This is a genomic window from Thiocystis violacea, from assembly GCF_016583575.1.
Lineage (GTDB): Bacteria > Pseudomonadota > Gammaproteobacteria > Chromatiales > Chromatiaceae > Thiocystis > Thiocystis violacea.
Genome location: NZ_NRRG01000008.1, coordinates 1 through 57,671 on the forward strand (window position 1 = coordinate 1; position 57,671 = coordinate 57,671).

General features: G+C 67.2%; 44 protein-coding genes and 1 pseudogene (1 of these 45 running past the window's edge). 41 read left to right on the forward strand and 4 right to left on the reverse strand.

Features of this window, described 5'->3' with window-relative positions; all coding sequences use genetic code 11:
- Window positions 1-366: 366 nt before the first annotated feature.
- The 4 genes from CKO27_RS05875 (at window position 367) to CKO27_RS05890 (ending at window position 6,001) form a co-directional block, all read left to right on the forward strand.
- Window positions 367-720 carry a DNA-binding protein gene (locus CKO27_RS05875; RefSeq protein ID WP_242470759.1) on the forward strand — a complete coding sequence of 118 codons (354 nt, stop codon included), beginning with the start codon at window positions 367-369 and terminating at the stop codon, window positions 718-720.
- 694 nt (window positions 721-1,414) lie between these two features.
- Complete coding sequence (gene mobH, locus CKO27_RS05880) at window positions 1,415-3,520, forward strand: MobH family relaxase (RefSeq protein ID WP_200373950.1); 2,106 nt, start codon at window positions 1,415-1,417, stop codon at window positions 3,518-3,520.
- Window positions 3,510-5,375: a conjugative transfer system coupling protein TraD gene (gene traD / locus CKO27_RS05885; RefSeq protein ID WP_242470760.1), complete on the forward strand. Its 1,866-nt coding sequence runs from the start codon at window positions 3,510-3,512 to the stop codon at window positions 5,373-5,375. The genes mobH and traD overlap by 11 nt, the downstream gene beginning before the upstream one ends.
- A gap of 2 nt (window positions 5,376-5,377) precedes the next feature.
- Window positions 5,378-6,001 carry an IncC plasmid conjugative DNA transfer DtrJ family protein gene (locus CKO27_RS05890; protein ID WP_200373951.1) on the forward strand — a complete coding sequence of 208 codons (624 nt, stop codon included), beginning with the start codon at window positions 5,378-5,380 and terminating at the stop codon, window positions 5,999-6,001.
- A gap of 16 nt (window positions 6,002-6,017) precedes the next feature.
- Here the strand turns inward: CKO27_RS05890 and CKO27_RS05895 are convergent, their stop codons facing one another.
- On the reverse strand, window positions 6,018-6,509 hold the full coding sequence (locus CKO27_RS05895) for a hypothetical protein (protein ID WP_200373952.1): 492 nt from the start codon (window positions 6,507-6,509) through the stop codon (window positions 6,018-6,020).
- A gap of 231 nt (window positions 6,510-6,740) precedes the next feature.
- On the opposite strand from CKO27_RS05895, the gene traL reads away from it, so the two are divergent.
- From traL to CKO27_RS05960, 13 genes are all read left to right on the forward strand, one after another.
- The gene (gene traL, locus CKO27_RS05900; RefSeq protein ID WP_200373953.1) at window positions 6,741-7,022 is read left to right on the forward strand and encodes a type IV conjugative transfer system protein TraL; all 282 of its coding nucleotides are present in this window, start codon (window positions 6,741-6,743) and stop codon (window positions 7,020-7,022) included.
- A complete protein-coding gene (locus CKO27_RS05905; protein ID WP_200373954.1) occupies window positions 7,019-7,636 on the forward strand; it encodes a TraE/TraK family type IV conjugative transfer system protein in 618 nt (205 codons plus the stop codon). Before traL ends, CKO27_RS05905 begins: the two co-directional genes overlap by 4 nt.
- 47 nt (window positions 7,637-7,683) lie before the next feature.
- Window positions 7,684-8,649 carry a TraK domain-containing protein gene (locus tag CKO27_RS05910; RefSeq protein ID WP_200374042.1) on the forward strand — a complete coding sequence of 322 codons (966 nt, stop codon included), beginning with the start codon at window positions 7,684-7,686 and terminating at the stop codon, window positions 8,647-8,649.
- On the forward strand, window positions 8,650-9,987 hold the full coding sequence (locus CKO27_RS05915; protein WP_200373955.1) for a TrbI/VirB10 family protein: 1,338 nt from the start codon (window positions 8,650-8,652) through the stop codon (window positions 9,985-9,987).
- Window positions 9,988-9,997: 10 nt separating this feature from the next.
- The gene (locus tag CKO27_RS05920; RefSeq protein WP_200373956.1) at window positions 9,998-11,476 is read left to right on the forward strand and encodes a TraV family lipoprotein; all 1,479 of its coding nucleotides are present in this window, start codon (window positions 9,998-10,000) and stop codon (window positions 11,474-11,476) included.
- A 23-nt stretch (window positions 11,477-11,499) separates the two neighbouring features.
- Window positions 11,500-11,826, forward strand: coding sequence for a TraA family conjugative transfer protein (traA, locus tag CKO27_RS05925; protein WP_200373957.1), 327 nt, complete (start codon window positions 11,500-11,502; stop codon window positions 11,824-11,826).
- A 104-nt stretch (window positions 11,827-11,930) separates the two neighbouring features.
- Window positions 11,931-12,248 carry an RRXRR domain-containing protein gene (locus CKO27_RS05930; RefSeq protein ID WP_200373958.1) on the forward strand — a complete coding sequence of 106 codons (318 nt, stop codon included), beginning with the start codon at window positions 11,931-11,933 and terminating at the stop codon, window positions 12,246-12,248.
- Window positions 12,245-14,641 carry a type IV secretion system protein TraC gene (traC, locus tag CKO27_RS05935; RefSeq protein ID WP_200373959.1) on the forward strand — a complete coding sequence of 799 codons (2,397 nt, stop codon included), beginning with the start codon at window positions 12,245-12,247 and terminating at the stop codon, window positions 14,639-14,641. The genes CKO27_RS05930 and traC overlap by 4 nt, the downstream gene beginning before the upstream one ends.
- Before the next feature lie 104 nt (window positions 14,642-14,745).
- Window positions 14,746-15,309, forward strand: coding sequence for a signal peptidase I (lepB, locus tag CKO27_RS05940; protein ID WP_200373960.1), 564 nt, complete (start codon window positions 14,746-14,748; stop codon window positions 15,307-15,309).
- 19 nt (window positions 15,310-15,328) lie between these two features.
- Window positions 15,329-16,504, forward strand: coding sequence for a TrbC family F-type conjugative pilus assembly protein (locus CKO27_RS05945; protein ID WP_338115908.1), 1,176 nt, complete (start codon window positions 15,329-15,331; stop codon window positions 16,502-16,504).
- Between the two features lie 2 nt (window positions 16,505-16,506).
- On the forward strand, window positions 16,507-17,565 hold the full coding sequence (locus tag CKO27_RS05950) for a TraU family protein (RefSeq protein ID WP_200373962.1): 1,059 nt from the start codon (window positions 16,507-16,509) through the stop codon (window positions 17,563-17,565).
- A gap of 31 nt (window positions 17,566-17,596) precedes the next feature.
- Complete coding sequence (gene traN / locus CKO27_RS05955; protein ID WP_242470761.1) at window positions 17,597-19,957, forward strand: conjugal transfer protein TraN; 2,361 nt, start codon at window positions 17,597-17,599, stop codon at window positions 19,955-19,957.
- Between the two features lie 83 nt (window positions 19,958-20,040).
- Window positions 20,041-20,688, forward strand: coding sequence for a hypothetical protein (locus CKO27_RS05960; protein WP_200373964.1), 648 nt, complete (start codon window positions 20,041-20,043; stop codon window positions 20,686-20,688).
- A gap of 233 nt (window positions 20,689-20,921) precedes the next feature.
- On the opposite strand, the gene CKO27_RS05965 is transcribed toward CKO27_RS05960, so the two are convergent.
- Window positions 20,922-22,064: a hypothetical protein gene (locus CKO27_RS05965; protein ID WP_200373965.1), complete on the reverse strand. Its 1,143-nt coding sequence runs from the start codon at window positions 22,062-22,064 to the stop codon at window positions 20,922-20,924.
- A 782-nt stretch (window positions 22,065-22,846) separates the two neighbouring features.
- Between CKO27_RS05965 and ltrA the strand changes: the two genes are divergently transcribed.
- Window positions 22,847-24,181 (forward strand): group II intron reverse transcriptase/maturase, encoded by a 1,335-nt coding sequence (ltrA, locus tag CKO27_RS05970; RefSeq protein ID WP_200373966.1) that lies wholly within the window; start codon window positions 22,847-22,849, stop codon window positions 24,179-24,181.
- 593 nt (window positions 24,182-24,774) lie between these two features.
- Here the strand turns inward: ltrA and CKO27_RS05975 are convergent.
- Window positions 24,775-25,581 (reverse strand): annotated as a pseudogene (locus CKO27_RS05975) (NAD(P)-dependent oxidoreductase).
- A gap of 55 nt (window positions 25,582-25,636) precedes the next feature.
- Window positions 25,637-26,212, reverse strand: coding sequence for a CIA30 family protein (locus CKO27_RS05980; protein WP_200373967.1), 576 nt, complete (start codon window positions 26,210-26,212; stop codon window positions 25,637-25,639).
- A gap of 562 nt (window positions 26,213-26,774) precedes the next feature.
- Between CKO27_RS05980 and CKO27_RS05985 the strand changes: the two genes are divergently transcribed.
- From CKO27_RS05985 to CKO27_RS06095, 23 genes are all read left to right on the forward strand, one after another.
- Window positions 26,775-26,978, forward strand: coding sequence for a hypothetical protein (locus CKO27_RS05985; RefSeq protein WP_200373968.1), 204 nt, complete (start codon window positions 26,775-26,777; stop codon window positions 26,976-26,978).
- Between the two features lie 28 nt (window positions 26,979-27,006).
- Entirely contained in the window at window positions 27,007-27,516 is a 510-nt protein-coding gene (ssb, locus tag CKO27_RS05990; RefSeq protein WP_200373969.1) for a single-stranded DNA-binding protein, read from the forward strand.
- 95 nt (window positions 27,517-27,611) lie between these two features.
- On the forward strand, window positions 27,612-28,535 hold the full coding sequence (bet, locus tag CKO27_RS05995; RefSeq protein ID WP_200373970.1) for a phage recombination protein Bet: 924 nt from the start codon (window positions 27,612-27,614) through the stop codon (window positions 28,533-28,535).
- Between the two features lie 91 nt (window positions 28,536-28,626).
- The gene (locus CKO27_RS06000; RefSeq protein ID WP_200373971.1) at window positions 28,627-29,718 is read left to right on the forward strand and encodes a YqaJ viral recombinase family nuclease; all 1,092 of its coding nucleotides are present in this window, start codon (window positions 28,627-28,629) and stop codon (window positions 29,716-29,718) included.
- Window positions 29,719-30,047: 329 nt separating this feature from the next.
- The gene (locus tag CKO27_RS06005; protein ID WP_200373972.1) at window positions 30,048-31,004 is read left to right on the forward strand and encodes an AAA family ATPase; all 957 of its coding nucleotides are present in this window, start codon (window positions 30,048-30,050) and stop codon (window positions 31,002-31,004) included.
- Complete coding sequence (locus tag CKO27_RS06010) at window positions 31,001-31,345, forward strand: hypothetical protein (RefSeq protein WP_200373973.1); 345 nt, start codon at window positions 31,001-31,003, stop codon at window positions 31,343-31,345. Before CKO27_RS06005 ends, CKO27_RS06010 begins: the two co-directional genes overlap by 4 nt.
- Window positions 31,346-31,422: 77 nt before the next feature.
- Window positions 31,423-32,448 carry a DUF3150 domain-containing protein gene (locus CKO27_RS06015; RefSeq protein ID WP_242470762.1) on the forward strand — a complete coding sequence of 342 codons (1,026 nt, stop codon included), beginning with the start codon at window positions 31,423-31,425 and terminating at the stop codon, window positions 32,446-32,448.
- Window positions 32,449-32,565: 117 nt separating this feature from the next.
- Window positions 32,566-34,371 carry a VWA domain-containing protein gene (locus tag CKO27_RS06020; RefSeq protein ID WP_200373974.1) on the forward strand — a complete coding sequence of 602 codons (1,806 nt, stop codon included), beginning with the start codon at window positions 32,566-32,568 and terminating at the stop codon, window positions 34,369-34,371.
- A 59-nt stretch (window positions 34,372-34,430) separates the two neighbouring features.
- Window positions 34,431-34,673, forward strand: a complete 243-nt coding sequence (locus tag CKO27_RS06025) for a hypothetical protein (RefSeq protein ID WP_200373975.1) — start codon at window positions 34,431-34,433, stop codon at window positions 34,671-34,673.
- 9 nt (window positions 34,674-34,682) lie between these two features.
- Window positions 34,683-35,240, forward strand: a complete 558-nt coding sequence (locus CKO27_RS06030; protein WP_200373976.1) for an SAM-dependent DNA methyltransferase — start codon at window positions 34,683-34,685, stop codon at window positions 35,238-35,240.
- A gap of 251 nt (window positions 35,241-35,491) precedes the next feature.
- Window positions 35,492-36,004: a JAB domain-containing protein gene (locus tag CKO27_RS06035; protein ID WP_200373977.1), complete on the forward strand. Its 513-nt coding sequence runs from the start codon at window positions 35,492-35,494 to the stop codon at window positions 36,002-36,004.
- Between the two features lie 151 nt (window positions 36,005-36,155).
- A complete protein-coding gene (locus CKO27_RS06040) occupies window positions 36,156-36,512 on the forward strand; it encodes a hypothetical protein (RefSeq protein WP_200373978.1) in 357 nt (118 codons plus the stop codon).
- A gap of 1,009 nt (window positions 36,513-37,521) precedes the next feature.
- Window positions 37,522-38,106, forward strand: coding sequence for a BREX-6 system BrxE protein (gene brxE / locus CKO27_RS06045; RefSeq protein ID WP_200373979.1), 585 nt, complete (start codon window positions 37,522-37,524; stop codon window positions 38,104-38,106).
- A complete protein-coding gene (locus CKO27_RS06050; protein ID WP_207280627.1) occupies window positions 38,103-38,891 on the forward strand; it encodes a DUF1819 domain-containing protein in 789 nt (262 codons plus the stop codon). The genes brxE and CKO27_RS06050 overlap by 4 nt, the downstream gene beginning before the upstream one ends.
- On the forward strand, window positions 38,888-39,526 hold the full coding sequence (locus CKO27_RS06055; protein WP_200373980.1) for a BREX protein BrxB domain-containing protein: 639 nt from the start codon (window positions 38,888-38,890) through the stop codon (window positions 39,524-39,526). Before CKO27_RS06050 ends, CKO27_RS06055 begins: the two co-directional genes overlap by 4 nt.
- Before the next feature lie 29 nt (window positions 39,527-39,555).
- Window positions 39,556-43,176 carry a BREX system P-loop protein BrxC gene (brxC, locus tag CKO27_RS06060; protein WP_200373981.1) on the forward strand — a complete coding sequence of 1,207 codons (3,621 nt, stop codon included), beginning with the start codon at window positions 39,556-39,558 and terminating at the stop codon, window positions 43,174-43,176.
- Between the two features lie 132 nt (window positions 43,177-43,308).
- Window positions 43,309-44,769 (forward strand): ATP-binding protein, encoded by a 1,461-nt coding sequence (locus CKO27_RS06065; RefSeq protein ID WP_242470763.1) that lies wholly within the window; start codon window positions 43,309-43,311, stop codon window positions 44,767-44,769.
- A 10-nt stretch (window positions 44,770-44,779) separates the two neighbouring features.
- Window positions 44,780-49,303, forward strand: a complete 4,524-nt coding sequence (gene pglX / locus CKO27_RS06070; RefSeq protein ID WP_200373982.1) for a BREX-6 system adenine-specific DNA-methyltransferase PglX — start codon at window positions 44,780-44,782, stop codon at window positions 49,301-49,303.
- A complete protein-coding gene (locus tag CKO27_RS06075; protein WP_242470764.1) occupies window positions 49,300-51,936 on the forward strand; it encodes a TrlF family AAA-like ATPase in 2,637 nt (878 codons plus the stop codon). Before pglX ends, CKO27_RS06075 begins: the two co-directional genes overlap by 4 nt.
- Before the next feature lie 6 nt (window positions 51,937-51,942).
- Complete coding sequence (locus tag CKO27_RS06080; protein ID WP_200373983.1) at window positions 51,943-53,217, forward strand: RNA-binding domain-containing protein; 1,275 nt, start codon at window positions 51,943-51,945, stop codon at window positions 53,215-53,217.
- A complete protein-coding gene (gene pglZ / locus CKO27_RS06085; protein ID WP_200373984.1) occupies window positions 53,214-56,093 on the forward strand; it encodes a BREX-6 system phosphatase PglZ in 2,880 nt (959 codons plus the stop codon). Before CKO27_RS06080 ends, pglZ begins: the two co-directional genes overlap by 4 nt.
- A 3-nt stretch (window positions 56,094-56,096) precedes the next feature.
- Window positions 56,097-57,422, forward strand: coding sequence for a BREX system ATP-binding protein BrxD (gene brxD, locus CKO27_RS06090; RefSeq protein WP_200373985.1), 1,326 nt, complete (start codon window positions 56,097-56,099; stop codon window positions 57,420-57,422).
- Window positions 57,419-57,671 carry the beginning of a DEAD/DEAH box helicase gene (locus CKO27_RS06095; protein ID WP_200373986.1) on the forward strand. The gene runs 1,970 nt beyond the window's last position, so 253 of the gene's 2,223 nt are visible here — the first part of the coding sequence; the start codon lies at window positions 57,419-57,421; its stop codon lies beyond the right edge, outside the window. Before brxD ends, CKO27_RS06095 begins: the two co-directional genes overlap by 4 nt.

Here is a 57,671-nt window from a genome sequence, read left to right on the forward strand (position 1 = left end):
GTGCGGGTGGGGATGTTCCACGCCGGCGCACCGGGATGCTCCGCCAAGCGCTTGTTTATCCTAGTGCGTATCGGTCTGAATCGGGCCAAATCACGGTGAAACCAGGGCGCTGAGCGCGATGTTCCACGCCCGGGCACGGCCAAGGCGACCGTCGGGTGGGTGCATCGATCCCGGGCGATCAGCTGTGATAGTTGTTGTTATCGTGCCTGATAGTAAGGGGCAAAAGCGTCACGAAATATTTTTAAAACGTTTTACGGTTTTCGATAATCAGAGGATGGGTCGCCGGTCGGGGGGCGCCGGCGACGGGGGGCTGGACGGTGCCGGGCCGTGGCGCGAACCGAGGAGGTGAGGGTGGGATGAGTGCATATGGGCAGACGCGGCAGGCGGCCTGTCAGTTGGCGGCCGACGGTGGCGGCGGTGCGTGCAGCCCTCGGTGGGCACGGGGGGCTGCAGGAGATCTCGGCCGGGGTCAACGACTGGATCGGCGAGGCGGCGTGCCGCTTTCAATTACCGGTGCTGCCCGAGGCGCTGCAAAGCGGGGTGGTGACGCTCTGGGAGAGCGCTTGCGTGGAGGCGGCGCGCCGGGGGCGACGGAGTGAGGGAAGGGAACTCCACCACCGCCGCGAACGTCTCGGCACCGCTCAGGACGCCGACCGGGCCGGGCCGGGCGGGGTGGTCGCCAGCCCCGTCGGGTCACCGGCTAGACGGCGCCAACCGTAGAGGGTGTCACGGGGAATCCCGTACTCGCGCGCCAACACGGGTACGCTGACGGGATTGGGGGGAGCCTTTTGGCCAGGAGGCTGGCTTTCAGTTCGTCCGAGTCGGTCTTCAAAATCCGTCGCCTCTTGGTGCGTCCCGGTGCCGGCGCGTTTGCGCCGCGCCCCTTGGGCGTCGCTGTCCAGTCGCCCTACGGGCTCCTTCCCAGCGACGCCCAAGGGGCGCTAGGCCCCAGGACTATAATGTCCTCATCCTCACACACATCCTCCCAAAGGGAGGCGACTTCTATCCTGACACCGGGGGAAGGAATCAACGCCAAAGCCAGCCGTCAAAGCAGTCTATCTATAGGTACGCCGAAGACCACGAGAATCAACTAAAGCGCGAGTTCCAGGAACGACGAAGGTCGCTGTACGCTGATGATCGACATCCAGGACTGTCCGACTCGATATCCCCTCATACCACCATCCGCACCAGACCGGTGATCACGCCGAAAATTCGTCAGTTGATCCGGAGACCTGGGGGCCGCGCCTCGTGGCGTTGGCCAGGCCCTTGGACCCCGGCGCGCCGGAGGATGAGCCACCCCGCCGAGGAGCTGTGACCACAACGGTAAAGTTCCGCATCACCGTTCTTCCTCGCCCCTCGGGCGCCAACATGCTGGCATAGGCCGATCTGTCGCCCATCCGTTGCCCGCGCGCCCATGTCTAGCCTGATGACCCGTTGCCGAGCCGCCTGGTCCGTCTTTCGCGCCGATGACCTCGAAGGCTCCTCCAGCGGTCCTGACGCCTCGGGAGCGTCCAGCGAGCTTGACCCGGCGCCGGAGATCCCCCGCTATCCGCCCTTCCTCAAGGGTTTGCCGATTGCCTCCACGGCCCAGATCCTCGCCACCCAGCGTCCCCTCGTTGCCAGTCTTCAGGACGCCCTGGCCTTTGGCGACGCGGATTTTCAAACGCTCGTCCTCCCCCTGGTCGAGCGCTACGCCGCCTTCGTTCATCTGCTGCCCGCCTCCGAAACCCATCACCATCGCGGCGCCGGCGGACTCTTCCGACATGGACTCGAGGTCGCCTTCCAGGCCGCCCGTGCCAGTCGCGGACGCCTCTTCGCCCTCGACCGTCTACCCGAGGAGCGGCGGATCCTCGAGCCCCGCTGGCATCTGGCGGCCGGCATCGCCGGGCTGCTGCACGATGTCGGCAAGCCGGTGGCGGATCTTTCGGTCGTGGATCGGACCGGAACCCACCGCTGGCAACCGCTCGACGAGCCGCTGGCCGAGTGGGCCGGTGCGCACGGTGTCGACCGCTACTTCCTGCGCTGGCACAGCCAACGCGTCCATCACGGCCATGAGCTCTTCACCGCCGCCGTGCTGCCGCAGCTCATGACCCGGCCGGTGCGCCACTGGCTGATGGACCCCGATCCCCTGGTCTGGCTCACCCTGGGCCGGGTGCTGGCCGGGATGGACGACCAGGCGCTGCTCGGTGAGCTGATGCGCGAGGCCGATCGGGTCAGCGTCGCCCAGGATCTGCGCGAGAACCGCCTCGACCCGGACGCCCTCTCGCTTGGGGTACCGATCGAACGCTATCTGATCGATACCATGCGCTCGCTGCTGCGCGACGGGACCTGGACGGTCAACACGCCCGGGGCGCGGGTGTGGATCTTTCCGCCCAACCAGGTGCATCTGGTCTGGCCCGCGTGCGCCGAGGCGCTCGTTCAGCGGCTCGCCAGCGAACGCATTCCGGGCATCCCGCGCGATCCGGACACCCTGGCGGACATCCTGATCGAGCGTCATCTGGCGCGGGTACGACCGCTGGGGGAGGGCGTGCCGGCGGCGCGCTACTGGCGTCTGGCTCCGGCCCTCCTGGCTCGAGAGCAGACGGTTGAGCTGAGCTTCCTGCGTTTGGCGAGCCCGGAGCTGCTGTTCTCGGGCGTGGTGCCGCCGGCTACGCCCTTGGTCACGACGGTTCCTGAGTCTGGCTTGGCGTCCGTCGTCGTGGCGGAAGCGGCGGATGTCGCACCAACCGTCACCTTGGTCTCCGCGACGGTCCCGGCGCTCGACTCCGGACAAGAAGCGGAAGGAGGGGCTCCAAAGGCCGGCGTGCCACGCCTCGCCGAGCTGGGTGGAAGCGCCACACTGGCCGAGCCCTCCGAGCGGGATCAGGCCCGCGATTGGCTAAGTCAACAGGGGCCGGCCGGAGACGTTCTGATCGCCCTGGCCGAGGCCTGTTCAAAGGATCGACTGACAACCGACGCCCGCCCAAGCCTGATTCAGGGCCAGCTCTTTCTGCCCTATCCGCAGGGGCTTGCCGGCTGGGACGTAGCCCCCGGAGAGATCCTTGAGACCTTCGTCGTCCGCGACTGGATCGAGCGTGATCCACTGCGGCCCATGCTCAAGGTCCGCGAGCATGACGGAGTCTCCGGCGTATGGCTGAGGCGGTCGGTCTCGCGCCGGTTGGTCGCTCTGGGACTGGGAGCCGACTCGGTCCCATCGCGTCCGCCGGAGACGATCCAGCCCCAATTGGTGGCCAACGAGGCCACCGACGGTGACGACCCGTCGAACCGGACCCGTGCGAAAGGCGTCCCCGCGACCCCCGCGACCGCGTACGCGCGGACCATCCGCCAACGTCTCCTCGCGCGCGATCCGACCCTGGGTCCAATCACCGAGCGCCCCGGCGCCCTCTCGATTCCCCTGCGTGGCCCCATCCTCGACGGCGCCCGTCGCGCCGGCGTCTCCGAGACCGCCCTGCGCCGTGCCCTTGAGCGCTTGCCGAACGCCCGTCCGGTTGAAAAAGGTATTCTGACCCTTGGCCTATAATCCCCCCTGGCGGCCCAACTTCGAGCGCGCGGCGCTCCTGACCTGGCTCGCGGTCGCGGCGCTGGCCGCCGCGCTACATCCGCTCTGGCCGTTGTCTCGGCGGCCCTTGCAACTGCTCGCGGTGCTGGCGATCCTGATGGGACTGCGCTGGTGGCCGGCCGCGCGACGTCACCGCCAGCGCCGGGCGCGTCTCGGCGGCCAGCCGCTGGCCTTTCTGGATCCCGAGCGGCTTCGCGCGCACGGCCAACGCCGCCCGGAGGATCTCTGGCTCGGCTGGGGCTTCGACTGGAACGCCGAGCACGCGCAACTCGCCCTGGAATTGATCCGCGTCGGTCCCGAGCGGATCGTGCCGCCCCATCCGGACCTCGGCGCGCACTGGCTGCACGGACTCAGCCCCCACGAGACCCCGGTGTGGCTGCCGGTCAGCCACAGCGCCGGCCATCTGCTGATCGTCGGCACCACCGGGTCCGGTAAGACCCGGCTGCTCGAACTGCTGGTCGCCCAGGCGGTGGAGCGCGGCGAGGCGGTGGTGATCCTCGATCCCAAGGGCGACCGGGATCTGCGGGCCTCGGCCCAGCGCGCCTGCGCACGCCGCGGCGAGTCCCAACGCTTCGTCAGCTTCCATCCCGCCTTTCCGGACCGCAGTCACCGCATCGATCCGCTCTACAGCTTCCATCGCGCCACCGAACTCGCCAGCCGCATCGCCGCCATCATGCCGAGCGTGAGCGGCAACGATCCCTTCAAGAGCTTCTCGCAGATGGCGCTCTCGCACGTCATCGGCGGCCTGCTGGCCGCTGGGGAACGGCCCAATCTGGTCAATCTGCGCCGTTATCTCGAAGGCGGGGTCGAGACCTTGGTGGTGCGGGTCCTCACGCGCTGGTTCGACGAGCGGATCCCCGGCTGGGAGGGCCGGGCGGCGCGCTACCTCGGCAAGGCCCACGACCCCACGGCCAAGGCGCGCGGCCTGGTGCGCTTCTATCAAGAGATCCGCACCCAGCACCCCTCCACCGTGATCGACGGGCTGGTCTCGCTGTTCGAGCACGACAAAGTACACTTCTCCAAGATGGTCGCGAGCCTCTTCCCCATCCTCAACATGCTCACCGCCGGGTCGCTCGGGCCGCTGCTGTCGCCCGACAGCGACGATCCGGAGGATCCGCGTCCGATCACCGCCATGGCGCGCATCATCGAGCGCGCCCAGGTCGCCTACATCGGGCTGGATTCGCTCTCCGACGGCCTGGTCGGGGCGGCCATCGGTTCCATCCTCATCGCCGACCTGGCGGCCGTCGCCGGCGATCGCTACAACTACAGTGTCCAGCACCGTCCGGTGAACGTCTTCGTCGACGAGGCCGCCGAGTTGGTCAACGATCCCCTGATCCAGCTGCTCAACAAGGGGCGGGGGGCGGGACTGCGCCTGACCATCGCCACCCAAACCTTCGCCGACTTCGCCGCCCGCACCGGCAGTGCCGCCAAGGCGCGCCAGGTGCTCGGCAACCTCAATACGCTGATCGCCCTGCGGGTGCTCGACAGCGAGACCCAGGAGTACGTCACCGCCAGCCTGCCCAAGGTCCGTCTCAAGACCCTCACCCGCACCCAGGCAACCTCCACCCAGCGCAACCCCCTGCAACACTCGGGCAATGTCGGCGAGCAGCTCAAGGAGGAGGCGAGCGAGCTGTTCCAGCCGGCGCTTTTAGGGATGCTGCCTAACCTGCACTACATCGCCCGACTGGCGGGCGGGCGGATCGTCAAGGGGCGCCTGCCGATTCTGCGCGAGCGCCCGAGCGGTGCCGCGGCGCGGGTCGCGGGGCGTCAGGGGAGGGCGCTCGCGGACCTCCAACCGATGGCACCGGTCGACTGACCATGCCGGCTCCGGAGTCTGGTCCGGCGCGCGGCCCGGTCGGTGCGGGTGGCTTGGCGGTGCTGCTCCTGCTTCTGGTGAGCGTGCTCGTCGTCGCACTCTGGGTGCCGACCGTCTGGCTTGAGCAGGTCCAGGCTCTGGAGCCGAACTGGTACCGGCAGGGACTCGGCGACCGGAGCGCCGAGGCCGTGCTCGCATGGGCGCAACGCCCGTGCTCCGGGCACCTGGGCGCGCCGGACCCCTGGTTCGACCGCGCCGGGGCGGTCCGACTCGAGGGGATCGATCCGGCCTGGCTCGCCGAGCGCTCGCGGGCGATCCGTCTACTGGCCGAGCTGGCCTGTCGGCGCGCCGCGCTGCTGGCGGCCTGGGCACCGGCGCTCGTACTGCTGCTCGTCGCCGGTGTGCTCGAAGGACACTGGCGCTGGCGGATCCGTCAATTGGGCTTCGACTACCCGAGCCCGGTCGCCCGCCAGGCCAGTCGCACCGGTCTGGCCCTGGTGGTCGGACTCCTGCTGTTGGCCCTATGGCTGCCGCTGCCCCTACACCCCTTCGTGATTCCCCTTCTGACCCTGATCGCCGTGCGCCTGATCGGCACCGGCATCGCCCATCTGCCCAAACAGCTGTGAGATCAACGCCACCGGATCAATCCGACGACGATCGACTTGGCTCGGCTTCGATCCATTCGATCCAGGTCGCCGAAGGCGGTCCTTGCGGGATGTCCTCGAAGCCAGCGCCATCGGCGACGGCGAAGCGCGCCTGGCCGGCGGGATCGTTCGGCGGCGAGTCGGGGTTGAGATAAGCGACCCCGATCCAGCCCGGAACCAGACGGTGAGGGATCCGCGACACCTCCAGGCCCCCGGGCCGAGCCTCCTTGGGCGCGGCCTCGGCGCGCACCAGGATGATGTCTCCCGGCTTTGCGCGAACGCTGGAGCGCAGCACCGAGATGACCTCCATGCGGTAGATCGCCTCCTCGCGCGCTCCAGCTCCCGGTCGAATCCGGGCCTCCAGCACACGCACCTCGAGCGCGGCGGCGGCCGCCGTCTTGGAGGCCGGTTGCGCCCAGGCGTGCGCGCACAGGAGCAGGAGGGCGGCGAAGACGGCGGGCGCGATTCGCCACGCATGAACGCTAGACATGACAGGATCCTCCACGAGTGGACGCGGTGTCCTTTAAGTCTAGCTCGGCGGCGGTGCGCCGGGAGGCGTCGGGAGCGATGCGAACCGCTATCGGTCGGAGTCCGCGCGGTCGCGCCTCCCTGTCCGGAAACGGTTCTTGGGCGAATAACCGTTGTTGGCTGACGCGAGGCGGGAAAGTCGGCATCGTGTCGCGCACCGAGCCCACTGTCCCGACCGAAGCGAGCGACCCCGATGGCGACCCTGGAACTGCCCCGTCACATCGACGATCCGCCGAACCTGCTGTTCTGGCGCATCGACGATGTCGCGCCCTTCTTCCTGGTATTGGCGATCGGCATCCTGGTCAATCGCCCGCTGCTGTTCATCCTGCTCGGGCTGGTGATCGTGCGCCTCTACGGCCGCTTCCGCGAAAGCCGCGCCGACGGCTATGCGCTGCACGCGCTCTACTGGATCGGGCTGATACCGATGGGGCATCGCACCACGCCCAACCCCTTCGTGCGGCGCTATCTCCCATGACCCTGACCGGCTTTCGCCACACCTGGTCGCGCCTGGTGGCGGAAAACCGCTTTCACCGCGGGATCCTGATCGCGCTGCTGGCCACCAACCTGCTCACCCTCGGCGCGCTGCTGCAGGCCGAGCGCACCGTGGTGCTGGTGCCGCCGATCCTGGAGAGCCAGGTCAACGTGGCGCGCGCCGCCGCCAGCCAGGAGGTCAAGGAGGCCTGGGCGCTGTTCGTCACCGAACTGCTGGGCAATGTCACCCCGACCAATGCGCCCTTCCTGCGTCAGACCCTGGAGCCGCTGCTGAGTCCGGGTCTGCGCCGCGCCGTCGCCGGGATCCTCGACGAGCAGGTCGAAGCCCTCAAGCGCGACCGGGTGAGCGTGCGCTTCGCCCCCGAACTCGTCCAGTACGAGGCCGCCACCGACCGGGTGCGGGTGAGCGGGCAGCAGGTCATCACCGGCCCCGGTGCCGACCCGGTGACCCGACCCCGGACCTACGAGGTGCAGGTCACCTTTCGCCACTACCGCCCACTGATCACGCACCTGGATGCCTATCCGAATGCGCGCGAGCGCCAGGGGCGCGGGGCGGATCCCACCGACGACGGCGCCTCGACGGCGTCCGCTCAATGACCACGCTCGGGCCGTCCATCCGCCCGCGGCGAAGGAGGATGGCCGATATGCCGCTCGCCCGCTTGACCGCCCCCCGCGCTCGATCGCCACGGCTCGCCTGGACCCTTGGGCTGCTCATCGCGGGCCTCGGCTCGGCCTTGGCCCAGCCCGAGGACATCGGCATCGAGCTGCCGCCGATCCCGGATGCGGTGCTCGCCGGCCAGCGGACGCTGGAGCCCGACGACTGGGGCGGGCGTTTCCGGCCCGTGAAGGCGGAGTCGCCGGCTCCGAGCCCGACCCACCTGGAGGTCGGCCCGGTGACGGTGGAGGCCACCATCGGCGTCAACCTCATCCTCGAGATCGCCATCGACCATTTGAACCGCATTCTCACCCCCTTCCCGAATCCACAGGTGCGCACCGTCTCGGAGGCCAGCACCCATGTCGACGGCTCGGCCCTCTATGTCGCCACCGCGAGCGAGACGCCGGTGACCCTCTTCGTCAGCGAGGCGTCCGATCCCAATCAGGCCCTCTCCCTGACGCTCGCCCCAAGGCGCATCCCCCCGCGCGAGATCCGGCTGGTCCTGACCGAGCCGCTCCCCAGCGCCTCGCCCGTCGCGGTTCCTTCCGCACCGGGTGGCGGCGCCGCGCCCGACTACGTCACGGCCCTCATCGAGGCCATGCGCGCCCTAGCCCGGGAGGAGATCCCTGAGGGTTACGGTCTGCGCGAGGCGCGGAGCCAGGAGACCGTGACCTGCCTCCAGCTCGGGCTCGAAACCCGCCGCGGTCAGGTTCTCGAAGGCGGCGATCTTTGGCTGGTGACGGCGCTCGCGCGCAACGCCACGGACGCCGAACTGGAGATCGAGGAGCCCGCCTGCCGTGCCGATCTCGACGGGGACACGGTCGCGGTGGCCGCCTGGCCGCAGGTCTGGCTGGCTCCGGGCGAGCAGGTGGAACTCTATGTGGCGGTGCGCCGTCCGACGCCGGAGGAGCGCCGCCCCGCACGGCCCTCGCTGCGGCGGGTGGGAGGCCGCTAGATGCCGCTCACGCCCGCCGAGACCTGGGAGCGCCTCTCGCCCGGCCTGCGCCGCGGGCTGCTGATCGGCGCGGTGCTGGGAGTGGTCGCGCTGATCGCGGCGATCGCCCTGGACGAGCCTGCCACGCCAGGCACGCGCGCCGAGCCGGCGCGCGAACGGCTCACCCGGAACCTGCTGACCGATGCCGATCCGCGCGCGCTCGGCATCGACGGCCTGGCCAATCGCCTGACCCAGCTTGAGCGCGAGCTGGCCCAGGCGACGGCGCGCGAGCGTCAGCGCGGCCCCGGCGAAGCGGCGACGCTCAACCGCCAGGTCGAGCAGCTGCGTCAGTCCCAGCAGACCGAGATCCAGGCCCTGCGGCAGGAGATCACCCGGCTGCGGGAGGATCTTCAGGCGCGTCCGGCGATGCCGACGTCAACCACAGTGCCACCCAGCCAGCCAGCGGCGTCTCCGGCCTCCGAGTCGAAGACGGCGCGCCCGCTCCGGCCGCCGCCTCTGGACGATCCGGCGCTGTTCGAGCGCCCGCCGGCCACGCCGCTCACCGCTCTGAGTCCATCGCCAGCGGCCCAGCCAACGCGGGCGAGCGGACCGCTGACGATCCGCGTGGTGGAGCAGGCCCCGGCGACGCCCTCGGCGGCGTCCGCGAACGCCAAGCAGGCCGGCGATCCCGCTGACACCGCCCTCCTGATCCCTGCCGGCAGCCTGCTGCGCGGGGTTCTGCTCTCCGGGATGGATGCCCCCACCGGACGACAGGCCCGCCGCGATCCCTATCCGGCCCTGGTGCGCCTCAAGCACGACGCCATCCTCCCCAACCGCTTCCGCGCCGATGTGCGCGAGTGCTTCATCACGGTGGCGGGCTACGGCGAGCTTTCGAGCGAGCGCGCCTTCCTGCGCACCGAGGTCATCGCCTGCGTGCGCCGCGACGGCGGCGTGATCGAGATCCCGGTCGATGGCTACGCCGTCGGCGAGGACGGCAAGGTGGGGCTGCGCGGGCGCCTGGTCTCCAAGCAGGGGCAGGTGATCGCCCGCGCCATGCAGGTGTCCTTCCTGCAGGGAATCTCGGATGTCTTCAACAAGTCCTCGGTGACGACCATTTCGACCACCAGCGACGGCAAGGTCCAATACCAGGACGTGTTGTCCAGCGATTCGGCGCAGGCGGCGGCCATCACCGGGACCGGCAAGGCGCTCGATCGGCTCGCCCAGTATTACCTCGACATGGCCGAGAACATCTTCCCGGTGATCGAGGTCGATGCCGGGCGTCCGATCGAGGTGATCCTCAATCGCGGGGCTTCTCTGCAACTGGCCCAGGCGAATCGTCGCCGTGATGGGCGGCGGTGAGGAGGGACTGATGCGTATCCGAACAAAAAAACTGGTGAGCCCATTCACCCTGGCTCTGGTCCTGCTCCTATTGGTCGGTCTGTCGGCGGGCGCGGTTGGCGATGAAAGGGCAGGGGCTGTGACCATGGAGCCCGACGACATCGCACAGCTCATGCTAGGCATCGACGGGATGCGCCGTCTGCCGGTGCCGGGGGTCCAGATGGTCCAGTCGGGCGAGCGGGTGTTCTTCGTCTCGACCAACGGGCGCTATGCCTTCCTGGGTCCGGCGATCGACCTCTGGCATGGGGAGCGCCTAACCTCGCTCGCCGAGGCCGACCGGCTGATGGGGCGGATCGACCGGACGCGCCTCAAGCTCGACGCCAGTGATCTGGGGGCGCTGGATCTGGGGGAAGGGGAGGGGACCGAGGAGGTCTGGGTTTTCCTCGATCCCGAAGGCCCACAGTGCGCCACGCTGCTCGATCAGCTCCAGGCGCTATCGCCGTCGCAACGGGCGCCCTATCGCGTTCGCCTCATCCCGCTGGGGGTGCTCGGCAAGCCGTCCCTGGCCACGGTGGTGCGGCTCAACTGTTTGGCCGAGCGGGATCCGGCGGCCGCGCGTGAGGCCCTGGTCAGCCAGGCCTTTGAGACCCTGCCGCCGGCCGAGGGCGCCTGCGGACAGGGCGCCCTCCAGCGTGCCCTGGTCACCGCCCAACTGCTCGGCCTCACCCAGGTGCCCTTCCTGATCGCACCGGACGGACGCTTGCACGCGGGCGTACCGACCGATCTGCTGGCCTGGCTCACCCGAGGTGTCCTGATCCTGCTGCTCACGGGCGCGAGCCTGCTGACCAGCGGCTGCGGCTCGCTCGCCGTGGGCGAGAAGCGCTTTGGCTGTAAGGGGCATCCAAGCGATCCCTTGTGCTTGCCCGCCTCGCGGGTCTATGAGCTGACCAATGGGACGGATGTGCTCCAGCCGCCCGACGGGGAGCGCGCGGCGGATTGGCCGCGGTCCGGCGAGTCGCCGCGACGCCCAACCCTGGGCACCGCGAAGCGGACCCGCGCGGCGGTCGGGTTCTTCGGTGAGGATGCGGATCTGTTCACAGTGGCACCGACCCCGGTCAAGGATCCGCCAGGTGACGAGCCGCTCCCCATCAAGGCGCCCGTGGAGGCTCCGCCCATCGTGGCCGAGGACGACCGGCTACAACCCCGCTCACGCGACCCCATCCCGCAGCGGGTACCCGCGCAGGTGATGCGTCTCTGGCTCGCCCCCTGGGAAGACGAGAACGCCGACCTGCACGCGAGCGGTTACGTCTTCACCGAGATCACTCCGCGCACCTGGAGCCTCGCCGCCGGGCCAGACCGCTTCTCCAACGCCCGGCTCAAGCCCCTCCAGGTCGAGGCGCGCGTCGCGCCGGGCGGCGGGGAGTCTTCCGCACCCCCGCGTCGCCAACCGACGTGCGCGGGCGAGCCCTGTCCCTCCGCGACCGGCGAGCCCCGGCGCTCCTTGAATTGATCGAACCGACAGAGGAAACCCCGATGATGACGTCTCATGACCGACACCACCTGGCCGGCCGGATGCTGTTCCTGGCCCTGGCCTTCGCCCCCCTGCTCGCCGCCGCCAGCTCCGGCACCGGCGACACCACCGGCACCGAGTTCCAGGAAGTCTACACGCTCCTCACCGGCTGGATGACCGGCCTGCTCGGCAAGGTCATCGCCATCGCCTTCATCCTGGTCGGACTGGTCGCCGGCGTGATGCGCCAGTCGATCATGGGCTTCGTGGTCGGCGTCTCGGCGGGGGTCGGGATGCTGGTCGCGCCGAACATCATCGACACCCTCTTCACCGCGACCCTGCCGCTCGCCTGAGGGGACGCTCGGTGGCTCTCTCCTGCGCCTTCACAGCGCCACCGGCCACTCCCGGCCGAGACCGGGCCGGCAACGGCCCATCCCCCGAATCAGAGAGGAGCGCCATGTCCCTGTGCGACCCCTGGCCCGAGACCCGCCACTATCTGTCGGTCCCCAAGGCCCTGTTCGCGTCCCTGGCCGAGCTGTCGCCGGCGGCGCGCGATCGCTTTCTGGAGCAGGCCCTGGCCCGCGTGCAGGGGCGCACGCCGGTGCTGGTGTGCGACGCCAACCGTCGGCTGCTCAAACCCTGCCATCCGGCGCGCGCCCGCGAGCTGTTGCGACGCCGGCGCGTTCGGGTGCTCTCGACCGATCCGCTGTTGCTGCAATTACACCGGGTCGTCGGCCCCGTCGCGATGGCGGGCGATGCGGAGTCCACCCGATGAGAGAGCGCCGTTTTCAGGGCGAGCGCGCCGCCGCGCTCTTTCCGACCTTGGCCTGCGATCCCGAGCCGGGGATCTTCCTGCTCGACGACCAGAGCCTCGCCTTCGGGTGGCACGGTCAGCCCCTGGCCGGGGCCGATCAGGGCCATGCCGACCGCCTCACGGCGCTGGTCAATCAGGAATGGCCGACCGATACCCTGCTGCAGATCGTCCTCTGGGCCTCGCCCGACATTGAGGCACCGCTCGCGGCGATGAACGGCCTGCGCACCGAGCTGCGGCATCCCCTGTTGCGCGCGGCGACCGCCGAGCGGGCGGCCTTTCTGCGCGCCGGGGTGAGCGCGCCGCTCATCCGCCAATCCGACACCCGGGTGCGTGACGTCCAGGTTCTGGTGACCGTCAAGCTCCCGCTGCCGGGTCCCTTGCCGAGCGCCGCCGCCCATCAGGCCGCGCTCGATCTGCGCGCGAGCACCGAGCAGGTGCTCTCAACCGTCGGACTTCAGCCCCGTCCACTGATGGCCGGGGATCTGGTCCGGCTCATGAATAGCCTGCTCAACTGGGGGCCAGAGGCGACCTGGCGCGAGCGGGTGACGCCCGAGGCGGATCCGACGCGGATCCTGCGCGAGCAGTTCCTCGACCCCGATCAGGCCCTGGAGGTGGACGCCCAGGGGCTGACGCTCGGCGACTGCCGGGTTCAGACCCTGTCGGTCAAGCGCTTTCCCGACCGGCTGCACTTTGGGCTCGCCGCGCGCTATCTGAGCGACCCCTTCTCGGGGACGCGCGGCATCCCGCACAACCTGCTGGTGTGTCTGAACCTCCACTTTCCCGAGCCCGAGACCACCCGCACGCGACTCCAGACCCAGAGTCAGTGGGCGACCAACATGGCGACCGGGCCGATCGCCGTCTATCTGCCGCGCCTGGCCGAGCGGGCGCGCGGCTTTCGCGTGCTCTTCGAACGCCTCGACGCCGGGGACCGGCCGGTGCGGGCGCATCTGGGTCTGGTGCTGTTCGCGCCCAAGGACCAGGCCACCGCCGCCGCCTCGAACCTGCGCACCTACTGGCGCGAGCTGGGCTTCCAGGTGGTCAGCGACCGTTTCTTCACCCTGCCGCTGTTTCTCAACGCGCTGCCCTTCGGCGCCGATCGCGGGGCGATCCGTGACATGCAGCGCTACCGCACCCTGGCGGCCTCGCACGCGGTCAACCTGATGCCGGTGCATGGAGACTGGAAGGGCAGCGGCACCCCGGTGTTGAACCTCGTCAGCCGCGGCGGGCAGCTCATGAACCTCTCGCTGTTCGACTCCGCCTCCAACTACAACGCCTGCATTGCCGCCCAGTCGGGCGCGGGCAAGTCGTTTCTGACCAACGAGCTGATCTCCACTACGCTCTCGGTCGGAGGGCGGTGCTGGGTGATCGACGTCGGGCGCTCCTACGAGAAGCTCTGCGAGGCGCTCGACGGGCAGTTCCTCGCCTTCACCCGCGAGACGCGGATCGGTCTCAATCCCTTCGAGCTGGTGGTCCATTGGGACGAGGAGGCCGACATGATCGCCGCCCTGGTCGGGGCCATGATCGCGCCTTCCGGCGGGCTGGACGATTACGCCCTCGCCGGTCTCAAGCGGGTGCTCAAGGCGGTCTGGGATGACCAGGGGGCGGCCATGACCATCGACGGGATCGCGCGGGCCTTGAGGGCCGAGGCGGATGCGCGCCTGAGCGATCTGGGCACCCAGATCTATCCCTTCACCACCCAGGGTGAGTACGGGCGCTTCTTCAACGGACCCAACAGCATTGAGTTCGCCGCCCCCTTCGTGGTGCTCGAACTGGAGGAACTCAAAGGGCGCAAGCATCTGCAACAGGTGGTGCTGCTGCAACTGATCTATCAGATCCAGCAGGCGATGTACCTGGGCGAGCGCGACCAGGCCAAGCTGGTGATCATCGACGAGGCTTGGGATCTGCTCGCCCAGGGCGATGTCGCCCGTTTCATCGAGACCGGCTATCGGCGCTTTCGCAAGTACCGGGGCGCCGCCGTCACGGTCACCCAGTCGCTCAACGACCTTTATGCCCATCCGACCGGGCGGGCGATCGCCGAGAACTCGGCCCACACCTTCCTGCTCGCCCAGCCGGCGCAGGCGATCGATCAGCTGCGCGCGGCCAAGCGCCTGCCGCTGACCGAGGGCGGGGCGGAGCTGTTGAAGACCGTGCATACGGTCCCTGGTGTCTATTCCGAGATCCTGGTCATCGGCGACTATGGAGCCGGGATCGGGCGCCTCATCGTCGATACCTTCCGGCAGTTGCTCTATTCGACCCACCCGCGCGAGGTCGCGGCGCTGACGGCGCTGCGCCGCCAGGGCTTGTCGATCGATGCGGCCATCCGTCGGCGGCTCGCGGAGCGCGGGCATGGTTGAGACGCGTCCACCGTCGGCGCCGGTCATCCGCGCCGCCCGGCGGCTCGGTCGTCCGCTGGCTCTGGCCCTAGAGGGTCGAGCGGAGCGGATGGCGGACGTCCCGTATGCGCCGGAGTAACGCCGCGCCACCGGCGCGACGCTGGGCGCGGCGCTGGGGGGCCGGTCTCCGGGCGCTCGGGTGGCGCTGGGCGGTGCTCGCCATCGCGGCCCTGAGCCTGGTTCTGGCTGTCGGCGCCTACGGGGCGATCCGCTACCGCCTCGGCCTCGATCTTCAGGCCCGCGGTTGCCTGGAGTCCGCGCGGGTGTTCCTGATCGACACCTTCGTCGGTCCCGAGGATGTGGTTCAGGGCGACCTGGTGGCCTTTCGCGCGCAGGGGCTGGGGGTGGAGGCCTTCGAGGGACGCCTGTTCGTCAAGCGCGCCGCCGGGGTGCCGGGGGATTGGGTGACGGTGACGCGCGCCGAGACCGCCATCAACGGCCTGCCGATGGTCGAGGGACTCGCGCTCGCCCCGGCCCTTCGGCGCGATCCGGCGAGCCTAGAGCGCCACGAGCGCGTCCCGGTCGAGCACTTCTGGATGCTCGGGGAGACCGCCGACAGCTTCGACTCGCGCTATTGGGGCTTCCTGCCGCAGGCGCGGGTCGTGGGGAAGGCGTATGCGCTCTTTTGAGTGGCGATGGGCGACGGTCGTGATCCCGGCTCTGGCGACCCTGGTCGTCGCCGAGCCTGGGGCCGGTGAGCCGTTACCGGATCCGGCGCTGCGCGATCGGGCGGTGCGGATTCAGGAGCGGGCGCTGGGGACGCCGCTGCCGGGATGGCTGACAGACCAGAACGCGTCGATCGAGGCGTGGTCGCGAGGGTTGGGCCACCTGGAGCCGGGCGCGCCGTCGTGGGTCAGGCTTCCGACCCCCGATGCGCCGTCGACGGGGCCAGGCGGCCGGGAACGGACGCTCACCATTCTCGCCTCGCGTGCCCTGGGCGAGGCGCAACTGCGCGAGCTGTTCGCGCAGGCCGCCGGTCGGCCCGAGGTGCGGGTGGTCTTTCGGGGCGTGGCGCCGGGCGAATCGCTGGGTGATTTTATTCGCCAGATCCACGGGCTTCTGCGTCAAGCGCGAGAGGATCTGGGCCGCAAGGTCGTTCCACGCGTCGAGATCGATCCGCGTCCCTTCCAGACCCCCTTGGTCGAGCTGGCTCCGACCCTGATCGTGACCGATGGGGCCGGGAAGGAGCTGGCCCGCGTCAGCGGGATCAGCCGTCCGGACTGGCTGCTGGAGCAGGTGGGGCAGGGGCGACGGGGCGATCTGGGGGTGCGCGGTCCGACCGTCGCGGTCAGCGAACCCGACCTGATCGCCGAATTGCAGCGGCGTCTGGCCGCCATCGACTGGAGCGCCCGGCGCGAAGCCGCCCTGGCGCGCTATTGGGAGCGGGCCGAGCTGGCCGAACTGCCAGCGGCGGAGCGCCCGCGCGAGCGGCGCCTGGAGCGGACCGTCGTCGTCGAGGCCGACGTGACCCTCCCGGACGGAACCGTCGCGATCCGTGCCGGCGAGCGCGTCGATCCGCTCGCGATCCTCCCCTTCCGTCAGCGTCTGTTCATCTTCGACGCCACCGATCCGCGTCAGGTCGCCGAGGTCGCGCGGCGCGGCGCGGCGAGTCGCGCCGAGGGGCGGCTGCCGCTCTATCTGGCGACGCGCCTGGATCGGGCGGCGGGGTGGGGCGGCTACCGTGATGTCCAGACGGTGTTGCAGGATTCGCTTTACCTCCTCACCCCCGACGTCCAGCGCCGCTTCCGGATCGAGCGGGTGCCGGCGGTGGTCGAGTCGCGCGATGGCTCCCTGGTGGTGTCGGAATGGGTGCCGGAGGGCTGAGGATGGGCAGGATCTGGCGGTGCCGCTTCCTTCAGGCCGCCGTACTGGTGGGTTTGTTGCTCGCGCTGGCCCTGACCGTGCGCGCCCAGGAAGAGACCACCGCCGGTCTGGGCAACGCCGTCTGTCCCGACGCCGAGCTGCTTGGCCCCAAGCTCATCACCGACATCTGCTGGAGCTGTCTCTTTCCGCTCAAGATCGCCGGGGCGCCGATCGGCGGCGGCTCCGTGCCGAGCGGGGCCAGCGACCAGGCGCTCTGTGCCTGTCCCGACCCGGCCGGTCTGCCGAGTCCCGGCGTGGTGATCGGGATGTGGGAGCCGGCGCGGATCGTCGAGCTGGTGCGGGTGCCGGGCTGTCTGCCCGCGTTGGGCGGTGCCCGGCTCGATCTGGGGTCCTGGCGCATGCTCGGCACGCCCGGTCAGGCCAACTACGACGGCTCCGACAAGGCGTTCTACAACTATCACTACTACGCCTTCCCGATCCTGGTGATGCTCGATCTGTTCTTTCCGGACCGCTGCAACGTCGATCACCTGACCGACTTCGACGTGCTCTATCTCTCCGAGCTGGATCCGACCTGGAACAACGACGAGCTGGCCTTCTTCACCAATCCCGAGGCCGCCTTCGTCGCCAATCCCATCGCTCAGGCGGCCTGTCTCGTCGATGCCGCCTCGGCCACCACGCTCCAGAAGCCGCTCGATACCCTGTTCTGGTGCGCCGGCGCCTGGGGCGGGCTCTATCCCTTCACCGGACGCACCCCGACCCTCAACGGGCGTCCCTCGGAGATGAGTCTGGCGAGCGCGCGGGTGCTGGCGGCCCTGCACCGGCGCGGACTGGCGCGTCGGACCGTCGGGGACGAGGCCCTCTGCGAGGCGCCCTTCGCGCTCATGCTGCCCAAGACCCAGTACCGGCTGTCCCAGTTCTATCCGCTTCCGGAGGCCAATTCCAACCACGTCATCGGTGAGAGCGAGTTGCGCTGGGGGATGTGGCGCAACGTCCCCGGCGTGGGCGAGGATCACCTCTATCTGATCTGGCGCTGGCATGACTGTTGTGCGACCTGGCTTTGACCCTTCAGTTCCGCTGTGGGTAGGCGCGGCCATGCCTGTGCGCACTGGAACCCGATGGCTCGTCTGGATCCTGGTTCTGGCGATCGTCTGGACCCCCTGGGCGCTGGTGTGGGGCGATGACCTGCGTCGGGCGCTCGACTTTGATCAGGCCGCTACCGATGGGCAGGGGTTGGGGAGCCAGCTCGGAAGCGATCCGACCCGCTTGGCCCCCTTCGATCAGCCGGACGACTACCGGGTCTATTTCCCCGGCGCCGAGGCGGGCGCGGTCACGGATTGGAGCGCGCTCTACGGTAATCCAATCGCCTTGGAGGCGGCGGGTCTTCAGACCCAGCAAACCCTGGTCGACACCCCCTACGCCGAGTCTTCGGCCACCGGTCAGGCGTACCAGACCCTGCTGGAGCCGGTCGAGCGCGAACGCACCGATCTAAGCGCCGATCCGCTGTGGGACTTCACCGACGCGACCCTCGGCTCGCTCGATGACTTCACGGCGACCTATGCCGACTGCACCTGGGACAACAGCTTCCTGAGCCGTCCCCGCACGGTCCATGTTCCCGACTATGAAGCCTGCCTGATTCCGGACAAGGACCAGCCCAAGCTCGGTTGCACGGCGACCCGCACCCTGGACGCCACGGTCCACTGGGATCCGGTCCAGGTGGGTACCGATCCCGAGACCGGCGAGCCCATCATGGAGCTGGTGCGCCGGGTCGAGAAGCGGGTGGATCTGTGGAGCTGGGAGTCGGCGGCCTGTCTCCAGACGCTCAACGAACGCCTCATGGACGGTTTCTGCCGCAGCGTCACGACCTGCACCGGGAATCCCGACGCCGACTGCGTCCCGGTCACCGGCGGTGAGCTGTGCGGGAGCGAGCTGGTCGCGCCGCCCTATCTGGGCGAGACCGGCAACGAGCCTTGGGAGCAGTTCTCCGGCATCGGTGCGGCCTGTCTGCAGGTCGGCGTCGCCCTCGACTGCACCAGTTTCAACGAGGGCCGGATGGATTGCTGGACCGATCCGGATGGCGTCACCCACTGCCCCGAGAATCCCGGCGAGTTGGACAACTGCGCGGCCCTCGACGCCAATCCCAACTGCCGACGGGTGAGCCGCCAGTGTGCCGAGGAAGCGACCGGCCGCTCGGGGGTCTGCTACGTCGATCAGGTGGTCTACGACTGCGGGACCGATCAGGAGATCGCCGGGATCGAGCGCACCTCGGAGCTGGAGTGCGGCGGGGAGATTCGTTGTCTGGGCGACGACTGTGTGGCGATCGCGCCGGAGTCGTCCGATGATTTTGATGAAGCCGTAGCGGCGCTCAATGCCGCCGAGATGGTCTCCCTGGATGCCGACTGTACGAGCGGAAGCTGCCAGGTGTTCAAGGGCGAGGCCCTGGAGTGCAAGCGCGCGGTTGGCGGGATCGTCAACTGTTGCGAGCGCCCGAGCGGGATTTCGCTCGGGCTCTATCTGCAGCTGATGTTCTCGGTCGCCAAGCTCGACAGCGTGACCCTGTCGCTGGTGAAGGCGGGCGTCTCCAATCCCGCCTTCGGCGCCTGGGAGACCCTGCGCTCACCCATGGTCGACACCTGGTCGGCGGTCAAGGACGCCTTCACCTCGGCGGTCAATAACATTACCGGCAACACCGCGGCGGTGACGACGGAGGCGGCCAAGCAGGGGCTGATCGCGAGCTTCAAGCAGCAGCTCCTCCAGCAGACGGTGCAATGGACCGCCGAGACCTTCGGCGCGCAGGCCGCCAATGCGCTCTTCGTCGAGGCCGCGAGCGGTGGGGCGGCGGTAGCCGCCGACGGCTCGGTGGCCGCGACCGTGGCCCTCAATCCCGCCATCACGGTGGTCATCCAATGGGTGATGTGGGCCTATCTGGTCTACACCATCGTCATGATCCTGATCCAGCTCATCTGGGAATGCACCGAGGACGAGTTCACGCTCGGCGTGCAGCGCGAGCTGAAGTCGTGTCACCGTGTCGGTTCCTACTGCAAGAAGAATTTCTTCGGGGCCTGCATCGAATCCCGTGACCGTTTCTGCTGTTTCAACTCGCCGCTGTCGCGGATTTTGAACGAGCAGATCCGGGGACAAGCGGGAATCGGCGGCTACGGGAGCGCCAAGCATCCCAACTGCGCGGGGATCGCGGTCGAGCGCCTGGCCCAGGTCGATTGGAGCCGCATCGATCTCTCGGAATGGCTGGTTATGCTCACCGAGGCGGACCTCATCGTCACCACGACCGATCTGGACTTGGAGACGCTGACCGAGGGGGAGGGCAATCGCACGGCTGATCGGCTGGAGGATCTGAGCGACGTCCAGACGGTCGGTGAGGCGAATCGGGCGGCCGAGGCGCAAGGCTGGGAGGAGACGCTGGAGACCGTGCCAGGATCCGCTGAGGCGACGCCTTGATCCGGACGATCTTGGAAGGAGATCGCGCAGATCATGAGCGCCTTGCTGGCAGGCTCCTCGGTCGTGGTGAAGGGCCGGGCGTGGTGCAGTTCTGCCACGTGCAGCGCAACCTCTCGCGCGAACCGGTGGCCGATCAGATGGCGCTGATCCTGGCCTCGCTGCGGCGCCGCGACGATGTGATCCTCTTCGCCGAGGCCCTGGAGGTCGCACCGACGCAGGCCGAGATGCTGGCCCAGCTCGCCGATCACTGCCAGCTTTGCGCGGGGATGGATGCCGACAACCGCCGGGCGCGGATTCAGCGCCTGCTGTGGAAATTCCAACTGACGGTCGACCTCAAACCGCTGGTGAGTCCGGACACCCGCGATTGGGTCGAGCAGTGGCTGATGGTGCATCCCATCGCCTTCGAGTCCGCGCGCATCCGGCGCGCCTTCGTCCGCGCGATGGTGCGCGACTCCGGCGGCATCCCGGCGGCCGTTCAGGGCATGCTCGATCAGGCGCTGGTCGAGCGCTCGGTGAGCCGCGCCACCTTGCGCGCGCTCACGCACGAGGCGGCGGTACGCTATCTCGACATGACCCCGGTGCTGATCCTGCTGGCGGCGGGATTGATGGCGCTGCGCTACATCAGTCGCGGGATGGGCATGCAGGAGATGATGGTGTTCGCGGGGGGTGGTACGTCGCTGTTCTGGGTCGTGCTCTACTTTGCGCGCATGATGCAGGCGTGGAGGCGCTGAGTGACACCATCGGCTGGAGCCGCCTTCTTCGACCCGGCCGTTAACGTCCTGCGACGATCCAACGCTACATCCAGCCAATCTGACGGTCATGGAGCGACCTGACCAGAGGCCCTGAATCGGGCACAGCGCTCAAACGTTGCCGGCCTGTTACAGAGCGCCTCGCCCGGTCTCCTGCGTCGCGATTTCGGCCTAACAGGCGACGCTTGACTAGCTCGCATCGTCGTTTGGCGTCGTCAGGGATGAAGCACCACCATGTCGCGCGAAAATGGAAAGAATGTTTCGCTGGCAGGCGTATTGCTGGTATTCGGCCACTGGTAGTAACTACCCTCGGGGTCACCTTGGAGGAAGACACGTACTCGTTTGTTGGCCTGTTCTTGCCCAACGATTCGCCGCTTATAACCAGTGATCGGTGTCCCCCATTGCTGGGCCACTTTTCTGATCATTCCGGACGCACCGCCGATGCGGCATGTGAGCATGATGACACTGTAGAGCCTTTGCGCCTTGAACGCCGCCGAAATATCTTCGTAGGCTTTCCAGTTATTCAATCGGGTCTGCGCCGTTGTGCTCTTGCTGTCTTCATCGTCGGCCTTGCGGGAGCGATACGGCTTGGGTGGGGAATCGGCGTAGAAGACCTGCGTATGATGGAAAACAAGTTTGTTTTTTGGTGTATCGGAGGGTGGCTGATCGCCCACGAGCAGTGCATTGCGCCCGCCAATCTTGAACGAGCCCAGCGGCCCCAGGTCAAACATCCCGTCATCCTTAGAGACATCGGATGGAATTCCATGGCCGACACTAATGATCACCGTACCGCCCGCACCCGCGAGCGCGATTGCATGCTTATAGACCCGGGCGATGTTTGCCGGACTCTGCCCGGCGGGAATCGGCACCTTTACGCGCGCCTTCGGCTCCGCCGCAACGAACTGGTCGGCCCATTTCGACCACGGCTGTGCGGTCTCGCTGATCACCACCATGCGGGGGCCAGAGGTCTTGATCACCCTGGGGGCGGCCAGCAAGATCCGCCCGAACATTAAGCCTGCTCCACCCAACAACAAGAGACCTGACTCAAAGGCGTGCATGCCCTCGTCGAGCGAAGCCATTGTCATCTTGCCAACGATATCGTCGGCCTTCTGCTGGTAGGTGCGGTTGATAATAGTGCGCGCTTCCTTGTACCGAAGCACGGCAGCGCTGGTCGAAGCACCGTACCTCCACTGATCCAGCTCGGTGGGCTCTATCACGGAACCATGAAGCAGGGTCAATGCCTTTTGGATCAAGAAGACATGTAAACCCGAGTCACCTAGCAGAATGTGCTTCGCGTCTATTACCGCGCATTGCTGACAGCGCTCGTTGCCGGAAAACCAACTCGATCGTAGTGGCATGATATGATGACTCCCATGAGAATCAATGTTGTCAAATACCCGGCAGATCAATTAAATGCAGGCGCTCGCAGTCATCCGTTCGCAGGCGCGCAATTCACTGGCTGCGACGGCCGTGCGTCCAGTCATTCGATTTTTCGGCGCACGCGCACATTGCCTGCAACTCGCGAGCGATCATCGTACCGGCCGAACCCCGTGCGTCAGCAAGTCTTCGCTCTGGCTAAAGGTTGGGGAGTTCCGGGACAGAGTTCCGGGACAGAGTTCCGGGGACGGTGCGGCCTGGCAAGGCTGCGTATTCTAGCGGGTGGGAGCCCCGTCCGGGTAATCGCTAGCCACGAGCCCGGTATCGAGCCTTGCGGCGCGGCTGGTAACAGGCGCGTCGATGCGTAGGCACGAAAGCAGGCGAGGTGTAAGGGTAACGGGTGGAGCCGACCTTGAAGGTATTGAGCCCCGAAAAGAACATGGGTGAGTGCCGACGGGTTTGTCCCCCCGGCAGGCAACAGACCGTGTCGCGCTCTGGCGAGTGGCACGGGAACTCCCCGGGGTCCGAGACCGCATCGAGCCTGACATCGAGAGTACGTGGTAACCAGGGAGATCCGTGTATCGGTCCGCCGGAGGCGGGCACCCGCGAACAAGTGTCAAAAGCGAGGACGCGGGCAGTGATGCGCGGAAGTCGGAGCCACCTAGAGTAGCGGTGATACCCGGTAATGCGGGTGGAGCGAAGGGGTGGCGGTTTGAGACAACGCAAGAGTGAAACACGGCCCTACACCGAGAGGACTCTGACCGTGACCAGCAAGCTTGAGCGTTTCACACTGAAGGCGCACGCGGAGCCGCACACGCGGTTCACGTCCCTGATGGGCATGCTGTTTGACCCGGAGGGGTTGCGCGAAAGCTTCGAGCGCCAGGACGGACGCAAGGCGCCCGGAGTCGACGGGGTCAGGAAGGACGACTATGCCGTGGGTCTGGACGCGCGTCTGGAAGATCTGTCGGCACGGATTCGCCGTCTGGGGTACCGGCCGCCGCCGGTGCGGCGCACCTATATCCCGAAAGGGGACGGCCGCTATCGGCCGTTGGGGGTGCCGAGCTTCGAGGACCGCCTGGTCCAAGATCGCCTCAGCCGCATCCTCCAGGCTATTTGGGAGCCGGAGTTTCGGGACGGCTCGTTCGGGTTTCGGCCGGGCCGCAGCGCGCACGATGCGCTGCGCCGGGTGGCCGAGGTCATCACCAACGGGCGCACGCAGTGGGTGGTGGAGGCGGACATCAAAGGCTTCTTTGACCATCTGTCACACTCCCAGCTCATGGAATTCCTGGAGCACCGCATCGGCGATCCCAATCTGTTGCGGATCGTGCGGCGGTTCCTGAAGGCCGGCATCATGGAAGACGGCGCGTTCACGGCGAGCGACGAAGGCGCCCCGCAAGGGGGTCTGGTCTCGCCCGTGCTCAGCAATATCTACCTGCATTATGTGCTCGACCTCTGGTTCGAGAAACGGTTTGCGGGGACCTGCACGGGGCGGGCGTACCTGATTCGCTATGCCGACGACTACGTGGCCTGCTTCGAGCACGAAGGAGATGCACGGGCCTTTCTCGGCGAGATGACCGCACGCCTGGCGCAGTTCGACCTGGAAGTCGAGCCGAGCAAAACGGCACTGCTGCGTTTCGGCAGCGAGCAACTGGGTCGGACGGGGGCGGAAACGCCCGGACCACGGACCTTCAGCTTCCTCGGCTTGACCCATTACGTTGGGAAGAGCCGAACGGGGCGTTTCGTCGTCGGGCGCAAGACCGACGGCAAGCGGGTCCGCAAGAAGCTCAAGCTCCTGAGCGAGCGCCTGCGTGGGTTGCGGGCGCAAGGCGGGCGGGCGATGGTGGCTTACCTGATCCGGCATCTGCGCGGCCACATCCAGTACTACGGTGTGAGCGGCAATAGCCGGGGCGTGTCGGGTTATCTCTACGCGGCCACGGGCCTGTTGTTCAAATGGCTCAACCGGCGCAGCCAACGTCGTTCGTTGACCTGGAAGCGCTTCTCTGCGGTCATCAAGCCCATGCTCCCGACGGCGCGGATCATTCACGACCTCTACCCCGTCCCTTGGTGGAAGACTCAAGCTGGGAGCCGGATGGTGTAACACTCCAAGTCCGGTTCTGCGAGGAGCCGGGAACGAACCGTCGTATGGCCGAGATCATGTGGCACCGCCGGGAAACCAGGCGGCCAACGGAGAACACAAACGTCAGCCTAACCGACGGCAAGGACCCGGCTTACTCTCCGTATATGTAACTCGAGGCACAGGCCAGCGTCGGCTGTCCAGCCGACTGCGGACGCCGATCAACGAATCTCCAGTGCTCGGAACGGTGACAAGAGAACCAGTCGGATCGAGAGCGGCCGTGCCCGCCGTGATCCTCATGCTGCCGTTTCTAGCATAGCGAGCGTCACCGAGGTGTGTCATCTCCCTCCAGTATGGCAACCCCGAAGAGCCGCACCTTGAGACCAGAGGCCATCGACGCGGAGTCTGATCGGGCGTTGGTTGGAACTGGGTCTGCAAGGGCTCAAGCCCTCCAGGGCTGGCGCACTCGCGACGACGGTGGACTTGAGCCGATCGGTCGATGGTCTCTATGCGCCGTTTTAGCCGTCTCGCACGGGATCGGAGCATCGCAGTTCGAAGAGCAAGTTTGCGCGGCTCCTGGCCTACAGGCTCCGCTGGATGCTGACAGAGAGCGGGGCTCAGCGGGTGCCGACTGGGGGAGCGATTGTCCACAGGTTCCGTGAATGTCTCTGTGGATAAGCTGTGTCATCCGGCGGTAACGATCGACCACCATTGAGAAAACCCTGTACCGGTCGTTGTTTGACCAGTGCTTGGCCGAGGCGCTCGAACAGGTGCCGATCGGCCGACGCCAGATCTGGCTCGATCCGCCGTGCCCGGCGTCGCCGTGGTCCGGTGACCGCTGGCGTCTGGCGCAGAAAGGTCTCGTCTGTCAGTTGACGGAGCACGAAGTTCGCCACATCCGCGCGCGCAATGCGATCCGACTTGAGGGTCGGATCGACGCCGCGGCGATACGCCCCGGTGCGGGGACCATCGGTCAGTCCGCCGGGGCGCACGATGACCCAATCGAGCCCGCTCGCTTTCACCAACGGCTCCTGCGCCGCCTTGGCCTCGAGGATCCGCTTGAGCATGAGGTCCATCACTAGCCGAAACGGCTAGGCGATCCGCGCGCGACTGTCACCGACGCCGAGGGGGGTCACCACCACCAGTCGGCGTACGCCGGCCTCGTGCATCGCGGCCAGGATGCGCTCAGTGCCGCGCGCCTCAATGGGCTCTTGCCGGCCGTACGAACCCAGCACGCAGATGGCCGCCTCCGCGCCTTGGACGCACTGGGCGACGGCCTTTGGATCGAGCACATCCCCGCCGATCGTTGTCAGACCGTCACGGGGATCGCGCGCGAGGGCCGTGAGGGTGTGACCCCAATCCAGTGCCTGGGCCAGGACCTGCCGGCCGGTGCCGCCGGTCGCGCCGAAGAGAGCGATCCGCATGGCGTTGTCTCCTGATCGTTGTCTGTCCAAGAAACGATCCGACAGTGAGGCCGGCTCAGCGGGAAGGCGAGGGGGCCGAGCCTGCGTCCAGGTCCCGATACCAGCCCACTTCCGCGACGCAGAGCTGGGCGCGAAAGGCCCGTCCAATGGCGACCAGGCCGAGCTGCGTCAGCTGGCCCGTATCGAGCGGTGCGCTCAGGCGATAGGGGGTGAGGTGCTCGAAGGGAACTCGGATCTTCTGCCAGTCCGGCCCAGCGACGAAGGTCGCGCGATAGGCTTGCCAGGGCAGGGTGCAGTCCCGGCTTTTGAGATGCAGGTTGTAGCGCTCGCCGTTGCCGCGGACGATCAGCCGCAGTCCGACACAGTCCGCCGCGTCCAGCGGCTGGCCCTGGCTGGTCAGATCCAGATTGACCTGCAGGAAGCCGCCGTTGTGTTCCAGCCTCACCTCGCCCTCGACACCGAGTGCCCGGTCTGCGTCCGCCGTTGTGAACGACATCCGCGCCGAGGAGACCCCTCCCATGACGGTGTCCGTCACCAACCGCCAGCGCGTCCCCAAGCGCGATCGCCCGTCGGGATCACGGAAATCGTCGATCAGCCCGTCCGCGGACGAGACGGTTGCCTTGAGGGTCATGGGGAGCCCTGATCTCTGGAGGAGATGGGAAGGTTGGGGCGCCGAGGTAAAACGCGAAGCCCTGGCGACTGGAGGGTGCGGCCATCGTCGCCTGCCGTCGCCGGGCTGTCGATGCGCGTCACCCGCTGGGGTTGCGCGACCTTCATCCGTGTGCTAGAAAATCAACCGTTGCTCTCGGCTTCCATCGCGCGAGTGACCGGCCCGCGGAGGCCCCATTCCGCGCACCATCCGCGCCATCCCTTGGCGCCCCTCGCGCGCCGCTGGACGGCGTCTGATCCCGGCCAGGCTGTCGGGAAGCCCTAAGCGACGTGCGTCCGCACGAACCAGACACACCCTGACGCAGTGCGCCAGACCCCTGTCGTCTCGGCCTTTCCGCGCCTGACGCGCGCGGCCAAGAGGACAGTGGTTTTCGCGATCACCTGAGAAGGGGATCCCGTCATCGCCCGCGCGGGCGATTCCTAAGACCGCGCGCACCATCGGCCAGCCCACGCTGGCTTTCCACCCCCTGGGGAGACACCTCCTCCACGGGGGCCGGCGTCTCTCCTCCTGTCGGAGACGACCCATGCACACCACCGCGGCCTCCCTTCGTGCCCTGCGCACGGTGGCCCTGTTCGCCACCGGCGCGGCGATCCACGGCCACGCCTCCCCCTGCGCCCAGCTCTCCGGCTGGCCGCGCCTGCAGCGCGCCGCGCAACGGCTTGCCCACTCGCGCGCGCACGCGCACGAGAAGACCCGCCAGCGGCGCCCCGCGCCCCAGCGGCCCTGACCTGACCCCTGCCACAGGAGACGACACCATGTCACGCGGTCTCAACAAAGCCATCCTCATCGGCCACCTGGGCGCGGACCCCGAGGTCCGAACGCTCCCGAGCGGCGACACCGTCGCCAACCTCTCACTGGCCACCAGCGACACCTGGACCGACAAGACCAGCGGCGAGAGCCGCGAGCGCACCGAGTGGCACCGCGCGGTGCTCTTCGGGCGTCTCGCCGACGTCGCCGCTCAGTACCTGCACTCGGGCTCCAGGGTCTACCTCGAAGGCCAGCTGCGCACGCGCCCATACCAGGCGCCGGACGGCGCCGAGCGGACCGTGACCGAAATCGTGGTCGACGTCGGCGGCCGCCTTCTGATGCTCGACAGTCGAGCGTCTGGCGCGACCGAGCCCTCGAGCGCGCACCAACGTCCGTCCCGATCCGCGCCGACACCCGCGCGACCCGCGCTGCGGGCGCCGACCCCGGCACGCGCACGCCCGAGCGCCCGCGCGCCACGGACATCCGCAGCCCCCGTCGACGCGGCCGTCCCCTTCTAACGCCTGACCCATCCGGCCACGCCTCGGCGTCGGCCTTCACCCCACCGGGGCATGTCGCCCCTTGGGGGCGGTGTCCCCTTTGATCCGGAGGCCCCATGAGCAAGTCCACTCAATCCCTGACCGCCGTGCCCGCCTGCCGGCTGGCCATCGGCCAACAGGCGCTCGCCGAACTCGGCCTCGACCCCGCCACCTGGCAGGTGCTGGTCGAGTCCATCTTTCCCGCCGCCAAGACCGTCGAAGGCGTGCAGTTGGCCGTGCGCTACTGCCAGGCGCGCGGACTGGACGTGATGAAACGCCCGATTCATATCGTCCCCATGTGGAATCGCACCTTGGGGCGCGAGGTCGAAACCGTCTGGCCCGGCATTGCCGAGGTGCAGACGACGGCCGCGCGCACCGGACAGTGGGCCGGGATGGATCCCGCGCGCTTCGGACCCGAGGGCGAGCGGACCTTTGCCGGTCGTGCCAAAACCGACGACGGCTGGCAGGAGCTGCAGATCACCGTCACCTTTCCCGCCTGGTGCGAGGTCACCGTCTACCGCCTGGTCGGCGGGGTGCGCTGTCCCTTCACCGAGACGGTGTTCTGGGAGGAGAGCTATTCGCGGATGGGCGGCGGCGAGGTGCCGACCGCTATGTGGGTCAAGCGCCCGCGTGGTCAGCTCCTCAAATGCGCCAAGGCGGCGAGCCTGCGCGCGGCCTTTCCGGAAGAGACCGGTTATACCGCCGAGGAGATGGCGGGCAAGCCGATCGACGGGGAACTGGTCGCCCTGACGGCGGCCGTGCCCGCGCCGGGCGCGCCGCCACGCCTCACGCCCGCGCCGGACATCCCGGTCGTGGCGCAGATCGACGAGGCCACCCTCAGCCAGATCGAGGGTCTGATCGTTCGTGCGACCAAGAGCCGCGCCTGGGCCTCGGCCCAGGACTACTTCAAGGGTCGCTACCAGGGCGAGGTGCTCGCCTATGCGCTCGCCGAACTCGACCGTGCCCAGCAGGAGACCCAAGCCTCCGCCCAGGCCGCCTGAGCGGCGAACACCCGACCGGCCGCGCCGGTCATCTTCCCCCCCACGGGACACCGCTCCCGTGGGGAGGGGTGTCCCTGTCACAGGAGCCCCCATGAAGATCGTCAATCTCTCGCAACGCACCCCCGCATGGCTCGCCTGGCGTGCCCAGGGCATCACCGCTTCCGAGGCGGCCGTGATCCTCGGTCGCTCGCCCTACCAGACGCCTTGGCGTCTGTGGGCCGAGAAGACCGGGCTCTGTCTCCCGGACGACCTGTCCAACAACCCCTTCGTCCAACGCGGCATCGCCCTGGAGGACACCGCCCGTCAGGGCTTTGAGGCGCGCCACGACACGCTCTTGCTGCCCGTGTGCGCCGAGCACCGGGAGCATCCGGAGCTGCGCTGTTCCTTCGACGGACTCACCGAGAGCGGCGAGCCGGTCGAACTCAAGGTGCCGGGCCAGAAGACCTGGGACGCCGTCGCCCGCGAGGGCGAGGCGAGCCTGGCCTTTGGACTCTACTGGGTCCAGCTTCAGTTCCAGCTCGCGGTGGCGGAGGCCGCGCGCGGCTGGCTGGTGTTCGATCCGGTCCAGATGAACGTCCGGGTGCTGGAATTCGTCATCGAGCGCGACGCGGCGTTTATCGAGCAGGAGCTGATCCCGGCCTGCCTCCAGTTCCACGAGGCGGTGCGGAAGAAGCAGGAGCCGAGCCCGGACCCGCAGCGGGATTGCTTCGTCCCGACCGGGGAGGAGCCGCTCCAGTGGCAGCGCTTCGCGGCCCAGTACCGTACGGCCGAGCGCCGCGCCAAGGTTCTCGACGCCGAGATCAAAGGGCTCAAGGCCCGGATGACCGAGGCCCAGAACGGACTGGTCGGGCTCATGGGCGACTTCCTGCTCGCCGACCAGGGCGACCTGCGCGTGCGGCGCTATCGCCAACAGGGATCGGTGGACTATGCCGCCGCCCTCGAAGCGCTGGTGCCGGATCTGGACGCGAGCCTCCTGGACGCGCACCGCCGACCCGCCAGCGAGCGGGTGCGGGTCACGCTGAAGCACGAGGATGAAGCGGCGGAGCCGGCGCTTGCGCCGTCGGAGAAGCCGCGACGCCGTCGGCGCGGATCCTCATCCCAAGCGCCCGAGTCGGAGGCGGACGCGGTCGCGGGAGTGATCCCCGAGACCCACCCCGAGCACGAGCCCATCGGCTACTTCTGAGTCCCAGCCACCCTGTCCCCCTTGGGGGCAGGGTCCATTCAAGCGCCACGAGGCTCCGGTGACGAACCAAGCGGGGCCAGCTCGCATCCATACTGACCACCGCCCGAAAGGTCTCGCCCGTCCGCCTCCCTCCAGTCCGAGGGGCCAGCCCTTTCCGACGCGCTCACACCCTGAGCCCGTCCATCGCCCACGGGAGCGATCCACCAAGACCCCGCGCACCACCACCCGGCCTCGCGCCGACCACCCTCCGCCAGCCTCGGCTGGCTCCACCCCACGGGGAGATTCGTCTCCCCCAGGGGGCGGCGTCTCCCCCTTCGCCGGAGAGACGCATGCGCCCCACCCACACCTACAACGTGACCCAGACCTTCCAGGTCGGCGCCCCCGCGGGCCTGACCATCGAAGGTTTCGCCGCCGACGGGCATCCCCGGATCCCCGTCCTCACCCCCTATGTCTTCCGCCAGGGGCTCTCCTCGGTGCTGGCCTTCCTGCGCCACGCCGGGGGCGATGCCTTCCTGCTCACCGGTCCGACCGGCAGCGGCAAGACCTCGCTGATCGCCCAGGTGGCCGCCCGGCTGCACTGGCCGGTCCAATCCGTCGCCTGTCACGGGCGCCTGGAGCTGTCCGACCTGGTCGGGCAGTTCGTGCTCTGCGAGGGCTCCACGCGCTTCGTCCATGGCCCGCTGGCCATCGCCCTGCGCGAGGGGCATCTGCTGATCTTGAACGAGATCGACCTCGTGGACCCGGCGGAGCTGGCCGGACTCAACGACGTGATCGAGGGCCAACCGCTGGTGATCGCCCAGAACGGCGGAGAGGTCATCCGACCGCACCCGAAGTTCCGCGTCTTCGCCACCGGCAACTCGGCCGGGGCCGGCGATCCCACCGGGCTCTACCAAGGTGTGCTGCGCCAGAACCTGGCCCTGCTGGACCGTTTCCGGGTGTTGTCGATCGGCTATCCGCCGCCGGACGTCGAGCTGGGGGTCTTGGAGGCCAGTGCCCCGAGCCTCCCGCGCGAGGTGGCGACCCTGATGATCACGGTCGCCAACGAGATCCGACGCCTGTTCCTCGGCGAAGGCGAGCAGGGGGCCGAGCTGACCGTGACGCTCTCCACCCGCACCCTGGTGCGCTGGGCACGCCTGGCGCTGACCTTTCGCGGGGCGCCGCAGCCGATCGCCTATGCCCTGGAGCAAGCCTTGACCGCACGGGCCGAGCCCGAGCAGCGCGAGGCCATCCACCGGCTCGCCGCCGATGTGATGGGCGACCTCTGGAGCGGCGGAACCACGCCATGAGCGAACCCTTCCAGCTCTATCGCTACACCCATGCCGATGGCTCGGCCAAGGACTGGGCCTGGCGACGCCGGCAGGACGGCTCCAGTGAAGTGCGCTGGGGTCGCGCCGGGCACTTGGCGCAGAGCCGGATCTATCCCCCCAGCCGCTATGAGCGGCTGTTGCGGACGGTCCAGGCCAAGCTCGCCAAGGGCTATGTCGAGCTGGGCATCCGCGAGCTGGATGCGCAAGGATGCCTGATCGAGCCAGCCGAGCCACCACCCGCCCCCAGCGTCCCGACGCCGCCGACACCGGACATCGATCTGTCCGCGCTCGACAGCGACATCGACGACGACTGGTTCTAACCACCCCCAACCACACGCCGATGGGCCACCACTGACCCATCGGGGCCGGTGGTGCGCCCGCTCGGCGGGAGAGCCCCATGACGACCACCCTGGATGACACCCTCATCACCCTGACCGAGCGCCTGTCGCTCATCGTCCTGACCGCGAGCATCTGGTCCGGACGCAAGAAGCTGCGCGCCGACGACCTGGGCCTCGGAGCGGGCGAGATCCCCTCCGAGGAGTTGGTCTCGCTCGGCAGCAAGCGCCTCTGTAACCCGGACGCCCTGCGCGTCTTTCACACCCTCAAGGGCCAGGCCGAGCGCGCCTGCCTGCGAGTCGGCACCCGCTTTCTCGGCGGCACTCTGGTCCCCAACGATCAGGTGGACGCCCTGAGCGGGATCCTGGAGGGACTCAAGCGCGACTTCGAGCGCGAGGTCGCGTCCTTCCTCGCCGAGTACGACCGGGAGATCGCCGACTGGATCAGCCGCCATCCCGACTGGGAGCGGCAACTGCGCGCGGCGGTGGACCCGGCCGAGGCGATCGGGACGCGGTTTTCCTTCCGCTACCGTCCGCTGGTCATTCAGCCCGCCGAAGGGCATCGCGAGACCCTCGCCGAGGATGTCGCCGAGATCGCTCACAGCCTCTTCCACGAGGTCGCCCAGATCGCTGTGTCACTCGAAAAGAGCTTGGTCGGCAAGGACGCCATGACCCAGCGTGCGCTCGGCACCTTCCGACGCATCCAGGAAAAGCTCGGCGTGCTGGCGTTCGTCGACCCACGGATCGCGCCGATCCTGGCGCTGGTCGAGGGGTTTCTGAGCCGGGTGCCGCGACGCGGTCCCATCAGCGGAGCGTTGTTCCAGGAGGGCTTCGGCCTCTGGCTGCTGCTCGGCGACGAGGCCCGTCTGGCCCGACATGGCGCCGGGCGGCTGGCGGGCGATGTCGCGCCCGAGGACGAGACGGTCGAGCCTGATCCCGACGAGGCGTGTCGCGTCGAGGAGATTGACCTGAGCCCGCTTGAGGCGACAGCCCATGATCCGGCCCCAGTGCTCCAGGAGGATCTCCTGGGGCCGTGGTCGGTCGACCGCCGCGCGCTCGAAGCCGAGCCGCTCGACAGCTTCTTCTAACCCCATCCGCCCCTGAGGGCGATCCAACCGCCGCCGGCCATCGCCGGCGGTCTTCAACCCACCGGGGTGCCGCGCGCCCCGAGGGGGGCGGCGGTATCCCCGTATCGGAGACACCGCATGTACACCCAGACCCTGCATCAAGCCATGCCCATCGTCGCCACCGCGCTCGCACGCAAGTTCGGCGTCGCGGTGATCGTGGGCGGCCCCCGGGCCCAGACCGACGGGCGCACCATCTGGCTGCCGGACTTGCCGGCGGCTTCCCACCTGCGCCCGGTCGCCTGGGGCTTCCTGGCCCACGAGGCGAGCCATGTCCGCCATACTGACATGGGGGTGTTCCAGAGCGCGGGTGCGGCCTCGCCGCTGCGCCAACATCTGCTCAACATCCTGGAGGACATCCGCATCGAGCGGGCCATCCGGCATCAATACCCCGGCACCCGCGCGACGCTGGAGCGCGTCATCGACTGGATGCTGGCCGAGGGGCAGCTTAAGGTCCCACAGGCCGAGGCGCATTCGGCGCGGATCCTGACCGGCTTTCTGCTGCTGAGTCTGCGTGCCCGGGAGTTGGGGCAGACGGTGCTGATCCCGCCGGCGACTGAAGCCGAGCGGGTCTTGCGTCAGACCTTCCCGCCCTCGCTGGTCCATCGTCTGCTGGGCCTGATGAGTCGGGTCGGAGCGCTGACGAGCACCGCCGAGGCGGCGATGTTGGCCGCGCGGATCGAAGCCCTGCTCGACGAGGAAGCCGAGACGTCACCACATCCAAACGAAGCCAGTGAGGGCGAGGCGCCGCCATCGGATGAGGCGGATGAGACGCCGGCCGGGCCGGGCGGTGCTGGAGCCGATCCAGAGACCGCCGAGCCGGACGCCGAGAACCAAGGCGAGGCCGGTCCCGCCGATGGGGCCGCGGACGATCCGACGGCCGAGGAAGACGGTGCGGCGTCAGGAAACGCCGAATCCGGTCCGGATGGTGAGTCGGGGGATGACACCGCCAAGGGCGGTACCAACGGCGACGGTCCATCGGGTCGGTCCAACGACCAGGACGCCGTCGCTCCAATCCTCCAGGCCCTCGCGGCGACGGCGGACGATCTGGACGGCGACCTGTTCGAGGCCGCCCGCGTCCTCTTGGGCGAGGCGGCCGCCGAGGGCTCCAGTCCTTTGCGGCTGCCAGCGGCCGAGGAGGCTCAACCCGATCCGGTGCATGGCCAGCGCCTCCTCGCGGAGGCTCGGGCGACCTCGCGCACGCTGATCGCCCGGCTCCAAGGGCTGGTCCAGGCGAGCCGTCTCGATCGGCCCTTGGCGGCTCATCAGGGACGCCGGCTCATCCCCAACCGGCTGCATCGCGCCGGGGCGGGGGAGGGACGGCTCTTCGCGCGCAAGACGGCGCGGAGCACGCCCAACACCGCCGTGCATCTGCTGGTCGACCTGTCCGGCTCCATGTCGCGCCCGGTGACACCCAGCCTGCGGGCCTATCGCGTGGCCCTGGAGGCGGCGCTCGCCTTGGCCTTGGCGCTCGATAGCCTTCCCGGCGTCTCGGTGGCGGTGACCGCCTTTCCGGGGGAATCCGAGGATGAGGCGACGGTGACCCGTCTGCTCCAGCACGGGCAGCGACCGGCCAGCCGGGCCGGGGCCTTCGCGCCATCGCCACGCGGCGGTACGCCGCTGGCCCAGGCGCTGTGGTTCGCGGCGGCGGATCTGCTGCTGCGACCGGAGCCCCGGCGCCTCATCCTGACCCTGACCGACGGCGAGCCCGATGACCGGGCGCTGGCCGGCTCGGTCATCGCGCAATGCGAGCAGGCGGGCTTGGAACTGCCCGCGCTCGGCATCCAGCACGACGTCTCGGCGCTGTTCCGGCACAGCCGGGTGATCGAGGCGGTCGATGACCTGAAACAGGCCCTGTTCGGTCTGGCCGAGCGCCTGCTGGTCTAGGCGCCTCGGCGCGCGTCTCTCATCCAACCCACCACCCCGGCCGCCGCCGGGTTCACCCCATGGGGACGCCTCCCCATGGGGGCGTCCCTCTTTGCGACGAGGAACGCCTCAGGCTTCACGATCCGCCCGCTCGCGCCCTCGCGCGTGAGTTCGAAACCCTGGCCAATCGCGGGCGCCGCTACCGGCCCGATGAGTGGCTGAGTGTTCTCTGCCAGGACGTGCTCGCCGGCTTCGGCCGGCGGCTCGATCAACCCTGGGACGAAGAGCGCCGCGAGCGGCTCTTTCCGCTCGCCCGCACCTAGGCCGCCCTGGTGACCGAGCATCCCTGGACGGACCGGCTCGGCGCCGTCTACATGGAGCTGAGCTCCCGGGGCCAGCAACGCTGGCTCGGGCAGTTCTTCACCCCGCCCACGGTGGCGGCCGGCATGGCTGAGAGGCAACTGGCGGATCTGGACGACCGGTTGGCGGCCGACGGCACCCTGATCCGGGTGCTAGAGCCGGCGGCCGGCTCCGGCGTGAGGCTACTGGCGCTCTGTCAGGTCGTGCTCAAGCGGCACGGACGCGCGGCACTCGGCCGTCTCTCGCTCACCGCGGTCGATCTGGATCCGCTCTGCGCGGCCATGACGGCGACGCAACTCCTCTCCAACGCGGTCCTGCATGGGCCACTCGGCGAGCTGCGGGTCGACCATGGCAACTCCCTGAGCGGCGAGTGGTTCGAGACGCTGGTGGCCGTCCGTTTCGAGTCCGAAAGGGGCGATTCGGAGGCGTTACCCGCCGAATCGATCCGCCGGCCCGAGCCGACCACCGCATCCTCCAGCCCGGCCCCGGCCCCGGCCGCCGGCTGGGGTGAGCCACTGAGTTTGTTCTGACGCGATCCGTCCTGATCGCAGGGCTCCGGGGCCTGTCCCCGGAGTCTGTCCCCTCGGTCCCCCGAACGCGGGATCGAGCGGACAGGCTTTCAGCGGCGACTCTTCTTGAGTCGCCATCCATCGCCGGCGGAGGCGATTCATCAAGCGTCCGCGCACCACCGGCCGGTCATCCGGCCTTCCGTCGTCCCCTGGGGTAGCGTCTCGACTCCCTCGGGGAGCGGTGCGTCTTCCCCACCATCCTGGAGAAGACCATGTCCACCGCATCCACCCCTGTGCGGCAACTCGTCGCCCGGAGCACCATCCCGATCGACCGCGCTCGCGCGAATGAAGACGTGCTCATCCGTCAGGCGATGGCCATCCTGGAGCGCCGGATGCGGCGCGTCCAGGATCCGCACGCGCTGACCGCGCCGGCCTTGGCGCACCGCTATCTGCAACTGCGAATCGGCCCCCTTGAGTACGAGGTCTTCGGGGTGATCTGGCTCGACCAGAGACACCGCGTCCTCGCGATCGAGGAGTTGTTCCGCGGCACTATCGACGGGGCCAGCATCCATCCGCGCGAAGTCGTCAAGCAGACCATGAGATATAACGCCGCCGCCGCCATTATTTACCACAACCATCCAAGTGGCGTCAGCGAGCCCAGCCAGAGCGATCTGGCCATCACGCGCCGCCTGAAAGACGCCCTGAGCCTGATCGACGTCCGGGTGCTCGATCACCTCGTCGTCGGGGAGACTTGCACCTCCTTGGCCGAGCGCGGGTGGCTCTAGCCCCGACCGGGCGCGGTCCATGCGGACCGCGCCATCCCCTATGGATCCGGCTCCGATCGGTTCCTGGCGGCTGGGCGTCGCTTTCGGCGGCGTCTGGCTCCAGGGACGGACGGACCAAGGCGAAGGCCCTTCCCATCACCGGAGAGACCCAATGACACCTTTGAATCACCTCAAGACCACCCGCGACGAGGACACGTCCGGAAGCGCGACCGCGCCAAGCCAGGAAAACCCGGAAGCCGCCTCCGGCGCGCTGGCCATTCTGTATTATGAGGACGCCCAGCATCCGGCCTATTGGGTGATCGCGGGCGATGAGGACCAGGCCCGCGCCTGGCTAGAGCGGCTGGAGCGTCTGCAAGCGGATCCGACGTTCCCATGCCCAGAGGGACTGCCTGAGTCGGGATTCAGCGTTATCGATGTCCTTGCGATTCCCCGCCTGATGACGCTGTTGGGTGACGCGGCCGGCGATCGGCTCACGATGGATCACCTCGCGGCCTTCGCGGAGCAGTGACGCGGATGATTGGCAATGGCTCGGCTGTCCGCGTCCGGACCGGCCGTCGTTGGCCCGAGCCGAGCGACTCTGGCGCGTTCGGCGCGGCAGCTGGCTCTAGCCGGAAGAAACCTGGTGGCGCGATTCATCGCGGAGGGCTGAAGCCTTGCCGAGCGGCTGTTAGCCGCGTGCTGTTGGAGTGGATGCCAAGCGCGCCGCTGGGTCTACTGGGGCCAGATCGCTATCTGGCCCCTGCCTGGGCGTGATCGGGCGGAAGATCGCCAAATCCGCGTGGCGCTCGCCCGCTTCTTGGGATGGAGCGGCTTTCACCCTCAACCGCCTGGAGGCCGCCTGAATGTCCGATCGGTGAGTTCGAGATGTCTTGGTTAGACGCGGGTTCCGCGATTTTCGATGGCGTGACCGAGGATCCGAGCGGCTACCCCCGCTCGACGATCGCGAAGCACCACGCGAATGGCTGGCCGGAGTGGTTGCGGCCGCTTCTCTCGATCAGCGGTGCCGGCGCTCAATATCTATCCGGGCCGATCGGGATCGCCGTCAATGGGTCAGAGGGCCGATACCGCCTTGCGGAAGCGGTTGGTCCACGCCGGAATGACGTTTCCGATTAAACGGCCAGTCGTTCCGACTCCGATGGATCGGCAAGGCGTGGATTGGGTGGATGCCGTCCAAGCCATCTACCGCCACCGTCAAGCGGATGGCTAGCCGTCTGACCACATGCCGCCCATTCCTAGTCGGGAGCGAGCGGCGCATGTTTGAGCTTGCGTGGGACGAAACGCGGTTGATCAAATGTTAGAGGAAAACCTGAGCCGTCATAATCTTGTATCCTGTCTCTTGGTCGCGGCACGTCGAGGGGCATCGCCGGATACAGTTCTATTTTCAAAGTACCGCGCGAGGAAAAATTTGAAATATCAATATTTTGATCTGGATTCGGAAAATCCGCGGGTGGCTTGGGTGACCGTCAATGGGCTATGTGCGCCAATCCATGATGGTCCGCTTTGAAATGGAAAATCAGTTGGCGGCCTCCGCCGCGGCGCCGCTACCCCTGTCGGACATCGACGCTGTTCTGACGGCTCAGTTGGCGGTGGCTTGGGCTGGTGAAGATGGAGAAGAGCGGCGGCTTGGCTGGTGGCGCTCGGATTTGGCCGCGGAATTTGGCGGCGAGGATCTCTTCAAGCGTCTGCTTCCCCGCACCTGGCCATGGGCGGTGCTTCAGGGGGCTCGCGAGGCCGCGCGCCTCAAGGATGCTGAGCTGCGCCAACAAGATCATGATCCGGATCGGATCCTGTCCCTTTACCACCTTGGCTTCGAGCCGGACGAGCGGATCGAGGAGCGATTTCAGTCGCTGAAGCGCTCGGGGAGTTCACCCCGCGAAGCGCTCCCCGGACTCGCGGATGCGATCGAGCCAGCCTGGAATCGCGAGCACTTCCTGGATTGGATCCACGGCCAGGGTCGGACAGAGACCACGGCGACCCCCGTCGGCCGTCGGCTGAAGGAGCATCCATCCGCCAGTATCGAGCCACTGGTCCGTCGACTGGTCGCTGGTCTGGTCCCGCTCCCGGACACCTATCCCTTGCCTTACGTGCGGAATACGGGATGATCCCACGCTTGGAAGAGGCGACGCGCCCACACACACGTCTGCTGAAATGCACATTGGCGATCGAGGATTCTCGCGCCTACTGGTCCCGCGCCGATGGTTCCGCATGGGTTAGCGCCCACCAAGCCTTCGATGAATACTGGTTCGGCGCGCGCAGCCTCGGGCGGATCGAGGTGCTGCTGGCCAACCTGCGCGCGCGCTTCGCCGCCTTCCCCTCCGCCTTGCGGACACTCCACCGCTGGCCGCACATGTCGCCCGATACGCGCCGGGTCATCTGCCACTGGCATCTGCAACTCACGGATCCGCTCTATCGCGCGTTCACAGGCCAACACCTGGTCGAGCGCCGCGCCAGCCCACGCCCCGAGGTGACGCGCGACGCGGTGGTGCGTTGGCTCGGTCTTCAGAACACCGAGGGATGGACACTGTCGACGCGCATTGAATACGCGAGCAAACTGCTGTCCGCGGCCTTCGCGGCGGGTATGCTTGCGACGAACCGCGATCCACGCCCGATCCTGGTCCCCAGGGTCGACGACGAAGCGCTGGAATATCTCCTCTATTTGCTGCGTGGCCCGCGGATCGTCGGGACATGGCTCGACAACCCCTATCTAGCCTCTGTCGGCTTGCAAGGTGGGCCGCTGGAGGAGCGTCTGCGTCGGCTCCCTGGCCTGGCCTTCCGTCGTCAGGGGGATTTGTTCGATTTCGGCTGGCGTTATCCCAGCCTCGCCGTCTGGGCGGACGCCAACCTGATGTCCGATTTCCCGCTTCGGGCCGTCGGTGGGGTAAGGTGACCTTGCCGCTGTTCGATCAGAGCCCCTTGCTGGACGCCTTCAGTGCGCTGCGGCGCGACCTGATTCACGAGGACGGACCGCGCATCAGCACCATGCGCAACTATCGGTTTGCCATCCTTCAGTACGACCCGGCCGACGAATTCAGGCTGCGCTCCGAGGTCCAGCGGCTCAGCGCCGATCTGGTCGCCAATGGCTGGATGGTGCTCTCGCTCAGTCTCCAGCGCCTGCTGTTCGAGCGTGTCCGAGGGCAGGGCGCGGACTGGGCCGAGCGAGTCATCCGGATGGAACGGCAGACGGCTCGGATCGCGCCCGAGCGTGGACTCAACTATATCAAGTCCAAGCTCACCCCCCTGATCGAAGGACCGGAGGGACTCGCCGCCGATTGCAGCCGGATCATCTCCAACTATATGGATCAGAACCCAGAGAAGGTGGATCGCACGCTCGTTCTCATCGGCCGCGCTGGCGCCCTCTACCCCTTTTTCCGCTCCTCCGCGCTACTGCGCCACCTCGATGGCCGCACCGGCGGTGTCCCGGTGGTGCTGCTCTATCCAGGTAAGAAGCAGGGCAAGACCGGGCTCTCGTTCATGGGAATCCTCAATCCAGACAGCGACTACCGCCCGCGCATCTATCCATAGGCCATTGGATCATAGGAGCTAGGATCAGGATGAACATTCGCGATCTCTTTGTCTCGGACGTCACCCGCGACATCCCGCCCGTCGTCTATTTCCACGAACAGAGCCCCGAGAAGCTCGCCGCCGAGGTCTCGGAGTACATCATCACCGGTGGCTGGCCCGAGGATCACCCCAATCATCGGCGCGTCCCCGATGGCATCCACGAGCAATACGTCCGCCTGCTGACCAACATCGTCGCCGAGTTGGATAAGCCGGGCGGACCCGATCTACCCAATATCTGGAACGCCGGCTTTTACGGATCGGGTAAATCAAGCTTCGCCAAGATTTTCGGGTTCTCGCTCGACGGCGTGGCGTTGCCCGACGGCGCCTCGCTCGCCGAAGCCTGGCTGCGCCGAGACACCTCGCCCAAGGCCGCCGAGCTGCGCGCGGCCTGGCAGGCGCTGCGGCAGCGGATCGACCCCATCGCCGTGGTTTTCGACATTGGCGGCACGGCGCGCGATAACGAGCACATCCACGCCGCCGCCGTGCGCCAGGTCCAGAAGCGGCTCGGCTACTGTGCCACCGAGGCGTTGGTCGCCGACTTCGAGCTGGGGCTTGAACGCGATGGCGAGTGGGCGCGCTTCGAGCGCACCGCCCTGGAGGTGCTGGGCCAGCCCTGGTCCGCGGTCAAGGACAAGGCCCTGGCCGAGGAGGACTTCTCGCTCGTCCTTTCGGTCCTCTATCCCGAGCGCTACACCGACCCCATGAGCTGGTTCACCAGCCGCGGCGGCACCCATCAGCGCGCCGAATCTCCCGAGGAGGCGGTGGCGGCGATCCGTGACATGCTCCACTTCCGACGTCCCGGCGCGACCCTTTTTCTCGTGATCGATGAAGTCTCGCAGTACGTGCTGTCGAGCAAGGATCGGGTCGATCGCCTGCGCGCCTTCGCCACGGCGCTGGGCGCGACGCTCAAGGGCCAGGCTTGGCTGATGGCGCTCGGACAGCAGAAGCTCGACGAGGAGGCCGACGATTCCTTCCTGGTCTGGGCCAAGGACCGCTTTCCGCCCAAGTTGCGGGTGCATCTCGCGGCGACCAACATCCGTGACGTCGTGCATAAGCGTCTGCTGCATAAGAAGCCCGAGGTCGAGGCCCAGTTGCGCGACCTCTTCGAGCGGCATCGCCCCGATCTCAAGCTCTTCGCTTACGGTTGCGAGACGCTCGGCGTGGAGGAGTTCGTCGAGTTCTACCCACTGCTCCCAGCGCAGATCGACCTCATTCTCCAGCTCACCACGGCGCTTCGCACCCGCTCGGCCCGCGCACAGGGCGACGACCAGGCTATTCGCGGGCTGCTGCAACTCTTGGGTGAGTTATTTCGTGATCAGCGGCTGGCCGACCAGCCGGTCGGCGCACTGGTCACGCTCGATCAGATCTATGCGGTGCAACACACCGCGCTGGATTCCGACATCCAGGCTTCCATGGCCCGCATCCTCGGCCAATGCACCGACGACGCTGAAGTGCCGCTGGTGCGCGCCGCCAAGGCCGTCGCCCTGCTCGAATTGATTCAGGAGACAGCGCCTACCGACGCCCGGCTCGTCGCCCAGTGTCTCTACGACCGTCTCGACCGTGGCAACCAGCTCGCGGCGGTGACCGAGGCCCTGGAAGAATTGCGCCGGCGCAACCTGCTCGGCTACTCGGAGAAGCAGGGCTACAAACTCCAGTCCTCGGCCGGGGAGGAGTGGGAGCGCGAGCGGCGCGATCTCGGCGTGGCCCGCGAGACACTCAACGCGATCGTGCAGGATGGACTCAAATATTTACTGTCCGAGCCGGACCGCCCCCGTCTGCAGGGGCGGTCCTTTCCCTGGGCGGCCGTCTTCTCCGATGGTCGACGCGCCGATGACCTGATCCTCCTCGATCCCCGCGACGAGGCCGCCGTGCGGATCGACTGCCGCTTTCTTGCCAATGAGGAGAGAGCCGAGAGCGTCTGGGTCCGGCGCAGTGCTGAATCCGCCCTCACCGATCGGCTGATCTGGATCGCCGGCGACAGCGAGACGGTCGAGCAACTGGCGCGCGAGCTGCACCGCTCACGCGCCATGGTCAGCAAGTACAAGCCACGCCGGGAATCCTTGAATGCCGCGCGCAAACTGCTGTTGCAGCAGGAGGAAAATCGCGGCGAGGACATTGAGGGACGGGTGCGCGAGGCCATCGCGGAGGCCTGGATGGCGGGGCGTCTCTACTTTCGCGGGCGCGCGCTGGCGCCCAGGGATCAGGGCGGCCGCTTTGCCACCGCCCTGCACGGCGCGGCGACCCTGATCCTGCCCGACCTCTATCCGCATTTCATCGCCACCCAGGTATTGCCCGCCGAACTGACGCCTCTGATCGCCGCCGAGCTGGCCGGTCCCTCGCCTAAGTTTCTCTCCGGTGAACTGGGCATCCTGGAGCTTGACGCCGGGCGCTACGTCCCCGCCTGCTCTGGCGTCGTACCGCGACGCATCCAGGAGCGGATCGAGACCGAGGGCGGTCTGGCCGGCGCCTCTCTGCTCGCCCAGTTTGGTGGACCGCCCTACGGCTATACCGCCAACGTCGTCAAGGCCTGCGTGGCTGGCCTGCTGCGCGCCGGCAAGGTCAGGATCCAGCCCGAGGGCGGTAGCGAGATCACCGCCATCCGCGACGCCGGAGTGCGCGATCTCCTCGACAAGGACCGCGCCTTTCGCCGCGCCACCGTCTTCCCGGCCGGCGATGACGACATCGGCTTCCAGGCCCGGGCCAGGATCTGCAAGTTCTTCGAGGAACGCCTTCAGCATGCGATGGATCGCGAGGATCACGCCATCGCCGATGCCGTCGCCCAGTACTTCCCGACGCTGGCCCAGCAGCAGCGGGCGGTTCTGACGAGCCTCGACCGATTGCCCGGCGGACGCCGGGATCCTGAGCTGTTGCACCGGCTCGGCGAAGCGCTGGAGCAATGCGCGAGCATCTGCCGCCAGACCAAGCCGACGGTCAAGTTAGTCAAGAAGCATCTGGATGTCCTGCGCGACGGGGTCCAGCAGTTACGGATGGTCGCCGCCGAGCTGACCTCGGAGGCGATCGAAGCCGTTGAGGCCCTGCATCAGGCGCGGACCTTCCTGGCCTCGCAACTGACCGAGGTCGGCAAACTGACCCCGGATCTCAAGTCCGCCATGGCGCGCCTGGACGATCAGCTCGCCGCCGAGCGCCCCTGGCGCGACATCGCCGCGCTGGAACCCGATCTGGCGACGATTCGGGCCGCCTATCACGATGAGCGTCAGCGCCTGCTGCAATGGCAGGAACAGCAGGCCGAGCAGGCCCGCGCGCGGATCCGATCGCGCAACGGCTTCAGCACCCTCACCGCCGACCAGTCGCACCGCGTCCTGCGACCGCTGGCGCGCGCTGTTACCGACACCACGGCCGAGGCCGTGGCGCCGACCTTGAGCCAGCTTCAGGATCCCTTCCTCCTGGTGTTGCAACGGGCGGAAGAGGAGGCGGACGACACCCTCGACGAGATCCTGAGCGAAGGCGTCCAGCCGCTGATCAAGCGTGTCGACCTGCGGCTGCGCAACCGCGAGCTGACCAGCGAGGCCGAGGTCGAGGCCCTGGTCAACGAGATCCGGGCGCAGCTCCTGGAGCCATTGCGCGCGGGGGCGCGGGTGCGGTTGCTGTAGAGGGCGGGCCGTCTCTGGATGGCATCCATTTGTCCAGGACTCATGGCATGTGCGCTTAAAAATATTTTATGATTCAATTGCCTGTGTTATTTTATCGCATAAGAAAAAACTTTTTAAGTTAATGGCCATGGCATGAGTTGGGGTTTTTATGGTCGATCGCGCGAGCTTGCCGATCTGGACGCGATGCTGCGGCGAGGGCGCTGGTTCTTCGCGCGCATCACTGGGAGGCGGCGCATCGGCAAGACCACGCTCGTGCAACGCGCTCTGGCGACCGCGGGCCAAAGGCGGATCTTCTACGTTCAGATTCCCGACTCGGCGCCTGCGGGGGTGTTGTCCGCTGCCCATGACGCGATGGAGACCTTCGAGCTGCCCGAGGACCGCTTTCCTCGCCCAGACAGCCTGCTGGCCCTTGCCCGAACGGTGGAGCGTCTTGTCGAAAGCGGCTATGTCGTCGCCCTGGACGAGTTTCAATATTTCAGCCGCAAGCATCTGTTTGAGTTTACCTCGCACCTTCAGGCGAGGGTCGATGCACTGTCCGCGCGAGCGGACAAGGTGCCGGGCGGATTGATCGTACTGGGGTCCATTCACGCCGAGCTGGTGGCCTTGCTGGATGATCGGGATGCGCCACTGTACAACCGCACGACAGATCAGCTTGAGCTGAAGCACCTCGATACCAGCTCGATCCTCAAGATCCTCGACACCCATGCCGATCGCGATCCAGCGCGATGGCTGTTTCTCTGGAACCTCTTCGAGGGTGTGCCCAAATTCTACCGCGATGCCTTCGAGCAGGATGTCCTGTCGGCGAATCGCGCGACGCTTCTGACTCAAATGTTCTTTCGCTCCTCTTCTCCGCTCAGGACGGAGGCCGAGAACTGGTTTCTCAGCGAGCTCCGAGGACGCTATGACGTGGTCCTGAAGTACGTCGCACGGCACCCAGGATGCTCGCACAACGATATCCAGGCCTACGTCCGTGAGGTGAGTCCATCCACCGCGGAGCAGGCGGGCGGCTATCTCAAGATCCTCATCGATCGCTATCAGATGCTGGAACGGCGGCTTCCTGTCCTGGCCAAGTCCGATGCGCGGCGCGGTCGCTATTATCTGCGCGACAACTTTCTCCGGAGCTGGCTCGCGGCCTTGCACAATCCAGTCTCCGCGATCAACTTCCGGCCCGAGGCCCTGCTTGTCCAGCAAGCCGATGAGCGCCTGGCCGATCTGGAAGGACATGCGCTGGAGCGCCTTGTTGCCCAGCTTTACGAGGAGCGCAGCCGTCTCGGGTTGGGAGATTTCGGGCTGACCCAGCGCATCGATGGCTATTGGGACAGGCGCGATACCGAGATCGATCTGGTGGCGATCAATGAGCAAGAGCGAGTCATCCGCTTTGGCTCCTGCAAGCGCAATCCTGAGCGTCTTGTGCGTGAGGCCGTGACGCTGCGGGGGCATGTCGATCGGTTTCTGCATGCCCATCGCGGCTATCGGGATTGGCGCATCGAGCAGTTTGGCATCGCGCCGTCGATCGACGCCGAACGGCGTACCCAGATTCAACAGGCGGGTCTGACGCCTCAAGACCTGACCGACCTGGCCCAAGGACTTTGACACCAGACCCATGACCCCAGCCGCCAAGACCGCACTCTCGACGACCATCCGCGCCTTGCGCGAGCGTCTGCTCGCGGATCTGCACGCCGCGACCGAGACCGCGTATCGCCTCGCCATCCGTGTCCAGGATGCCGGACTCGACGAGGCGGCGCGGGCGCGCCGTCGTCGTCTGGAGGACTGGATCGCCGAGCAGCGGCGCGCCCAGCCGGACGGCAAGTCCGCGCGCGGCGTCGAGGACTTCCGGCGCGAGGCCGAGAAGCAGGCCGCCTATACCCTGCTCAATCGGCTGGTGATGCTGCGCCTGCTGGAGGCGCCCGGTCCGGATGGCTCCGCGCACGAGAAACCGCTGCGCGCCCCGGCCGTGCTCACCGGCGGTTGGGAGAGCCGGGCTTACCTGGATTTCCGCCAGCTCGCCCCAGCCCTGGCGCGTGGCGACGACACCGAGGGTTATGCCTTTCTGCTGCGGTTGATCTTCGAGGATCTGGCCACCGAGCTGCCCGGTCTCTATGGACCGGCGGGCGTGGCGGACCTGATCCCGGTGCCGGCCGCCACGCTGCGCCAGGTGGTGGAGGCGCTGGACCGGCCGGAGTTGGCCCCCTGTTGGCGCGATGACATGACGCTCGGCTGGGTCTACCAATACTGGAATGACCCCGAGCGCGAGGCGCTCGACGCCAAGCTGCACGGCGGCGGCAAGCTGGCGGCGCACGAGATCGCCAGCAAGACCCAGATGTTCACCGAGCGTTATATGGTCGACTGGCTGTTGCAGAACAGCCTGGGCGCACTCTGGCTGGCCATCTGTCACAAGAACGGCTGGACGCCCGAAGTCGCGTCCGATGGCACCCTGGCGCGTCTGGAGGAGCGTCGCGTCGCGTGGCGAGCCAAGCGCGAGTCCGGCGAGGTCGCGCTCACCGAGCTGATGCCGCTGCACACCGAGACCGAGCGGCGCTGGGCTTATTATGTCTCTCAGCCGATCCCCGAGGACGCCATCGAGCGAGCGCCCGCGAGTCTCCGTGATCTTCGTCTTCTGGATCCGGCGGTCGGTTCCGGTCACTTCCTGGTCGGCGCGCTCGACCTGCTGTTTGCACTTTATCGGGAAGAGGCCGGGCACCGGGGCCTGACCGAGCATCCCGACTGGGCCGACCGCGCCATCCTTGAGCACATCCTTGCCCACAATCTGCACGGCATCGATCTCGATCCGCGCGCGGTGCAGATCGCCGCCGCCGCGCTTTGGCTCAAGGCGTGCCGGCTCGCGCCTGGAGTCCGGATCGAGCGGCTCAACCTGGTCGCCTCCAATCTGCGTCTGGCGAGTCTGCCCGACGACGATCCGGCGCTGCTGGAGCTGCGCCGCGAGGTCGAGCGCGCGATCGGATTCCCCGCCGCGCTCACCGATACCCTGGTCCAGGCGCTGCGCGGCGCTGACCATTGGGGCAGCCTGTTACGGGTCGATCGCGCGGTCGAGGAGGCGCTGGATCGGCACGACGCGGCGCTGGGCCAGCGGCTTCCGGCGCAGGGCGATCTCTTCGCGGGATTCGAGCCATCGCGGCGAGCGCCGATGGATCGGGAGGAGGCGCGGGCGACCCTGCACGAGCGGCTGGAGCGCTTCCTGGCCCAACACACCAACGGCGACGATCTGGGCCTGCGTCTACGTGGCGAACAACTGGCCGCCGGGGTGCGCTTCATGCGGATGCTGGAGGCGGGGAGCTACGATCTGGTGGTGGCCAATCCGCCCTATCAGGGCACCGCCAAGCTGGCCGACGCGCGCTGGGTCGAGCGCCACTATCCGCTCGGCAAGGCGGACCTCTATGCCGCCTTTCTGCTGCGCGGGCTGGAGCTGACGCGCGAGGGCGGGGTGTCGGCCATGCTCACCATGCGCAACTGGATGTTCATCAAGCAGTACGCGGGGTTGCGGGCGCATCTGCTGGAGCGGTTCGATCTGCGGGCGTTGGGAGATTTCGACCGAGGCGCGTTCGAGGACGTGCCGGATGAAGTCGTCAGTGTCGCCGCGAGCATCTTTCGCAAGGGGCCGCCTTGCGGCGAGAGCGTGGCGATCTGTCCGACGCCGCGGGATGACAGTTCGCGTGATGGCCAGCGAACATCACGCAAGCGCGCTGCAACACTTTGTCAAGTTGGGCGGCATGACTTCGATCCATCGGCTTTACAGGTCGTGCCAGAGTGGTCACTGGTGTATTGGTGGTCGATCGGTAAGCTCTCGAAGTATTCGAAACTTCCGAAAATAGCCGACATCTGTCCTGCAAAAGCAGGTCTGCAAACAGCCAATGACACAAGATTTCTACGAAAACCTTGGGAATTACTCACTAAAGCTACGCAGACAAATGGTGGATGGGCGGCTTACACCAAGGGAGCGGAAGGACGGCAATGGATCGAACCTCTTAGTTTTCTGATTCGCTGGTTTCAGAATGGTCTTGATATCAAGATTGCCGAAATCAACGGAAAGCAAGCGGCGCGACCACAGAACGAGCATTTGTTCTTTAAGCGTGGGATCGCGATTAACACTGCCGGATCGGCATTTGGTGCGCGCCTTCACAGATACTTGGGGATTTTTGGCGATAAGGGACGTTCGTTGTTTCCTCAGGATTTTGAGACTGTTTTGTGCGTGCTCAATTCGTCGGAATTTCGAGCCGATATGCAGTCGCTAAATCCGACAATCGATTTTACGGTAGGAGATGTAAACCGCCTCCCACTCTTCCCCATCGCCAACGCCGATACGATCTTCGCGACCATCGAACACGCCTTCACCGAGCACGAATCCCACCGCGAGCCCTCGGTCGAGTTCAAACACCCCGGCCCCTCGCCCTGGCGTCATGCCCAAGACTGGGCACAGCTCGCCGTCGACCGTCCCGAGGGCGCGCCGCTACCGCCCTATGAACCAGAATCCGACCCCGAGCCGCCGACCGATCATCTGAGCTTCGCGCTCGGGGTCGTGCTCGGGCGCTTCGGTGGCGGTTCGGATCTGGGCGGGGAGGGCATCCTCGACCCGTTGACCGCCGACCTTGCGCACGCGCTGCCCGATGGCCTCTGTTTCCTCGACGGCACACTCGACGGCGAGGATCGGCGCGACAGTCTGGGCCATCCCGCCGCCGCCCCGCTGCACGCAGCCTGGGAGAGCCACGGCACCGCCATTGGCACCCGGCGCAGGTCGCTGCGCGAGTGGCTGGCACTCGATTGTTTCAAGGACGTGCACCGCCCGATGTACGAGAACCGTCCGATCCACTGGCCGCTGTCCTCGGCCAACCGCGTCTTCGTCGCCTGGGTCAATATCCACCGCTTCACCGAGCGGACGCTGCGTCTGCTGCTCGCCGACCATCTCTATCCGACCCTCACCCGGTTCGACGGGGCGCTCGCCGATCTGCGCGCCGCCCGCGATGGCGCGGACCCCAAGGCCGCGCGCACCGCCGAACGCCAGCTCGCCAGCTCGCTCAAGGCCAGGGACGAACTGGCCGACTTCATCGCGGCGGTCGAACAGTGCGCCGACCGTGGGCCACCGCCGACCGACGCCAAGTGCCCGGCGCGCGAGCGCGACGCCCGCTACGACCCCGACCTGGACGATGGGGTCATGATCAACGCGGCCGCCCTCTGGCCGCTGCTCGATCCCCAATGGAAGGATCCGAAAAAATGGTGGAAGGAACTGGCGACGGCGCGGGACAAGAAGGACTACGACTGGTCGCATCTGGCCATGCGCTACTGGCCCGAGCGGGTCGACCGCAAGTGCCGGACCGATCCCTCGCTCGGCGTCGCCCACGGCTGTTTCTGGCGCTACCACCCGGCGCGCGCCTGGGCCTGGGAACTGCGTCTTCAGGACGAGATCGCCCCCGATTTCCGGATTGAAGAGTCGCCCTACCGACCTGGCGGCCAGGATCTGGAGGATCCAGGCGACGCCCCGCACCGCACCGCCTTCCTGCGCGAGCATCCCGAGGACGCCCTCCTGATCGTCGAGAAGGAGGCCGAGCGGCGCATGGGGCGCGGTGATAAGCGCAAGGCGGTGCCGGAGCTGACCATTCTCGAATCGGGCCTTTGGTCCGCGCGGCCCGCGCCAATCTGGGCGATGGAATTGCGCCTGTCCGGCAGACAGGAGGCCCACTTCCGTCTGCGCGCCCCGGACGAGCCGACCGCTCGCGCCGAGTTCTTGCGCGACTGCCCGGAGCCGGCACTGGCCGCGATCGAGCGGGAAGCCGAGCGGCGCATGCGAAGCGGCGGCAAACGTCGACCGATTCCCGAGTTTCCCATTCTTGAGCCGGGCCTCTGGACCGCGCGGCCCGCGCGGGTGTGGGCGATGGAACTGCGTCTTGCCGAAAAACAGGAGGCCGATTTCCGCCTGAACGCGCCCGACGAGCCGACCGCCCGCGCCGAGTTCGAGGCCGCCAATCCCGGGCTGGTCCAGGAGCGCTGGGCGTTCCTCGCCGATCTCGCGCGACGGGGCGGTTTCCTGCAATCCATCGACGATCAGGGTCAGGACGACTCAGCGGCCAGCGATCTGGGTGAAGACGAGGCGGAAGAGGAGGAGGTCGCGCCATGAGCACGTCCTACAACCACGCCCGATTCTGGAAATGCGCCCTGCAGGTCAATCCAGAGGGCTATAGCCGTGCTTATCGGGGGCAGGATCAGGGTCTGAACGGCGACGATTATTTGAAGGCGTTGCTGCGGGCCTGTCAGGAGGCGGACATCGAGGTCGTCGGCATCGCCGATCATGGCAGCGTGTCCGATGTGGACAGCATCCGGAATTTCCTCTCGCCACACGGCATCCTGGTGTTTCCTGGCTTCGAGATCGCGACGACCGAAAAGGTGCATTGGGTTTGTCTATTCGATGAGCGCACGACCACGGAGCAGCTCAATCGCTATCTCGGAGTCCTCCGGCTGACCGATCCGGAGGACGGTGTGAGACCCTCGAAGCTGGGCGGTGAGGAGCTGCTTCGGATCGTGGAGGAAGAATGCGATGGTTTTTGCTATGCGGCGCATGTCACGCATGACAGCGGATTGCTCAAGCAGAAGGCGAATCACCTCTGGAAGTCGGCTCGTTTAAGAGCGGCACAGATTCCCGGCCCAATCGAAGATCTTCCCTGCGAATACAAGCCGATCGTTAGGAACCAGAATCCCGACTATCAACGCGAAACCGAGCTGGCCATCATCAATGCGAAAGACGTGGCGCGACCGGAGGATCTGCTGGATCCCTCGGCATCCTGCTACATCAAGATGACCCGCCCAACCTTCGCGTCCTTCCTCACGGCATTCATGGATCCAGGCTCGCGGGTGCGGCTCCATCACCAGATGGCCGAGAGTCACTATGGACGGATCAAGCGACTGACGATCGCCGGCGGCTATTTCGAGCAGGTGACCGTTGACTTCTCCGACCACCTGAATACCGCGATCGGCGGGCGGGGCACTGGCAAGTCCACGCTGCTGGAGTGTGTGCGCTATGCCCTGGATGTCGACTACAAGGGCATCGAGGCCAGACGGCTGGGTGAGCAGATCCTCAAGGCGAATCTCGGTGGAGCGGGCCGGGTGGAACTGGAGGTGATCTCGGCCGCCAATCAGGGCCAGCGCTACCGGGTCGTCCGCCGCTACGGTGAGCCGCCGCGCGTCCTCGACGCCGCCGGCAATGTGTCCAATCTCCATCCGGGTCGCGATCTCTTCCCCAGTATCGAGATCTACGGTCAGAACGAGATCCATGAGCTGGCGCGAGAGGCATCCGCACTCACCAGGATCCTGGAGCGCTTCCTTCCGCCGGAGGCGAAACAGGCGCCGCGGCTTGTCCATGTCAGGAAGCGCCTCACGGAGAATGCCGTGAGCCTGGAGCGGGCCTGGTCCAATCAGGACGATCTGGAGCAGATCATCGAGCGATTGCCCAAGCTCACGGAGCAGGCGGCACAGTTCAAGGCGTTGGGAATCGACGAACAGCTCAAGCAGGTCCCGCTGTTGGAAAAGGAGCGCCAGCTCAAGCCACGCATGGATGAAGAGGTGCAGCGAATCGAGGATGCCGCGCGGATTCTGGCGGATTCCTTACCAGACCCGGCCTTCCTGAGCGACAAGGCACTGACTGGACTGCCGCATGCCGCACTGCTCGGCGGCGGCCGGGAGATTCTCGACGCGCTGAAGGTCTCGGCGAGCAAAAGCCTCGACGAGTTGCGTGCCGCCGCCGCGACGGCCCGCGCTGGTCTGAGCACCCTGGGTCAGGATCTCGCGACCGCGCTCGACATCGCCTCACAGGCGCTGGAGGCCGAATTCGCCAAGCTTCCGGATGTCGCTGGACGCGGCGGCGCGGAGGTCGGACGCGCCTATCAGTCCTTGTTGCGCGAGATCGAGCAGATTCAGCCTCGGAAAACGGGTCTGGATGCCGCGCGGAAGTTGACCGAATCACTGGAGCAGGAGCGGCGCAATCTCCTCGGGGAATTGTCCGATCTGCGTACCCTGCGCACTCAGGCCCTGCAAACCGCGGCCAAGCGGCTGAACAGGCGTTTGCGGGGCAAGCTGCGCATCCAGGTCATCCCAGGAGGAAATCGGGCGGCGCTGAAGACCTGGTTGTGCGCACTACCGGGGATCAACGACAAGCGCGCGGGTTGGATCGAGGAGGTCGAGGATCCGAGCATCCCGACCCTGGTCGAGGCGATTCGGCAGGGTGAGGAGGTGCTGCGCGGTTTGGGCTGGGGGATGACCTCTGGAATGGTCGAGAAGCTTGCCCGGTTGAGTCACACACAGCTCCTGGGGCTGGAGGTGATCGACCTCGAGGATCAGATCGATCTTCAGCTCAACGTCTCGCATGATGGGGAACTGTATCGTTCGCTCCATGAGCTTTCGACCGGTCAGCAATGCACGACGATTCTTCACCTGCTGCTGCTGGAGAACCCGGATCCATTGATCATGGATCAGCCGGAAGACAATCTGGACAATGCCTTCATCGCGGAGCGGATCGTGCGGGAATTGCGCGACGCCAAGACCCATCGACAATTCATTTTCGCGACCCACAACGCGAACATTCCGGTATTCGGCGACGCGGAATGGATCGGTGTCTTCACCGCGACCGAAGACCATGGATTGCTGGGAGACGCGTCACAGGGCTCGATCGATGTCCCCGAGATCCGTGACCAGGCGGCCCGCATACTCGAAGGCGGGAAGGCGGCCTTCATCCAGCGCCAGGCAAAATATGGCTACTGACCGACCATGACCAAGAGCGAATTGCTGGAACTGATCGCCAACGGAGAAAACTCCGGTGTCGAATTCAAACGTGACGATGTCCGCCCCGAGCAGGTCGCCAGGGAGATCGTGGCGCTGGCGAACTTTCAGGGAGGACGGCTGCTGCTCGGCGTCGAGGATGATGGCGCGCTGAGCGGCATCCAGCGCCCGAATCTCGAAGAATGGCTGATGGACACGGTGTTCGGTCAATACGTGCATCCGATGATCCTGCCCTTCTATGAAGAGGTGCGGGTCGAGCCGGGTGTGCGAGTCGCGGTCGTCTCGGTGACTCAGGGGACCTCTAAACCCTATGTCGTTCGGTTCAAGGGCAGCGAAGAGGTTTACGTGCGCGTGGGCAGTGTCTCGCGCAAGGCGACACGCGAACAGCAGGCGCGGCTGTTCGCGCTCGGCGGCATGCTGCATACCGAATTGCTGCCGGTCTCGGGGACGGGGCTGGACGATCTCGACCTGGAGCGGCTGCATGACTATCTGCACAACGTCATTCAGGATCCAGCGGTTCCCGAGGATCGGGAGGCTTGGGAGCGACGCCTCCGCGGCATGGGTTTCATGACGGAAGGCCAGGGCGGGGCGCCCATCGGCACCATCGCCGGAATCGTCCTGTTCGGGCGCCGGCCACGGCGTGCCCTGCGACAGGCGGGCGTGCGCTGGATGGCTTTCGATGCGGAGACGATGGAGTATGCGGCGGCCGATGATGCGGTTCTCGATGAGGCTCTGGTGGGGTTGTGGAGGGACAGGAAAGGATCGCGCGAGTTAGAGCGTGGCGGACTCATGGAGCGGCTACTGGAGCGTATGCAGCCCTTCGTGAGCGACGAGTCTTCCGAGATCGCCGATGGTGTGCGCCGGGACCGGCAGTGGCGCTATCCGCCCGAGGCGCTCCGCGAGGCGATCGTGAATGCCTTCGCGCACCGGGACTGGACGCGCGTCGAGGATGTCGAGGTGGTTCGCTATCGCGATCGGCTGGACGTCAAGAGTCCAGGAGCGTTGCAGAACTCCATGACGGTTGAAAAGATGCTCGCGGGTCAGCGCTCACCGCGCAATCCGCTGATCGTCGATGTCTTGCGGGACTATGGTTATGTCGACGCGCGGGGGATGGGCGTGCGGACCAAGATCGTTCCGCTCCTGACCCGACACAACGGCAGGCCGCCAGACTTCGATGCGACGGAAGATTATCTGCTCGTGCGGATGTATGAGCCCGTGTCTCCGGCGCGACCGGACACGCCGCTTGCCAAAGGCCCGTCATGACGATGGATCTCGGTCCTGTTTCAAGTGCGTTGGAGGCCGAGGTGCGCACCTGGGTGCGTCGCCACGGCATCGTCGTCTGGCTCGATCTGGACGATCATTACTCGGCCTTCGTCGACCGACTCGCGGCCTTGCATGAGGCGGGCGGACTGCCCTATGAGGTCCGTGCCTACCGGGGCAGTTACCTGGCCCTGATGCTGGCGCTGGAGGGCGTCGCCGAAGGCGCGGAGCGGGTTCCGCTGTTGCTGCATCTGCCCGGTTTGACCGAGGAATCGGTGCGCGAGACACCGCTCTATGAGTTCTATGTCGCCGGCACCCGCTATCGCAAGGCGCTCGATACCCTGATCACCGAGGCCGCGACCGGACAGGTGCGCCCCGACCAGATCGCGGCCTTCAAGACGCAGCCGGTCATGACGCTCGCGGGCGCGGATCTCTGGCTCGCGGCGCTGCTCGACGAAGACGCGGGTGAGTTTGTCGCGGCGCTCCGCGCGATGGCGCCGACGGCGGTGTTCGACGATCTGCTCGGGACCGGCTTCATAGCCGGGCATTTCGGTCGTCCCGATGCCGAAGCAGCGCTCTGGACCCATTGGCGGGTCTGGACCGGCCTGCCGGCGACCTGGCGTGAAACGACCTTGCCCGCGGTCTCGCTGACGGCCGGGGACATGGCCTTCGCCGTTGCTGGCTGGGTGCTGTGCGTCGAGTATGTCCATGACCTCGGGCGGGCGCCGGTCAGTATGGTGCTGGCGGGGGCGAGCGATCTGCCGCGCGGTCTGGTCGACCGCTGCCACGCCATCGCCGCGCATCTGCGCGAGCGCCATCCCAGCTTCTATCAGCGCACCGCCGACGAGACCGAAGCCTTGCTGACCGAGGAGGTCGAGGCGGCGAAGGCCGAGGATCTCGGTCGAATCGACACCTTCCGTTTCGAGGAAGAGCGGGTGCTGAAGGCCGCACTGGCGGCTTTGCAGGCCGCGGATTGGGCGCGCGCCGCGGACTGGGCGGAAGCGCGCGTCGGGTCCAAGGCCAAGGGATCTTCCTTTTGGCTGCGCGACGACCCCGCGCGTCAATCGGCTTGGCAACTGGTTCAAGCCGCCGCCCGGCTCGGTCAGACGATCGAGTGGGCTGGCGACCTGGGCGCGGAGGGCGAGCTCGCGGCGGCGGTCGCCGCCTATACCGAGCGCGGGGCGGCGGTCGATCGGACGCACCGTCATCTGGAGCAGCGTCGCGTCGCGCTCCTCTATCCGCAGCTCCCCGAATTCGAGGTGTTGCGTACCTGTCTCGATGAGATGCGCGGCCACTGGCGCGCCTGGGCCGACACCTGGGCGCGCGCGTTCAACAGGCGCTGTCGCACCCATGGGTTCCTGCCGGAAGCGGCGTCCCGGCAGCGCACCCTGTTCGACGACGTGGTCAAACCCCTGACTCGCGAGTCTGGGACGACGGCGTACTTTGTCGTCGATGCCTTCCGTTACGAGATGGCCGAGGAGTTGTATCGCCAGCTCATCGATACGCCCGCGACCACGGTGACGCTCAAGGCGCGCCTGGCTGAGCTGCCGACCTGTACCGAAGTGGGCATGAACGTGCTCGCCCCGGTGGCGATCAATGGCGAGCTTGCGCCCGCGCTGTCGAGCCGTGAGGGTGGCGGTCGGGTGTTGGGATTTGCCTGCGGCGAGTTTCGCGTCTCGGATCCCGAGACACGTCAACGGGCCATGCACGCTCGCGTCGGGGGTGGAACCTGTCCCTGGATGTCCCTCGATGAGGTCGTGACCCGCGATACGGTTTCGCTCAAACGCGCGGTCGCGCAGGCCCGCTTGGTGGTCGTGCACAGTCAGGAGATCGATGAGGCCGGCGAAAAGGGCGTGGGTCCGGCGGTCTTCGATCATCTGATGCAGAAACTGCGCGCGGCCTGGCGTCTGCTGCGCGACGCCGGGGTGCGACGTTTCATCCTGACCGCGGATCATGGGTTCCTGCTGCTCGATCCAAGGGCCGGCGCGGTTCAGGCCCATGGCCGTCGCATCGATCCAGGACGCCGGCACGTCTTTTCTCCTGTCGCGGCCGATCATCCCGGCGAGGCGCGGGTAGCGCTGGCGGATCTGGGCTATCTGGACGCGCCAGGGCACCTGATGTTTCCGGAAACCACGGCACTGTTCGACATTGGGCGTCACCGCATGAGCTTCGCGCATGGCGGAAACAGTCTCCAGGAGCGCGTCATCCCGGTCCTGACCCTGGTGCATCGAGCCGCCGCCGGAGGACGCACGCAACGCTATGCCGTGTCGGGCGAGGCGCGCGAGGGTGTGGCTGGGATGCATTGTCTGGCCTTGAAAGTCGAGATCGTCGCCCAGTGCGAACTCGACTTCGGCAGTCCGCGAGAGGTCGAGTTGGCCCTGCGCGTGCCGGAGGTCGCGGACGTGCGGGTCGAGCTGTGCCAGACGCGGGGTCCGGCACGCCTCTTGGGCGGGGTGGTGTGGGCGACGGTCGGTCAGCCATTCGAGCTGTTCTTCCGCCTGTCCGGACCCGCTGACGCGCGGGTGTTGATCGAGCTTTATCATCCTGGGGCGCTGGCCGAGGTGATGGCCGCCGTGCTCGAGCCCCGCTTTGCCGTGACGGCCGTGGGCGCGCCGATCGCGCCGGCCGGGGAGGGGGCGGCCGTCATTCCCACGCCGACCGTGGGCTGGCTCGAACAGCTCGCGGAGGACGGTGTCCGCCAGTTCTTCTCGCACCTGGCCGAGCATGGGGCGGTGACCGAGAGCGAGGCCGCGTCGATGCTCGGCGGGCCGCGCGGTCTGCGACGGTTTGCGTTGGATTTTGAAACCTTCGTGGAAAAGGCGCCGTTCACTGTTCGTATCGACATGATCGGGGGGGTGAAGCGCTATGTCCGGGAGTGAACGATGACCGCCTTGACCCAACGGGATGTTGAACATGTCTTCGAGTCACTGCGCAAGGGGCTGGTCCCTGAACGCGGCATCGATGCCTTCGCGGTGGGGAGCGAGAAACCGCGGGGTGAGTTGCAGCGTCAGCTCGATCTGGCCCGAAACGGGGAGGGCGCCATCAAGTTTCTGCGTGGCGGTTATGGCTGCGGCAAGACCTTCATGGCCCGACTGGCCATGCTCGACGCGCAGTCGCGCGGATTCGCGACCAGCTTCGTCGTGGTCTCGGACAATGATCTGCGCTTTCACCGCTTCGATGACATCTATCGCAAGGTCATGGCCGAGCTCGGCACGGCCTCCTGCCCGCGCGGCGCCTTGGGTGACATCCTCGATCGCTGGATCGGCCGGATCGAGGCGGCGCTGATCGCCGCGGGCGAAGACGAGAACGCCCCTGGTTTCGATGACCGGGTCCGGCGACGACTCGACGAGGATCTGGCCTCGCTCACTGGGGGGCAGGCGCCGCGGGACTTCATCCGGGTCATCCAGCAGGTGTTCGCGCTGAAGCAGGCCGGCGAGTTGGTCGCCGCTGGCGCCTTGCTATCCTGGCTTGGCGGCAGTGGTAATGTCGCCGCCACGATGAAGCAGACGGCCGGGATCAAGGGTGATATCGGCAGTCGCGACGCACTCGACTATCTGCGCGGCGTGCTGGAGATCGTCAAGGCCGCCGGCTATACCGGTCTGGTCATCGTTATCGACGAGGCCGAGACCATCCTGCGGATGCGCTCGGATTCACGGCACAAATCACTCAATGGGATTCGCCAGATCGCCGATGCGGCCGGATCCTATCCAGGGTTGGTCTGGCTCTTCACCGGGACGCCCGACTTCTTCGATAGCCGTCATGGGGTGGCCGGTCTGACGCCCTTGCATGAACGCATCCGATTTCTCCAGCAGGGGCGCTTTGCGAGTCTGCGTCAGGCCCAGCTCGCGCTTGTCCCCTTCGATGCCGAGCGGCTGCGCGCCGTGGCCCTGCGTCTGCGCGAGATCTTCCCGACCCTTGATCGGGCGCGCCTGGAGCGCTGCGTCAGCATGGGCTTCATCGACCGGCTGGTGGCGGACGTGACCACCGGCTTCAAGGGGGATGTAGGCGTCGTCCCCAGGCAGTTTCTGCGCGCGTTCGTGACGCAGATGGATCTGGTCGAGGAACATGCCGATTACGATCCCATGACGGAGTACGGTTTCAAACCCGATCAACTCAGTCCGGAAGAACAGCAGGCCCTGCTGGGTGAACCCTCGGGCGCCGACGCGACCGAAAACGAGATGCTGATTCCACGGGAAGATGTCTGGTGAGTGTCTTCTCGCGCTTCGCGCCTCGCCTGCAACAGGCGATCGTCGCGCAGCTCGGTTGGACGAGTCTGCGCGCGGTGCAGGAGGACGCTGGCGAGGCGCTTCTGGCGGGCGACAATGCCATCATTCTCGCAGCTACCGCTGGCGGCAAGACCGAGGCGGCGATCTTTCCGATGCTGTCGCGATTCATCGAGGATCCACCCGATGGGGTCGGGGCTCTCTACATCGCGCCGATCAAGGCACTGCTCAACA

What these genes read in the sequence shown, in the direction of transcription:
- CKO27_RS05905 (WP_200373954.1), top strand. Translation starts at nt 7,019, where the DNA reads ATGACCCTGACCGGCTTTCGCCACACCTGGTCGCGCCTGGTGGCGGAA.
- CKO27_RS06035 (WP_200373977.1), top strand. Translation starts at nt 35,492, where the DNA reads ATGTCCACCGCATCCACCCCTGTGCGGCAACTCGTCGCCCGGAGCACC.
- CKO27_RS06040 (WP_200373978.1), top strand. Translation starts at nt 36,156, where the DNA reads ATGACACCTTTGAATCACCTCAAGACCACCCGCGACGAGGACACGTCC.
- CKO27_RS06080 (WP_200373983.1), top strand. Translation starts at nt 51,943, where the DNA reads ATGACCAAGAGCGAATTGCTGGAACTGATCGCCAACGGAGAAAACTCC.
- CKO27_RS05920 (WP_200373956.1), top strand. Translation starts at nt 9,998, where the DNA reads ATGCGTATCCGAACAAAAAAACTGGTGAGCCCATTCACCCTGGCTCTG.
- CKO27_RS06050 (WP_207280627.1), top strand. Translation starts at nt 38,103, where the DNA reads ATGATCCCACGCTTGGAAGAGGCGACGCGCCCACACACACGTCTGCTG.
- CKO27_RS05915 (WP_200373955.1), top strand. Translation starts at nt 8,650, where the DNA reads ATGCCGCTCACGCCCGCCGAGACCTGGGAGCGCCTCTCGCCCGGCCTG.
- CKO27_RS05950 (WP_200373962.1), top strand. Translation starts at nt 16,507, where the DNA reads ATGGGCAGGATCTGGCGGTGCCGCTTCCTTCAGGCCGCCGTACTGGTG.
- bet (WP_200373970.1), top strand. Translation starts at nt 27,612, where the DNA reads ATGAGCAAGTCCACTCAATCCCTGACCGCCGTGCCCGCCTGCCGGCTG.
- pglZ (WP_200373984.1), top strand. Translation starts at nt 53,214, where the DNA reads ATGACGATGGATCTCGGTCCTGTTTCAAGTGCGTTGGAGGCCGAGGTG.
- CKO27_RS05980 (WP_200373967.1), bottom strand. Translation starts at nt 26,212, where the DNA reads ATGACCCTCAAGGCAACCGTCTCGTCCGCGGACGGGCTGATCGACGAT.
- CKO27_RS06025 (WP_200373975.1), top strand. Translation starts at nt 34,431, where the DNA reads ATGGGGACGCCTCCCCATGGGGGCGTCCCTCTTTGCGACGAGGAACGC.
- CKO27_RS05965 (WP_200373965.1), bottom strand. Translation starts at nt 22,064, where the DNA reads ATGCCACTACGATCGAGTTGGTTTTCCGGCAACGAGCGCTGTCAGCAA.
- CKO27_RS06015 (WP_242470762.1), top strand. Translation starts at nt 31,423, where the DNA reads ATGACGACCACCCTGGATGACACCCTCATCACCCTGACCGAGCGCCTG.
- traN (WP_242470761.1), top strand. Translation starts at nt 17,597, where the DNA reads ATGCCTGTGCGCACTGGAACCCGATGGCTCGTCTGGATCCTGGTTCTG.
- traL (WP_200373953.1), top strand. Translation starts at nt 6,741, where the DNA reads ATGGCGACCCTGGAACTGCCCCGTCACATCGACGATCCGCCGAACCTG.
- CKO27_RS05875 (WP_242470759.1), top strand. Translation starts at nt 367, where the DNA reads ATGGGCAGACGCGGCAGGCGGCCTGTCAGTTGGCGGCCGACGGTGGCG.
- CKO27_RS06075 (WP_242470764.1), top strand. Translation starts at nt 49,300, where the DNA reads ATGAGCACGTCCTACAACCACGCCCGATTCTGGAAATGCGCCCTGCAG.
- CKO27_RS06000 (WP_200373971.1), top strand. Translation starts at nt 28,627, where the DNA reads ATGAAGATCGTCAATCTCTCGCAACGCACCCCCGCATGGCTCGCCTGG.
- lepB (WP_200373960.1), top strand. Translation starts at nt 14,746, where the DNA reads ATGCGCCGGAGTAACGCCGCGCCACCGGCGCGACGCTGGGCGCGGCGC.
- CKO27_RS05910 (WP_200374042.1), top strand. Translation starts at nt 7,684, where the DNA reads ATGCCGCTCGCCCGCTTGACCGCCCCCCGCGCTCGATCGCCACGGCTC.
- CKO27_RS05930 (WP_200373958.1), top strand. Translation starts at nt 11,931, where the DNA reads ATGTCCCTGTGCGACCCCTGGCCCGAGACCCGCCACTATCTGTCGGTC.
- mobH (WP_200373950.1), top strand. Translation starts at nt 1,415, where the DNA reads ATGTCTAGCCTGATGACCCGTTGCCGAGCCGCCTGGTCCGTCTTTCGC.
- CKO27_RS06010 (WP_200373973.1), top strand. Translation starts at nt 31,001, where the DNA reads ATGAGCGAACCCTTCCAGCTCTATCGCTACACCCATGCCGATGGCTCG.
- CKO27_RS06020 (WP_200373974.1), top strand. Translation starts at nt 32,566, where the DNA reads ATGTACACCCAGACCCTGCATCAAGCCATGCCCATCGTCGCCACCGCG.
- CKO27_RS05895 (WP_200373952.1), bottom strand. Translation starts at nt 6,509, where the DNA reads ATGTCTAGCGTTCATGCGTGGCGAATCGCGCCCGCCGTCTTCGCCGCC.
- brxD (WP_200373985.1), top strand. Translation starts at nt 56,097, where the DNA reads ATGACCGCCTTGACCCAACGGGATGTTGAACATGTCTTCGAGTCACTG.
- traA (WP_200373957.1), top strand. Translation starts at nt 11,500, where the DNA reads ATGATGACGTCTCATGACCGACACCACCTGGCCGGCCGGATGCTGTTC.
- ssb (WP_200373969.1), top strand. Translation starts at nt 27,007, where the DNA reads ATGTCACGCGGTCTCAACAAAGCCATCCTCATCGGCCACCTGGGCGCG.
- CKO27_RS05890 (WP_200373951.1), top strand. Translation starts at nt 5,378, where the DNA reads ATGCCGGCTCCGGAGTCTGGTCCGGCGCGCGGCCCGGTCGGTGCGGGT.
- CKO27_RS06005 (WP_200373972.1), top strand. Translation starts at nt 30,048, where the DNA reads ATGCGCCCCACCCACACCTACAACGTGACCCAGACCTTCCAGGTCGGC.
- CKO27_RS06065 (WP_242470763.1), top strand. Translation starts at nt 43,309, where the DNA reads ATGAGTTGGGGTTTTTATGGTCGATCGCGCGAGCTTGCCGATCTGGAC.
- traC (WP_200373959.1), top strand. Translation starts at nt 12,245, where the DNA reads ATGAGAGAGCGCCGTTTTCAGGGCGAGCGCGCCGCCGCGCTCTTTCCG.
- CKO27_RS05985 (WP_200373968.1), top strand. Translation starts at nt 26,775, where the DNA reads ATGCACACCACCGCGGCCTCCCTTCGTGCCCTGCGCACGGTGGCCCTG.
- pglX (WP_200373982.1), top strand. Translation starts at nt 44,780, where the DNA reads ATGACCCCAGCCGCCAAGACCGCACTCTCGACGACCATCCGCGCCTTG.
- brxC (WP_200373981.1), top strand. Translation starts at nt 39,556, where the DNA reads ATGAACATTCGCGATCTCTTTGTCTCGGACGTCACCCGCGACATCCCG.